Annotated in this window: 54 protein-coding genes, 2 tRNA genes and 1 pseudogene (2 of these 57 only partly in view); 20 read left to right on the top strand and 37 right to left on the bottom strand. The window is 59.8% G+C overall.

Translation table 11 applies throughout. The features are described from left to right. The 18 genes from CRN80_RS03840 to CRN80_RS03755 all read right to left on the bottom strand — a co-directional run. Positions 1–314 carry the 5' portion of a hypothetical protein gene (locus CRN80_RS03840; RefSeq protein ID WP_008437339.1) on the bottom strand. 112 nt of this gene lie to the left of the window's left edge, so the window shows 314 of its 426 coding nt (coding positions 1–314); it begins with the start codon at positions 312–314; its stop codon lies beyond the left edge, outside the window. A 110-nt stretch (positions 315–424) separates the two neighbouring features. Next, the gene (locus CRN80_RS03835; RefSeq protein WP_008437336.1) at positions 425–889 is read right to left on the bottom strand and encodes a single-stranded DNA-binding protein; all 465 of its coding nucleotides are present in this window, start codon (positions 887–889) and stop codon (positions 425–427) included. 15 nt (positions 890–904) lie between these two features. Next, positions 905–1,444, bottom strand: a complete 540-nt coding sequence (locus CRN80_RS03830) for a DUF3158 family protein (RefSeq protein WP_008437334.1) — start codon at positions 1,442–1,444, stop codon at positions 905–907. Between the two features lie 5 nt (positions 1,445–1,449). Beyond that, the gene (locus tag CRN80_RS03825) at positions 1,450–2,175 is read right to left on the bottom strand and encodes a PFL_4669 family integrating conjugative element protein (RefSeq protein ID WP_008437331.1); all 726 of its coding nucleotides are present in this window, start codon (positions 2,173–2,175) and stop codon (positions 1,450–1,452) included. Positions 2,176–2,243: 68 nt separating this feature from the next. Beyond that, the gene (locus CRN80_RS30400) at positions 2,244–2,984 is read right to left on the bottom strand and encodes a hypothetical protein (RefSeq protein ID WP_138183495.1); all 741 of its coding nucleotides are present in this window, start codon (positions 2,982–2,984) and stop codon (positions 2,244–2,246) included. Between the two features lie 53 nt (positions 2,985–3,037). Beyond that, a complete protein-coding gene (locus tag CRN80_RS03820; RefSeq protein WP_019816979.1) occupies positions 3,038–4,339 on the bottom strand; it encodes an STY4528 family pathogenicity island replication protein in 1,302 nt (433 codons plus the stop codon). After that, positions 4,336–5,031, bottom strand: coding sequence for a DUF2857 domain-containing protein (locus CRN80_RS03815; RefSeq protein WP_008437329.1), 696 nt, complete (start codon positions 5,029–5,031; stop codon positions 4,336–4,338). The genes CRN80_RS03820 and CRN80_RS03815 overlap by 4 nt, the downstream gene beginning before the upstream one ends. 28 nt (positions 5,032–5,059) lie before the next feature. Further along, entirely contained in the window at positions 5,060–6,826 is a 1,767-nt protein-coding gene (locus tag CRN80_RS03810) for a ParB family protein (RefSeq protein WP_008437328.1), read from the bottom strand. Continuing rightward, positions 6,823–7,059: an Arc family DNA-binding protein gene (locus tag CRN80_RS31970; protein WP_008437327.1), complete on the bottom strand. Its 237-nt coding sequence runs from the start codon at positions 7,057–7,059 to the stop codon at positions 6,823–6,825. Before CRN80_RS31970 ends, CRN80_RS03810 begins: the two co-directional genes overlap by 4 nt. A gap of 33 nt (positions 7,060–7,092) precedes the next feature. Further along, positions 7,093–8,094 (bottom strand): nucleoid-associated protein YejK, encoded by a 1,002-nt coding sequence (gene yejK / locus CRN80_RS03800; protein WP_008437326.1) that lies wholly within the window; start codon positions 8,092–8,094, stop codon positions 7,093–7,095. After that, a complete protein-coding gene (locus CRN80_RS31460; RefSeq protein ID WP_008437325.1) occupies positions 8,094–8,333 on the bottom strand; it encodes a type II toxin-antitoxin system HicA family toxin in 240 nt (79 codons plus the stop codon). The genes yejK and CRN80_RS31460 overlap by 1 nt, the downstream gene beginning before the upstream one ends. Further along, complete coding sequence (locus tag CRN80_RS03790; RefSeq protein WP_008437321.1) at positions 8,330–8,851, bottom strand: hypothetical protein; 522 nt, start codon at positions 8,849–8,851, stop codon at positions 8,330–8,332. Before CRN80_RS03790 ends, CRN80_RS31460 begins: the two co-directional genes overlap by 4 nt. A gap of 180 nt (positions 8,852–9,031) precedes the next feature. After that, positions 9,032–10,381 (bottom strand): replicative DNA helicase, encoded by a 1,350-nt coding sequence (dnaB, locus tag CRN80_RS03780; RefSeq protein WP_008437319.1) that lies wholly within the window; start codon positions 10,379–10,381, stop codon positions 9,032–9,034. Next, on the bottom strand, positions 10,378–10,596 hold the full coding sequence (locus tag CRN80_RS03775) for a hypothetical protein (RefSeq protein WP_008437317.1): 219 nt from the start codon (positions 10,594–10,596) through the stop codon (positions 10,378–10,380). The genes dnaB and CRN80_RS03775 overlap by 4 nt, the downstream gene beginning before the upstream one ends. Further along, the gene (locus tag CRN80_RS03770) at positions 10,580–11,299 is read right to left on the bottom strand and encodes an HNH endonuclease signature motif containing protein (RefSeq protein WP_020301295.1); all 720 of its coding nucleotides are present in this window, start codon (positions 11,297–11,299) and stop codon (positions 10,580–10,582) included. The genes CRN80_RS03775 and CRN80_RS03770 overlap by 17 nt, the downstream gene beginning before the upstream one ends. Beyond that, positions 11,296–11,997 (bottom strand): DUF2786 domain-containing protein, encoded by a 702-nt coding sequence (locus CRN80_RS03765; RefSeq protein WP_008437315.1) that lies wholly within the window; start codon positions 11,995–11,997, stop codon positions 11,296–11,298. The genes CRN80_RS03770 and CRN80_RS03765 overlap by 4 nt, the downstream gene beginning before the upstream one ends. Further along, complete coding sequence (locus tag CRN80_RS03760) at positions 11,994–12,752, bottom strand: hypothetical protein (protein WP_008437314.1); 759 nt, start codon at positions 12,750–12,752, stop codon at positions 11,994–11,996. Before CRN80_RS03760 ends, CRN80_RS03765 begins: the two co-directional genes overlap by 4 nt. 1 nt (position 12,753) lies before the next feature. Continuing rightward, complete coding sequence (locus tag CRN80_RS03755; RefSeq protein ID WP_008437313.1) at positions 12,754–13,614, bottom strand: ParA family protein; 861 nt, start codon at positions 13,612–13,614, stop codon at positions 12,754–12,756. A gap of 242 nt (positions 13,615–13,856) precedes the next feature. Between CRN80_RS03755 and CRN80_RS03750 the strand changes: the two genes are divergently transcribed. Further along, positions 13,857–13,933: transfer RNA gene (locus CRN80_RS03750), tRNA-Pro, on the top strand. 196 nt (positions 13,934–14,129) lie between these two features. On the opposite strand, the gene CRN80_RS03745 is transcribed toward CRN80_RS03750, so the two are convergent. Genes CRN80_RS03745 through CRN80_RS03735 form a run of 3 tightly spaced genes read right to left on the bottom strand, consistent with a single transcriptional unit; the run spans position 14,130 to position 16,346 of the window. Next, positions 14,130–15,428 carry an NAD(P)/FAD-dependent oxidoreductase gene (locus CRN80_RS03745; RefSeq protein ID WP_014716868.1) on the bottom strand — a complete coding sequence of 433 codons (1,299 nt, stop codon included), beginning with the start codon at positions 15,426–15,428 and terminating at the stop codon, positions 14,130–14,132. Between the two features lie 60 nt (positions 15,429–15,488). Next, the gene (locus tag CRN80_RS03740) at positions 15,489–15,662 is read right to left on the bottom strand and encodes a DUF3094 family protein (protein ID WP_032893628.1); all 174 of its coding nucleotides are present in this window, start codon (positions 15,660–15,662) and stop codon (positions 15,489–15,491) included. 54 nt (positions 15,663–15,716) lie between these two features. After that, entirely contained in the window at positions 15,717–16,346 is a 630-nt protein-coding gene (locus CRN80_RS03735; protein ID WP_098949599.1) for a DUF1780 domain-containing protein, read from the bottom strand. Positions 16,347–16,474: 128 nt separating this feature from the next. Here CRN80_RS03735 and CRN80_RS03730 point away from each other — a divergent pair, with 128 nt between their 5' ends. Beyond that, complete coding sequence (locus CRN80_RS03730) at positions 16,475–17,164, top strand: energy-coupling factor ABC transporter permease (RefSeq protein WP_098949598.1); 690 nt, start codon at positions 16,475–16,477, stop codon at positions 17,162–17,164. Positions 17,165–17,228: 64 nt separating this feature from the next. Continuing rightward, the gene (locus CRN80_RS03725) at positions 17,229–17,444 is read left to right on the top strand and encodes a hypothetical protein (protein ID WP_003171680.1); all 216 of its coding nucleotides are present in this window, start codon (positions 17,229–17,231) and stop codon (positions 17,442–17,444) included. Here CRN80_RS03725 and yacG read toward each other — a convergent pair. Genes yacG through CRN80_RS03705 form a run of 4 tightly spaced genes read right to left on the bottom strand, consistent with a single transcriptional unit; the run spans position 17,441 to position 20,329 of the window. Beyond that, entirely contained in the window at positions 17,441–17,641 is a 201-nt protein-coding gene (gene yacG / locus CRN80_RS03720) for a DNA gyrase inhibitor YacG (protein ID WP_003188437.1), read from the bottom strand. The genes CRN80_RS03725 and yacG overlap by 4 nt on opposite strands. Next, a complete protein-coding gene (gene coaE / locus CRN80_RS03715; protein ID WP_032893625.1) occupies positions 17,638–18,261 on the bottom strand; it encodes a dephospho-CoA kinase in 624 nt (207 codons plus the stop codon). The genes yacG and coaE overlap by 4 nt, the downstream gene beginning before the upstream one ends. Beyond that, complete coding sequence (locus CRN80_RS03710; RefSeq protein WP_098949597.1) at positions 18,258–19,124, bottom strand: A24 family peptidase; 867 nt, start codon at positions 19,122–19,124, stop codon at positions 18,258–18,260. The genes coaE and CRN80_RS03710 overlap by 4 nt, the downstream gene beginning before the upstream one ends. Continuing rightward, on the bottom strand, positions 19,121–20,329 hold the full coding sequence (locus tag CRN80_RS03705) for a type II secretion system F family protein (protein ID WP_098949596.1): 1,209 nt from the start codon (positions 20,327–20,329) through the stop codon (positions 19,121–19,123). Before CRN80_RS03705 ends, CRN80_RS03710 begins: the two co-directional genes overlap by 4 nt. Before the next feature lie 201 nt (positions 20,330–20,530). Between CRN80_RS03705 and CRN80_RS03700 the strand changes: the two genes are divergently transcribed. The 3 genes from CRN80_RS03700 (at position 20,531) to CRN80_RS03690 (ending at position 21,539) form a co-directional block, all read left to right on the top strand. Further along, positions 20,531–20,944, top strand: coding sequence for a pilin (locus CRN80_RS03700; protein WP_098949595.1), 414 nt, complete (start codon positions 20,531–20,533; stop codon positions 20,942–20,944). A gap of 64 nt (positions 20,945–21,008) precedes the next feature. Next, positions 21,009–21,084, top strand: a tRNA-Thr gene (locus CRN80_RS03695). Positions 21,085–21,233: 149 nt separating this feature from the next. After that, entirely contained in the window at positions 21,234–21,539 is a 306-nt protein-coding gene (locus tag CRN80_RS03690) for a DUF6388 family protein (RefSeq protein ID WP_032893620.1), read from the top strand. Between the two features lie 119 nt (positions 21,540–21,658). Here the strand turns inward: CRN80_RS03690 and nadC are convergent, their stop codons facing one another. After that, complete coding sequence (nadC, locus tag CRN80_RS03685; RefSeq protein ID WP_098949594.1) at positions 21,659–22,507, bottom strand: carboxylating nicotinate-nucleotide diphosphorylase; 849 nt, start codon at positions 22,505–22,507, stop codon at positions 21,659–21,661. 247 nt (positions 22,508–22,754) lie between these two features. On the opposite strand from nadC, the gene CRN80_RS03680 reads away from it, so the two are divergent. From CRN80_RS03680 to CRN80_RS03660, 6 genes and pseudogenes are all read left to right on the top strand, one after another. Next, the gene (locus tag CRN80_RS03680) at positions 22,755–24,902 is read left to right on the top strand and encodes a DUF1631 domain-containing protein (protein WP_098949593.1); all 2,148 of its coding nucleotides are present in this window, start codon (positions 22,755–22,757) and stop codon (positions 24,900–24,902) included. 61 nt (positions 24,903–24,963) lie between these two features. After that, on the top strand, positions 24,964–25,527 hold the full coding sequence (ampD, locus tag CRN80_RS03675; RefSeq protein ID WP_098949592.1) for a 1,6-anhydro-N-acetylmuramyl-L-alanine amidase AmpD: 564 nt from the start codon (positions 24,964–24,966) through the stop codon (positions 25,525–25,527). Then, entirely contained in the window at positions 25,524–26,360 is an 837-nt protein-coding gene (ampE, locus tag CRN80_RS03670; RefSeq protein ID WP_098949591.1) for a regulatory signaling modulator protein AmpE, read from the top strand. Before ampD ends, ampE begins: the two co-directional genes overlap by 4 nt. A gap of 277 nt (positions 26,361–26,637) precedes the next feature. After that, positions 26,638–27,729, top strand: a pseudogene (locus CRN80_RS32040) (methyl-accepting chemotaxis protein); the annotation flags it as partial. Further along, entirely contained in the window at positions 27,706–28,635 is a 930-nt protein-coding gene (locus CRN80_RS32035) for a methyl-accepting chemotaxis protein (RefSeq protein ID WP_371861808.1), read from the top strand. The pseudogene CRN80_RS32040 and the gene CRN80_RS32035, both read left to right, overlap by 24 nt. A gap of 125 nt (positions 28,636–28,760) precedes the next feature. Continuing rightward, the gene (locus tag CRN80_RS03660) at positions 28,761–29,189 is read left to right on the top strand and encodes a hypothetical protein (protein WP_098949589.1); all 429 of its coding nucleotides are present in this window, start codon (positions 28,761–28,763) and stop codon (positions 29,187–29,189) included. Here the strand turns inward: CRN80_RS03660 and CRN80_RS03655 are convergent. Together CRN80_RS03655 and cra are read right to left on the bottom strand one after the other, a co-directional pair. Continuing rightward, positions 29,136–29,912, bottom strand: coding sequence for a TatD family hydrolase (locus tag CRN80_RS03655; protein ID WP_098949588.1), 777 nt, complete (start codon positions 29,910–29,912; stop codon positions 29,136–29,138). The two genes, CRN80_RS03660 and CRN80_RS03655, sit on opposite strands and share 54 nt — an antisense overlap. A gap of 2 nt (positions 29,913–29,914) precedes the next feature. After that, positions 29,915–30,910, bottom strand: coding sequence for a catabolite repressor/activator (gene cra / locus CRN80_RS03650; RefSeq protein WP_098949587.1), 996 nt, complete (start codon positions 30,908–30,910; stop codon positions 29,915–29,917). 284 nt (positions 30,911–31,194) lie between these two features. Between cra and ptsP the strand changes: the two genes are divergently transcribed. From ptsP to CRN80_RS03630, 4 genes are all read left to right on the top strand, one after another. After that, positions 31,195–34,053, top strand: coding sequence for a phosphoenolpyruvate--protein phosphotransferase (gene ptsP, locus CRN80_RS03645; protein ID WP_098949586.1), 2,859 nt, complete (start codon positions 31,195–31,197; stop codon positions 34,051–34,053). Continuing rightward, positions 34,054–34,974: a 1-phosphofructokinase gene (pfkB, locus tag CRN80_RS03640; RefSeq protein WP_098949585.1), complete on the top strand. Its 921-nt coding sequence runs from the start codon at positions 34,054–34,056 to the stop codon at positions 34,972–34,974. Positions 34,975–34,985: 11 nt separating this feature from the next. Beyond that, positions 34,986–36,695 carry a PTS fructose-like transporter subunit IIB gene (locus tag CRN80_RS03635; RefSeq protein ID WP_032893606.1) on the top strand — a complete coding sequence of 570 codons (1,710 nt, stop codon included), beginning with the start codon at positions 34,986–34,988 and terminating at the stop codon, positions 36,693–36,695. Between the two features lie 206 nt (positions 36,696–36,901). After that, entirely contained in the window at positions 36,902–38,443 is a 1,542-nt protein-coding gene (locus tag CRN80_RS03630) for an alkaline phosphatase (protein ID WP_098949584.1), read from the top strand. 137 nt (positions 38,444–38,580) lie between these two features. Here CRN80_RS03630 and CRN80_RS03625 read toward each other — a convergent pair whose 3' ends face one another. Continuing rightward, positions 38,581–41,106, bottom strand: a complete 2,526-nt coding sequence (locus CRN80_RS03625) for a sulfite reductase flavoprotein subunit alpha (RefSeq protein ID WP_098949583.1) — start codon at positions 41,104–41,106, stop codon at positions 38,581–38,583. 123 nt (positions 41,107–41,229) lie between these two features. After that, entirely contained in the window at positions 41,230–43,545 is a 2,316-nt protein-coding gene (locus CRN80_RS03620; RefSeq protein WP_098949582.1) for a TonB-dependent siderophore receptor, read from the bottom strand. Between the two features lie 205 nt (positions 43,546–43,750). On the opposite strand from CRN80_RS03620, the gene CRN80_RS03615 reads away from it, so the two are divergent. Together CRN80_RS03615 and CRN80_RS03610 are read left to right on the top strand one after the other, a co-directional pair. After that, on the top strand, positions 43,751–44,431 hold the full coding sequence (locus CRN80_RS03615) for a Fe2+-dependent dioxygenase (RefSeq protein WP_003188464.1): 681 nt from the start codon (positions 43,751–43,753) through the stop codon (positions 44,429–44,431). Between the two features lie 2 nt (positions 44,432–44,433). Further along, positions 44,434–45,177: a tetratricopeptide repeat protein gene (locus CRN80_RS03610; RefSeq protein ID WP_098949581.1), complete on the top strand. Its 744-nt coding sequence runs from the start codon at positions 44,434–44,436 to the stop codon at positions 45,175–45,177. 121 nt (positions 45,178–45,298) lie between these two features. Here the strand turns inward: CRN80_RS03610 and CRN80_RS03605 are convergent, their stop codons facing one another. The 5 genes from CRN80_RS03605 to CRN80_RS03585 all read right to left on the bottom strand — a co-directional run bounded on the left by CRN80_RS03605 (position 45,299) and on the right by CRN80_RS03585 (position 50,371). Beyond that, positions 45,299–46,462: a type III PLP-dependent enzyme gene (locus CRN80_RS03605; RefSeq protein ID WP_032893596.1), complete on the bottom strand. Its 1,164-nt coding sequence runs from the start codon at positions 46,460–46,462 to the stop codon at positions 45,299–45,301. 459 nt (positions 46,463–46,921) lie between these two features. After that, positions 46,922–48,079 (bottom strand): betaine/proline/choline family ABC transporter ATP-binding protein, encoded by a 1,158-nt coding sequence (locus CRN80_RS03600; RefSeq protein ID WP_003188471.1) that lies wholly within the window; start codon positions 48,077–48,079, stop codon positions 46,922–46,924. Further along, entirely contained in the window at positions 48,076–48,729 is a 654-nt protein-coding gene (locus CRN80_RS03595; RefSeq protein ID WP_003188473.1) for an ABC transporter permease, read from the bottom strand. Before CRN80_RS03595 ends, CRN80_RS03600 begins: the two co-directional genes overlap by 4 nt. A gap of 12 nt (positions 48,730–48,741) precedes the next feature. Continuing rightward, positions 48,742–49,635, bottom strand: a complete 894-nt coding sequence (locus CRN80_RS03590) for a glycine betaine ABC transporter substrate-binding protein (protein WP_032893595.1) — start codon at positions 49,633–49,635, stop codon at positions 48,742–48,744. 19 nt (positions 49,636–49,654) lie between these two features. Then, on the bottom strand, positions 49,655–50,371 hold the full coding sequence (locus CRN80_RS03585) for an ABC transporter permease (RefSeq protein ID WP_098949580.1): 717 nt from the start codon (positions 50,369–50,371) through the stop codon (positions 49,655–49,657). A gap of 332 nt (positions 50,372–50,703) precedes the next feature. On the opposite strand from CRN80_RS03585, the gene CRN80_RS03580 reads away from it, so the two are divergent. Further along, positions 50,704–52,287: a peptide chain release factor 3 gene (locus CRN80_RS03580; RefSeq protein WP_003188476.1), complete on the top strand. Its 1,584-nt coding sequence runs from the start codon at positions 50,704–50,706 to the stop codon at positions 52,285–52,287. Between the two features lie 273 nt (positions 52,288–52,560). After that, complete coding sequence (locus CRN80_RS03575; protein ID WP_098949579.1) at positions 52,561–52,815, top strand: hypothetical protein; 255 nt, start codon at positions 52,561–52,563, stop codon at positions 52,813–52,815. Positions 52,816–52,898: 83 nt separating this feature from the next. Here the strand turns inward: CRN80_RS03575 and CRN80_RS03570 are convergent, their stop codons facing one another. Beyond that, complete coding sequence (locus CRN80_RS03570; RefSeq protein ID WP_098949578.1) at positions 52,899–55,157, bottom strand: TonB-dependent siderophore receptor; 2,259 nt, start codon at positions 55,155–55,157, stop codon at positions 52,899–52,901. 424 nt (positions 55,158–55,581) lie between these two features. Beyond that, positions 55,582–56,062 carry the final stretch of a peptide ABC transporter ATP-binding protein gene (locus CRN80_RS03565; RefSeq protein WP_003188483.1) on the bottom strand. The gene runs 491 nt beyond the window's last position, so 481 of the gene's 972 nt are visible here — the last part of the coding sequence; its start codon lies off the right edge, out of view — the gene reads right to left on this strand; it ends in the stop codon at positions 55,582–55,584.

Below are 56,062 nucleotides of genomic sequence, written 5' to 3'. Positions count from 1 at the left end.
TCAGTCATTTCGTCGTCGTCGTCAAAGTCGACGCGGTATTCAGTATCTAAGCGGTATTCATCGAGCAAGGTGTTGATAAATCGGCGGGCTTGCCAGGTATCAAGGTCTGTCTCTCCACGGCCCCCCATCAGATACTCTCCCGTTCGCCACCCAACTGGAGCCCATGATGCTCGGTTTATGTCCAGGGTGAGCCCGTAGTAGTCCGGAGCATTCACCTCGCTTTCATCAAAGTAAGCCCAGTAAACACGGCCTAAAGCTGGGTGCTCTGCGCCAATGACAACGTACCCTGTTGGGTCCCTCAAAACTTCATCCATCGGCACGTCCTAATTTGTAGTGGTTCTCTAATGAGGTCGGGGGAAACGATGAGCTGTTTCCCCCAACACCGACAGCTACACGAATGGGCCGAAAAATTAAGCCCCTGTTTTCAGAATTGCGGTGGATCGGTATCTGGATATTCATCCGGGCCTGGAGCTGGCTGCGGCCGCGATTCGGGTCTGTTGGACTGTTGCGAATTCTGGTTTTGCGAAGGCGCCAGATTCACCATGGTCACGCGGTGTGGCAGCATGCCGACCCGGCTGGCCTGGATTTTCAAAGCTTCGAATTCGCCATCGTCGTTCTTCCAACGGTCCATAACGGCGCGACCGGAAACCAGCACTCGCATACCTTTCTGGAACAGTTGCGAATAATGCTCGGCGTCCTTGTGCCACCACTCCACATTCGCCCAAAAACCGCCACGATCTTCGTAGCCGCCTTTGCCATCCGGAATCGAATTGTCGAAGTAAACGTTGGCTCGCATGAGTCGACGTGGGTCTTTATTGCCGTTGGGGAATTCTTTGAATTCCGGTGCAGAACCGATATTGCCTTCCCAGCCTTGTACGGGCGTGCCCATGAGTATTCTCCGAGGTTATTGGTGTTGCGTTGGGTTGTTGAGCTGCTGCAGGCGAGCGGTATACACGGCCTCTGCCTGGCCCATTTTTTCTGCGCACTCGGCGGCCTGTTTGGTGATCGAGTGCAGCAAACTCATTTGCATATTCAAGGTGATGCGCTGCAGCTCCATCACGTAAAGATCCTGCAGCATGGATTCCGGTGTTCTGGGTGAGCCCATCATTTCTGCCCAAACCCCTACGCCCATCCGCCGATCTGTCACCTGCTGCCATCTCAAAAACTGGGTGCCGGCTTGGGTGTTCTGCTCAGTCAACCGCACTGGAACTAGGGTGAATGGATATCGGCGGGCCTGGCTCAGCACTTCCTGGGCAAGAGCTTTTAAGTCCGATTCTTGAGCTCGGCAAAGATCGGCAAATTGGGTCAGCTCCCCCTTACCTTTAAAAGGCTTTAAAAGGCCCTTTAGTGAGGCAGCCTGTTGCAGTCGCTGAAAGGCTTCCTGTTGCAGTGGCCGGAAGGCGGTCTGTTGCAGCGACCCATCATTGGAGGGAATCTGGCCCATGCTCTTTAACCCTCAACGGGGTCATCGAGATGATCATCCGTCTCGGTTTGCTGCTGACCGCGGATGATCGGTGGCGCGAAATTCGAACGGCGGGTGCCTTCCAGGATGTCTTGTGGCAGCTCACCGTACCGCTCGTACATTTTGCGGGCTGCTTCAGCCTTGGCATTGTTTGCAGCGAAGTCGTCGCGGGCAGCGCCTGAGTACTTATAGATCTGGGCCAGACCAAACAGTCTCCGCAGTACCGCTGCGCCTTCGTCGATCCAGGTTTCCATATCGTGGCGCCCGACAAGGCCAACGTGCTGGGCCAACAGAATGCGTCTGACAATTTCGTCGTAGTTCGTCAGCAGGTACACAGCCTGAAATCCCAGGGGATTGGAGATGTACAGCGGGAGGCTGACAGGCTGGATCGAGAGGTTTTCGCTAATGCTGATGGCCGGTGGAAGAGAGGCCATGGCTGTGTCCAGGCGATCTTCGATGGTCTTTAACGCTTCCTTGGAATCGTTGATCTTTTCCTCGAGGAGGATCATCCACCAGTCAGAGTAGGGATCATCCTGTTGGGCGCCTCGAGACATTCGATTGACGACAGTGCAGAACCCTGACAGACCAATGATGCCGGCTTTGAGGTCATTTTTAGGGCGCCCCATCCATATACGAGCGGCGTGGTGAGTGTGAAGGGTGAGCTTCACATCGCTGCGCAGTGAACCGATGTTGAGCCGGAAGTTATCAGCCATGGTGCAGTGTTTCCTTGGGAAGAGGATTGACGTACCCATGCTGCAATTTGGCTATAGGAGACGCAGCATTAAATACGTAGCCCGATGGAAGGGGATTTGTTGAGGCTTCTATATAGGAAGAGCTGAAACTCGCCGGTGCGGACCGAATCCCTTGCGTGGCGGCCACCTCCGGTGCCGGATGCTGTCAGGGTGTTGTGGGCCACAACACTTGCCATGTCGCCGGCACGGATGCCGGATCCTGCCAAGGTGGTGCGGGCCGCACCACTTATATGGCTGCCACCTCCGGTGCCGGATGCTGTCAGGGTGTTGTGGGCCACAACACTTGCCATGTCGCCGGCACGGATGCCGGATCCTGCCAAGGTGGTGCGGGCCGCACCACTTATATGGCTGCCACCTCCGGTGCCGGATGCTGTCAGGGTGTTGTGGGCCACAACACTTGCCGTGTCGCCGGCACGGATGCCGGATCCTGCCAAGGTGGTGCGGGCCGCACCACTTATATGGCGGCCACCTCCGGTGCCGGATGCTGTCAGGGTGTTGTGGGCCACAACACTTGCCATGTCGCCGGCACGGATGCCGGATCCTGCCAAGGTGGTGCGGGCCGCACCACTTATATGGCGGCCACCTCCGGTGCCGGATGCTGTCAGGGTGTTGTGGGCCACAACACTTGCCGTGTCGCTGGCACGAATGCCGGATCCTGGGCAAGTGATTTGGGCCGAGTCACTTGCGTGGCGGCCGCGGCGTATTTCGGTTCCTGTCAGGGTGTTGCGGGCCGCAACACTTGCTGTGTAGCTGGCACAGATTCCGGTCACGACCGCTTCGCTCTGGGCCGCGTTACCACGATATTCTGGTTGTCCACCTGACATCATGGATGTGTACCCCGATTAGGCTTCAGCAGATGCAGCATTCCGCTGAGTGTGTGTTTTGCGGTTTGTATCGACTCAGGGCTACGCGTCTGCGTTAGCGTCTTCGTCGGCTGCTCTGCGCCCTCTGGCGGGGCTGAAGCGTCTTGACGCTCGGGGCTCGCTTTTGCCTTGTCGTCAGGGTTCCATTGGCTGTTGAAATCGCCGCGAACGGCCATGCCGACGAGCGTCATTAAGTATCCAAGCGGGTTTCGGACCCCTCCCGAGTCACAGCGGTGGACCCATTGTTTGATGAGCGCGGTTTTCAACTCTGCTGGAACCTTTTGCAGCGCCAGGACCGCGTTCTGTTTTTGCTCGACCGGTAGTCGATGCAGTGCACCGAGCAAATCGGCAGCGATGTCGTTTGGTGTGGGCGGTACATGTACAGAGCTTTTACAAACATCTTTGTGTGTATCTGTATACGTACTATATGAGTTCGGATGCCGAACTAAGTCCGAACTCAGTGATTTACGGCTGAGTTCGGCATCCGAACTCTGCTCCAAAGCGATTCGCTCTTCGCCTTTTTCACTGAGTTCGGTATCCGAACTCAGTGGAGATAGAGCTATATTTTGCTGAGTTCGGATTCCGAACTCAGTCGCTTTAAGAACGACTGGAGCCTGCGCTTTGGTCCAGGCCTGGCTATTCATGCGGGATTCGATGATGTCCAGCCTGCTAGGTAAGCGTTGGCCAACATCAGGATCAGCTGCAAATTCCTTCCAGGCAATTTCTGCCACTTCGCGAATCACCTTGGTCTGGTGCTGCATTGACTGCGCGAGTAGCTGCAAGTAGTCCTTGTCGAACTCTATAGCTTCGGCCGGTGTGACCGGTTCGTCGTGAAGCAGGTAGACGTTGCCTTGCACTTGTCCACTCAGATCATTGCGCACCCGTCGCCCCAGGCTAAGCCAACGGGTGAGACGTAAGGTCACTAATGCTTTTGATACAGTTTCACGCGAGGCAGGCCTACCGGGTTGCATACCCAAATATGGCCGCAGTTGGTCATAGGTAGGGAACGCCGTAAGGCCGTCGTCATTGATCAGTAGGCGAAATACCTGCCAGGTGTTTCTTTCAAGCGGGGTTAAGCGATCATCCAAAAGCAATCGGCGAGGAACCGTTTCGTGTGGGTTCCCGCTGAAAATAATTCCGGAGTAGGGGGAAGACCCTTCAATCCCCGGAGGCGCCGACTCTTTTTTCTGAAGCAAATGAGCTTCAAGGTGACCCGAGGCCGAGTCTAAAAGCGTCGACAAGGGAAGCCGAGACAACCTCATAATACAGAGTCACCTTCCACCGATGTCGCTGCAGGCTGTGCAAGTCGTTGAGAAGACACAAGCTGTAGCCTTCTCGGAAGGCCAGGGTTTGCAGGAGGGTAAAGCCCTTCCTTTATCCAGGACTGAATGCGATGCCAGATGATGGCCAGGCTGAGGTTTTCGTGGGTCTCATCTGGGCTAGTATCCTGTGGAGCATTGAGTTCCTCGGCGACCAACATGGCGATGTCCAGCAACGCGAGACTGTCGCCAAGCTCTACCTGATGCTCTTGCATTAGGTGCGTCCATCGGTACCAAAGCTGAGCGTCCATCTCCTCACTGAATTCGCGCCAACGGCCACGACGTGCCGTCACGCCGATCATTAGGCGTTGAAGGGCCACATCCTGCGGAGACAGCCCGAAGAACTGTTGCAGCATTTGAGTGGTCGCGCCAAGTCGCAGCGCACGTTCAATCATGCGCACTTCTTCATCAGAACGCTGCGCGCCTGACAGTAGTTTTTTTACCATGTCCCCATCAATGGTGACGTTGCACCAAGACACGGGAGTGTTAAGCAGCAAGCTCAGTACTGAAGGTTGTTGGAGCTGAGCCAATATCTCTGGCTCCAGGCCCATTTCGATGCAGCGCCGAAGTTGGCCATTACGCATGTGATGAAGCACCTGTGACAGGATTGCTTCATTTATTGGTGTCTTGGACATGACGACTCCCCCTTGTAGAGTCCGTGTGTTAACTGGCTGAATTCGGACCGTTGTTGGCGACTGACTGGATTTCCAGGTCAATCAAACGTCTTGCGAGACGAATAATGCGGAACAGCTTCACTAGAGCGCCGTCGCTGAGACGGCATTCACTTTCAGGGGGCTGATCTTTTGTGTGAGGCTGGCCCAGTAAGATCTGGCCCAGTCCGGCTGCGAACTCAAAGTCAGCCAACGCGTCGATTTGAAGCTTGGGTTGCTGCTGAATCATTTTCAGTACGATGGCCATCGAGCCGCTCAAAGACTGGAGCAGCGTCAAGGTATGTTGGGCTGTGGCAGTAATTTCGACTTCCGCTTCGGGGTGTCGGTAGCTGAACCCGACGCCACCATCGATATCGATAAATTGACCTGGGGCTTTGACCGAGCTGGCTATTTCGCGAGCCAATTGAGCGATGTGCTGACGCAGGGTCGCGGTATTGTCTATTTCGCGTTCGATGTACCAAAGGTCAGAAATGGGATTGAGTCCGCCAGCTTGAACAGGGATGGCCACCAAGGCATTGGAGGCGAAGTCGGGCAAGACCTCACCGTCAAGCGCAGCGAGCTCCCGTTTCATCTTGTCGACTCTGGGAGAAGTCTTCACAGGGCTCGCAACGTGCCCATCGATACGTGCTTGGCGCTCTTGTGGGCTCATTTGCTCCTGCGGAGTTGGGGCCAGTTGCTGTTGCACCCCTTGAGGTGAAGGACTCTCTTTGGAGGGCGTCGTCTTATGTGTGCTGCCCCCCGAAGTAGTAGGGGGTAGTTGTAGAGGGTTCTGATTAGCCTCAATGCCATTGTTCGAAACGTTAAGTTGAGTCCCCCCCTCAAATTGCGATGCAGGGTACTGTGGCAGCTCAAGAACCGGCGTAGACCGGCGCAATTGGTCCTGGTTCTGAGTGATTTCCAACAGTATTTGCTCGTAGCCGAGGTTCAGCGGCTTTTTAAGGTGATCTATCAGTTCGTCCTGAAATCGCTGGAATAGAAATTCTTCAGCGTCGCCCTCAAACTGGGACAGTACATCTTGGAAAAGCGTATCGAAATCAAGGTGCTGCTCCTGCTCTTGATAATTGCGATCCCAGCACTGAAGAGCTGTTTTGCGCAAAGACAGAAGCTTTATGATTCTGTCTACTCCCAGTCCAGAGTACAGCGCGCCTGGAATTGCTGGCAGTAAGTACCGAATGGTGTCGTGCATACGACTCAAGTGAGACGCGGAGACCGGGTAGCCATCCGCTGACAGCCGCCGTGAAAGCTCACGTAATGAGATAGACTCCCCTGCCTCTGTTTCATACAGCGCTCTCGCTTTGTCGACCCCAATAGCCCGCTCAATGAACAGGAGCTGGCCTTGGAGGTCGTTTTCAGCCAAGTGGCCGGTGAGCGAGATGATTTCGCCCCGAACGGCGTCCCAGGGTCGAAATAGGCAGTGAAACTTGAAGTACTTCTCGTCGCCGGTCTCACGATACAACTCGTTTAAAATTGCCAGGCGAGTGTTGCCGCCGTTGCGGATCCGGTACTTATCTTCCCCAGGTTTACGAGTGACGGGAGGTGGCGTATCGAGTCCCCGATTTCGTATCGACTCTTTAATTTCATCGTACTTCGGGTTACGAGTCGTCCTTGGGTTTTCGTCATACGGCAGCGTTTCGTCGAGAGTCAACAGCATGGGGGTATCGACGATGGGGTCGCTCATTCGCGCTGCCACCGGCGACTTCGATTCAAACGCCGGCAGCAACAGCTTATCTTTCATGGTTTGGGCCAAAGACGCTTTCATACTCTGGCTCCTGGCTGCTCATAAGCCGGGCTTGCCGCCAAAAGCTGGTCAATGATTTTCAAAGCACGATCCAGAGCAGCTTCAAGTTCGGCAGTTGTCTCCAGCCGATAAACAATTTCTGAGTTCATCGACCTGGCGTTTTCACGTGCTTCCAACGCGATGCGTTCGCGCATCCCGTCGGGCAGGCGAATAACGAATTTTTCTTCATGCAGACGCTGTGGTTTGTTACTCATGGTGGGCTCCGATGCCTAGGGTAGAAAGTGTGTTCAGCGACGTTTCAACTGATCAGTGAGTTGGGTAGGTAACCCCTTGATGACTAATGAATTGGACGCCTCGTCGTACTCGATCTTGTCCCCTAGCAGATGCGCTTCAAAACTGATGGACAAGCCTTCGGCACGGCCGGTGAACCGACGGAATTGGTTGAGAGTGCGTTTATCCAGGGGGATTTCCGGCGACAGGCCGTAGTCCTTATTGCGGATATGGTCGTAGAACGCCTTGGGGCGATCTTCATCGATCAAGCCTGACAGTTCCTCCAGGCCCATGGGTTCACCGAGCTTGGCCTGGCTGGTGGCGTAGTCCACCAGGGCCTTGGTTTTCTCGCGGGCCGATTCGTCTGGCAGGTCTTCGTTTTCAACGAAGTCGCTGAACGCCTTGAGGAGGGCGCGGGTTTCGCCCGGGCCGTCGACGCCTTCCATGCAGCCAATGAAGTCGCTGAAATACCCCGAGATCTTCTTACCGTTTTTGCCTTTGATGTACGAGATGTACTGCTTGGATTGCTTGTTGTTCTGCCACTCGGACAAGTTGATACGCGCTGCCAGGTGCAACTGGCCAACGTCCAGGTGGCGTGAAGGAGTGACGTCCAGATCGTCAGTAACCACCACGCCTTCACTGTGGTGGAGCAGGGCGACAGTTAGGTAGTCGGTCATGCCTTGCTGGTAATGGGCAAACAGTACGTGGCCACCGGTGGAGAGGTTGGACTCTTCCATCAGCTTTTGCAGATGCTCGACCGCCGTGTGGCTGAAGGCGGTGAAGTCCTGGTCACCTTCAAAGTACTGCTTTAACCAGCCGCTAAACGGGTGCGCGCCGGACTCGGCATGGAAGAAACCCCAGGCCTTGCCTTGTTTGGCGTTATAGCTCTCGTTGAGGTCGGCAAGCATGTTCTCGATGGCGACCGATTCGGATAGCTCCGAATCGCGTGCCTGGAGAACAGCAGGTGTGCCATCGGGTTTTTTGTCGATCAGGTGGACGATGCAATGACGGATAGGCATTAGATTGCCTCCTGCGAGTGTAGGGTTTGAGCTCGATCAGCACGACGAATACGGGCTTTGGCGTTGAGGCCTGAGCGGTAATCGCTTGCGGTTGATGAGGTGTAAATCGATCCAAGGCCAGATTTCGTGAACTTGATATGGCCACCTTGAGTGCGAGACACCGTCCAGCCATTCGCTTCAGCAAACTTCACGAGTACACGAAGGCTCTCGCTTTTTCCGCGTAGGAGATTGGTGGTCATAGCTCTGCATCCCTGTCTGCCAGAACGTTACCGGTCTGGATCGCGATGATTTCAGCCTGATCGCCAGGAAACTTGGTACCGAGCTCATGCAAAAAGTGACGCGTAGCCTCACGTGCTCCAGGCACGCGGAACACCACGCTGCAGTGCTGAACTTCCGCGGGGTGTTGCAGGTGAGACATGACGGCCACTTTCAGCGAGCAGCACTGGAGGTAGCGGGGCACCCAAACCGACCAGAAGTAGCTGGATAGCAAGGCGCCCGCACAGAGCAGTTCAACGGTAATTGTTGCGCTGGGCGTGTTGGTCAGCTCGACGTAGCCGAGCTTCTCAAACTCCAACAGATCCTCACGCATGCTCATTGGGACCACGGTGCTGTGGTCACGAGCAAGGCGGCCGATCGCTTGAGCTAATGCGTCGAGCTCCACCGGGTTGATCCCAGATTTATGGGCATGAGCCACAGCAGAGGCTTCGAACACGGCACCGGCATGGATACTAGGAAATAGCTCGGCGCTACTGTGCATCCGACACCTCCTGAAGCTCCTCGATGTCATAGCTATTGCAAGTAGGGCAAATAAGCTCGTCCACTTCACCGCCGGGTAAGGCTGGAGCGCCACTCACTTGATGTTTCGGGTGGTGGCTATCGCATTGAAGGCACCAGTGAGTGATGCGTACGAGAGTATTCATCGCTGAGGTGTGCTTTTTCATAGTTGAGCCCCTTGCCAGCCGGCGTTGGGACTGAGGTTGGCAAACCGGGTCTGATTGGCGATGAAGGCTGTTCGTACGGTCCCAGTTGGGCCGTTACGCGCCTTGCCGAGAATGATTTCTGCAATGCCTTTGTGTTCGCTCTGAGGGTGGTACACCTCGTCCCGGTAGACGAACATAATCAGGTCCGCGTCCTGTTCAATCGCACCGCTATCACGCAGGTCTGCGTTGATCGGACGCTTATTTGGCCGTCGCTCCAGTTCTCGGTTGAGCTGGGAAAGCGCAACCACCGGGCAATTCATCTCTTTCGCTAGGGCCTTGAGGGACTGGGATATAGCGCTGATCTCGTTGGCCCTGTTTTCCTGACCTGGGCAGCGCATGAGCTGCAGGTAATCGATCAGGATCAAGCTCGGGTGTCCGAAGCGACGAGCTGCTCGACGAGATTTAGCTCTGATTACTGCAGGCGTGAGCGCTGATGAGTCGTCGATGACCAGCCGCTCTCCATAGCCATTAATACGAGAAACCGCTGCAGTCAGCTTCGGCCAATCATCATCATCGAGCTTGCCCTTCAATAGCCTGCCCAGATCGATATGGCCTAGGATGCCCATCAATCGATACATCAGTGCTTTGGCCGGCATTTCCATGCTGAAAACCTGAACTGTACGATCAAGCTTTGCCTGCAGAGCCGTATCTATGAAGTTCAAGGCCAGAGAGGTCTTCCCCATAGACGGGCGCGCGCCGAGGATGATCAGGTCGGCTTCTTGAAAACCCGACGTCAGCTCGTCCAGGTCCTCCAGGCCTGAAGGCAGGCCGGTCACGGTGATATTGCCGTTGAAATGTTCGTCTATTTGTTCGACGACGTTCGTCAGGCATTGGTTGATATTGACGAATTCCGTTGCGCTCTTGCCTTCACCCAGAGCGAACAGTTGCTGTTCAATTGATTCTTGAACATCCTCCGCACTTGCCAACGGGTCTGTCGCCTCGCGAGAGCATTGGTATCCAAGGGACATGAGCTGTCTGAGCCGAGAGCGATTACGCACGATGGATGCGTAATGCTCGATGTTGGCTACAGACGGCGTGTTTTTGGCCAGCTCGCCCAGATAGCTCAGCCCTCCGGCTTCGTCTGGCTCCTCCAACGCGTTGTGGACGGTGACGATGTCGAACGGAATGGACTTGTCAGCAAGGCTTGCCATTGTCCGGAACAGCAACCGATGGTCGTGTCGGAAAAAATCAGAGGCATCCAGTTTGTCTGCGACGAGATCCCAGGTGTTGTTGTCGAGCAGTAGCCCACCTAACACACCTTGTTCAGCCTCTACGGAGTAGGGAGGTGAGAGGTCAAGGTGATTCATTTCCCAGACTCCTGGCCTATCTGAAGAAAACCACTCCCGTTGCGTGCCCCCAGGGCTTTGACCATGTCGACTTCAACCTTCGCTGAATTGATCATGACCTGAGCAACCTCGGCAACCGCTTTGGCCCGTTCGATTTCCATTGGTCTTTCTGGGTCCAGGAGGCTCTCGATCGCGACGAACAGGTGATTACGTAGATCTTCAATCTTGTTCTTCATGTTCAACCTCCCGGATGGTGCGTTTGAGTTTGCCGATAGCGCGTATTGCGGATTTCAGCTCTTCCGGATACCGATGAATGGTGTTCCGACGCATACGTTCTGCTCTCGTCAGCAACTCCAGGTTATTCAGGGCTATATGGGCCTTGTTGCCGTCCTTGAAGCACACGCACATGTTTATAGGGACTGGTCCGTGATGCTCCTCCCAAAGCAGTACATGCACGGCTTTCCAGTCAACGGGTGGGTAACCGGTATCGGTGATTTTCTTCTGCTGATAACCGTCAGGAGTTGTGCGCAGGCTGCCAATAGGCAGCCAGTTCCCCGGTTTATTGCCGGCCTTAAACTGCGTCTGAGTCATACGGCCAGAGGAGGGGAGCCCCTTAAGGCCCTTATTCCATGGGACGGATCCCTTGGGAAAGCGGAATTCTGCGCCCAACTTGCCGTCAAGCCGGCCACAGAGACTACTGCGAAGAAACTCGGCGCTTTTGCTCAAGCCCAGCCGTTTGGCTTTGGCATAGACCTGATAGACGCTGAGCCCCAATTCGGCGGCTAGGACCTGAGTCGGTTCATTGGGATAGCGGGCAATGAGCGAGCGCTCTTCTGCCTCACTCCAAACATGGTGTTTGTGAACCGGGGCAAGCCCAAGTTGGGATCTGGCTTGTTCCAGCGCCGCCATGGCCAAAGGTGAAAGCGAATGAGTTCTCATTGGCTCCCTCCATGCCCAAGGGCTCCTTGTGACTGCTGTCCGACACCACGATGCAGCCTGGCATGCTTGCCCTGGTCCCATCCCGCTTGCAAAGAGCGGGTGTCATGACCTTTGGCTTCGATGGGCTTGATAATGGCTAGCGTTAGTTTTGGATGATGCCATTCCAGGTAGGCTTGGATCTCCAGCGCAGTGTTTTCGTCTATCCCACCTGCAAACTGGTTCACCTTAGAGGCGACGGCATTGAGCCAGCCCTCGGCAAACAGTTGGCCGCGGTGACGTTTGGTTTTCAGTTGGCAGCGCTTCTGCTGGGCAACATGAGCTCGTCGGGCTGCGACAAGCTGGTGATGCAGCGTTGAATAGGTGTGAGCTGCCAGATCGGGTGAAATACCTTTCCCCAAGAACTTGAAGGACCAGCCAAGTAGCGGATTGAAATACGCCAAGTGGCTGCAATCGAAGGCTTGGGAACAGATTGAGGCCAGGTTGTGCAGCCAATCCTGCGGTGCCCGACGGGTTTTGGTACCCACAATGGATTCTTCGATTGTATGGGCAGCGACTTCGGTGTGTTCCAAGTTGTACTGATTCATCAAATGGCGAGCTTGACGAAGTGCAATTTCCACTTCGTTTGGGGCAGCGCCTTGTGACTTGGCCAGCGCCATGAGTTTGGCGACCTTGCTGAGGACTTTTTGCTTGTCCATCATTCACCCCCTTCCTGTTGGAGGCGGGGGGAGAGCGCCTCTGACCACAGGCGAAGTGTTTCTTCCTCATCAGCAGAGAGGTGAGTCCGGGCAAGGCAGTCCGCAACCTTCTGTTTCAGGGCATCAAGGCGGTCTTGAACACTTGACCCATCGTCGTAAGCAATCTCTTGCTCAACAGCTTGCACAACGTCATTACGAAGAGAGAGAACCGTGCTTATCCAAAAAGCACTTGGGCTGGTCCAGCCAATGAGCTTTCGAGTTCTGGCAGGCGACAGGTAATCACGGAGCCTGAGATTGAACTCCCTAGGGGAATAACCATTCCTGAAAACGTCTGCTCGATTAAGCGTCAGCGCTGTTTTAAGAATATCTAGAAGAGGGTCCAAAGCCGTTGGCTCAGGAGCAAAGGGTTCTAAATATGTTTCAGCTACCAGGCGTTTGGCTTCGGCATATCGACTTTGCTGACGGCGTTTGGCTTGGTTTTCGTCGCGGCCGCGCTTTTCCTTCGCGTGCTTAATGTTCGAGTTCACTGACTCGATAAGCTTCGCGGCGTCCTGCAAAAGCTGAAGCTGGTCAACGCTCAACTGAGCGCCAATCCGACCGGGTAATTGGTAACCGCTTGTCAGGGCTCGGATTTCTCGTGCGGTTCCACTGAGCTTGGCTTGCAAGCTGCGCAATTGCTGAGCGCTGTAGTACTTGCCAACCTCTAGGATGAGGTTTGCAGTAATACTGCGGGCGTCGGTAATGGAGGGCTTCGCCATTTCAACGACCCTCCCTCACCAAGTTAGCTACCTTTTCCTCGGTCATGGCCTCGAAGCGGTCACGCCATTCTGGAAAAAGCTCAATGGCCAATTGGCGGATCACGACAAGGGCTGCAGGGGATATGCGGTTGGAAGGCTGTCTGTATTCCAAGCGGTGTACTGGGACGCCCAGGGATGAACTGTTACGAAACACCACTGCGGAGGGGACGACGCATTCCAGAACGTTGATTTCGTCATTGTCCTGGAAAATTTCCCGTACCGACTGCTCGATCATTTGCGCGTCGGTGGTTTGGTCGAGATTGTTGACGACGATCCGCACAGGAGGGATTTTCATGCCCAGGCGCCCATAGGCGCGCAGGCCGTCCAGCATCTGCATGGATCCCCGGCTGAACTCCCGTGCAGCGAGCATATTGGGCGGAAGTGGGGATATGACCAAATCAGAGGCTAGGACCACCATTTCGAGCATTGCCGACCTGGCGCCTTGGGTGTCAATCAGTACCAGGTCGAAATGATCTTTGAAGCCCGGCATCAGGTTGGCGAGTCGCAACCGTCCGTCAGGTGCTTGCAGGATCAGGCTGTTCAGTTGGTTGTTGATGTCGTTGGAAATGACAAGCGACAGGTTTGGTATCGTGGTGCTGGATATGATCTTGGCTGATTCGGTGATATTGAATGCCAGCAGGTCGTAGATGCCTCCTTGAGCTTCATCGACCAATTGGTAATACGAGGAGAGCGAAGGCTGTGCAGGATCTAGGTCGATCATGAGCACGCGCAGGCCTGCATCCGCACAAAAAGCGCCGAGGTTGGCCTCGATGGTAGTTTTGCCTACGCCGCCTTTGGTCGAAACGACCGCAGAGATTTTCATGGTTTGGAGCCTCTAATGTGGGTTCATTAGAGGCTGCGAGGCCACGGAAACAGCTATGTGTAGCGAACACGATCCTGGGCTATGAAGCACTAAAACCAATTGTCTTTTAACCAATTGGTCGTAGGTTCGAATCCCACACGACCCACCATTTTTGAGACCAGTTCAGGCTGGAATCGAATCTTAAGATCAGAGGCCAAAAGCGCTGATCGAAGAAGGCGACTGAAAGGTCGCCTTTTTATTACCGGGGTATAGCGCAGTCCGGTAGCGCGCCTGCTTTGGGAGCAGGATGTCGGGAGTTCGAATCCCCCTACCCCGACCATATTAAAAATCCTCGTATCGAAAGATACGGGGATTTTTTTTGCCTGTTATTGTAGGAGCGAGCTTGCTCGCGAAAAACTCACAGGCGCCGCGTTCACTTAGAAAGCCCGCGTTATCGTTGACGTTTTTCGCGAGCAAGCTCGCTCCTACAAGGGGCAAGATTCGCTTAACTTGCCCCCCACAGGTGTTATGCGTTGTTAATGCAATTTAAGGCGCGGCTCGGTGCCGCGGCCGATCTTGCTGCCCAGCATCAGCATCGCCGTGCGGAAGAACCCATACAGCGCCATCTGGTGCATGCGGTACAGCGACACGTAGAACATCCGCGCCAGCCAGCCTTCCAGCATCACACTGCCCGTCAAATTGCCCATCAGGTTACCCACCGCGGAAAAGCGCGACAGCGAGATCAGCGAGCCGTAGTCGGTGTACTTGTAGGTCGGCAGCTCCTTGCCTTCAATCCGCAGCTTCAGCGATTTGGCCAGCAATGACGCCTGTTGGTGAGCCGCTTGGGCCCGTGGCGGTACATTGCGGTCGGTGCCCGGCTGCGGGCAGGCGGCGCAATCACCAAAGGCGAAGATGTTTTCGTCGCGGGTGGTTTGCAGGGTTTGCAGGACTTGCAACTGGTTGATGCGGTTGGTTTCCAGGCCATCGATGTCCTTGAGGAAACCAGGGGCGCGAATACCGGCCGCCCAGACCTTGAGGCTGGCCGGAATCACCTGGCCGCTGCTGGTGATCAAGGCGTCGGCGGTTACTTCACTGACCGCCGAATTGGTCAGTACCGTCACCCCTAGTTTCTCCAGGGTTTTATGCACTGGCCCACCGATCCGCTCCGGCAGGGCAGGCAATACCCGCGGGCCGGCTTCGATCAGGGTGATGTGCATGTTTTCTGGCTTGATACGGTCCAGGCCATAAGCCGCCAGCTCATGGGCGGCGTTATGCAGCTCGGCGGCCAGCTCAACCCCGGTGGCACCGGCGCCGACGATGGCGACGCTGATCTGTTCAACGGCGTCGGTTTGGCCTGCATGGGCGCGCAGGTAGTGGTTGAGCAGTTGCTGGTGGAAGCGCTCGGCCTGCTTGCGGGTGTCGAGGAACAGGCAATGTTGCGCCGCGCCCTCGGTGCCGAAATCGTTGGTGGTGCTGCCTACCGCAATCACCAGGCTGTCGTAGCCCAGTACGCGGGCGGGCACCAGTTCGCGGCCTTCTTCGTCGAGGGTGGCGGCCAGTTGGATTTTCTTCTGTTCACGGTCAAGCCCGCTCATACGGCCCAGCTGGAACTCGAAGTGGTTCCATTTGGCTTGGGCGACGTAGTTGAGTTCGTCTTCCGAGGAATTCAGCGAGCCGGCAGCCACTTCGTGCAGCAAGGGCTTCCAGATGTGGGTCAGGTTGGTGTCGACCAGCGTGATGCTGGCCTTGCCACGCTTGCCCAGGGTCTTACCCAGGCGGGTAGCCAACTCCAGGCCGCCGGCACCGCCGCCGACGATAATAATACGATGGGTCATGGGGATATCTCGCAAGGCTAAAAGAAATCGGAGCAGTTACCCTCGCGAGCGCCAGGCGGCTCATAGCGTCAGGTAACTCAATAGGCGGCTCAGCGCACCGAGCCCGATCACCACTACCAGCACCACGCAGAGGAGCAGCCACGGCCGGAAAGGCTTGCGCTCGACTCTGTTCTGGGAGAGTTGCAGGTACTCTTCGACACGCTCTTGGTCATCGGGTTTCAGGCGGCTGGTCATAAAGGCCTCGTCAGGTAGACGTTGCAAAGGGGCGCCACGTTACAGCCAGGGGCATCACAGGCTGATGCCGACATCAAACACTATGCTGCGGCCCAGGTTGTTGCGCAAGAAGTCCGGCGCGTCGGGATGGGCGAACAGGACCCGCGCGAATGTCGGCCCCACCAGCGATAGCGAGCGCCAGCCCTGGCGCAGGTATTCGGTCGGCGGCGGAAAATGGCTGTTGAGGTCCAGCACTTCGCGCTTGAGGCTGGTAAACGCAATGAGGTCCAGCTCCCCCAAGTCCATGCCGCGTTCTTTGTAGTTGTGAGCTTTTTTACGCAGTGTGGGGGCCAGGCGCAGCAGGTACTCATGGGCGGGGATGCGCCGTGGCTTGGCTTCGCGCCGTACCAGTTGGCTCAGGGAGAAAGCACTGCGCCTGCGCAGCAACTCATCGCGCCACTCGTCGTTCAGGCGACGGCCCTCGTCCAGCACAAAAAAGACCTCGAAGCTGGCGTCGCGAAACAGCACGTCGGGCGGCTCCTGGCCCGCTGCGTGAAATTCTTCGACACGGTAGGGCACGTTCAAGCCTTGCAGCAGGCGCTGGCAGACCCAACGCTCACGCTCCCACTTGCGGGCATTGGACAGGAATGCGTTGGCTTGTTCGGCTGCTACGGTGAGCAGGCGCAAATAATCTGAGTCATCCATAGTCGCAGCTTAGCGTTCAAATGATGACCACAGGAAGTCTTGCCTTAAAACGCGGGTGTAGAATGCTCACATGAAACAGGCCCAGGGACGAGGTGTGTGATGAGTTTTTTGGTTAAGGCAGAGCGTCCGTGATCAGTGCAGCGGTTCTGGCACCCCAGACCCTCGGTATCGGCTGGCTGGTGTATGCGCCCGTGGTGATGTGGGCGATCCTGCGCTCGCCCTGGGTGGAGCTGTTTGCCGACCGGCGGCGCCAGCATTTGCTGTTCGGCACGGTGTTCGCGCTGTTCATGCTGTGGCTGGTGCGGCGGGATTTCGATACCGGCGTGTCCTATCACTTTATCGGCATGACCGCCGTGACCTTGCTGCTCGATTGGCCGCTGGCAATCGTCGGTGGCTTTGCCGCCCAGCTTGGCTTGATGCTGTTGGGGCGCCAGGATCTGGCCGCGCTTGGCGTCAATGGCCTGCTCCTGATCGTGCTGCCGGTGCTGGTCACCGAAGGGTGCGCGCTGTTGGTAGAGCGGGCGCAGCCGCGAAACCCCTTTGTGTATATCTTCTGTTCGGGCTTTTTTGCTGCCGCACTGTCGGCATTGCTGTGCCTGTTGGCCGGCCTGGGCCTGCTGTGGTTCGACGGCCTTTTTGCGATGCCGCAATGGCTGGAGGATTTTGTCGGTTACCTGTGGCTGATCATCTTTCCCGAAGCCTTTATCAACGGCATGGTCATCAGCGCATTGGTGGTGTTTTGCCCCGATTGGCTGGAGACCTTCAACCGCACCCGCTACCTCTCGGCGCCCTGGAAGGACGACGATTCGCGGCGTTGATCCAGGTCAAATGCCGGGCAGCGGCGCAGGTCCATGCTCGGCAAAATTTTCAGGAGCATGAATCATGAGTGTGTATGAATGGGCACGGCAGGAGTTGCGCAGAAGCCAGGATGCAGCGCAGGAAATCGGTTTTGACCCCGGTTTGACCTTGCGCGCCATGCTCAGCGCAGTGGTGCAGCAAAGCAAGGGTGTACGCAGCTTTGAAGACCTGGCCGACGAGTTGCAATACCTTGCAGAAAACCTCGACGACCAGCAGGAATATGCCTTTATGCGGCCTTAGTGGCGCGGCGGCAGGTCTTCGGAAAACAGTTCGTCTTCGGCGTCCGGGGCCACGGGAATCTTGTGTTCTTCAGCGGCCCAGGCACCCAGGTCGATAAGTTTGCAACGGTCCGAGCAGAACGGCCGGTTGAGGTTGGTCGCTTTCCATTCCACGGGGGCACCGCAGGTTGGGCAGTCGACGGTCAAGGGTTGGCTCATGATCGGCCTCCACGCAAAGTAAGGTAAAAGTGGTGCAGTCGCTCGACCTCGCCGTGCAGCCAGGCCAGGTCCTTATCGTTGACCAGCACGTCATCGGCATGGTTCAGGCGGTCTTCGCGGCTGGACTGAGCCTTGAGAATCGCCTGCACCTGTTGTTCGCTGATGCCATCGCGCTGCAGGGTACGCTGAATCTGCAGCGATTGCGGCACGTCGATCACCAGGATGCGCTGGGTCATGCTGTACTGTCCGGATTCGATCAGCAGCGGTGACACCAGGATCGCGTAGGGCGACTGGGCGCGTGCCAGGTGGCTGCGAATTTCCTCGGCGATCAGCGGGTGCAGCAAGGCCTCCAGCCACAGGCGCTCTTGTGGGACCTCAAAAATCAGTTTGCGCAGCGCGGCACGGTCCAGTTGGCCGTCGGCTTGCAGCACGCCACTGCCGAAATGTTCGGCAATGCGCGCGAGCGCCGGGCGGCCCGGCTCGACGACCCAGCGCGCGGCGTGATCGGCGTCCACCAGGTCGATGCCCAGCTTGATAAAGTGCTCGGCCGCAGCGCTTTTGCCGCTGCCAATGCCGCCCGTGAGCCCAAGAATCCAGGGTGTTGCAACAGAAGTGGTCATCTGAAACCGACAGACTGCAAATAGAAGTCGGTTATTTGACCACCCCAGAGCAATGCAATCCAGCCGGCAATTGCCAGGCAGGGGCCAAACGGCATCGGCGCTGACACCTGGGCCTTACGCAAACGCAACAGAATCAACCCGGCAAACACGCCCAGCAGCGAGGCCATCAGCAGGGTCATCGGCAGAATCTGCCAGCCGCCCCAGGCTCCCAGCAAGGCCAATAATTTGAAGTCGCCATGGCCCATGCCGTCCTTGCCAGTGGCCAGCTTGAAGAGCCAGAACAGGCTCCACAAGCTCATGTAGCCGATGACCGCGCCCCATACTGCATCGGGCAGGGGCGTCAGCAGGTCAGCGCTGTTGAGGATCAGCCCCAGCCATAGCAGCGGCAGCACCAGCACATCCGGCAGCAGTTGGTGGTCCAGATCAATCAGGCTCATCCCCAGCAAGCCCCAACTCAACAGCATCACCGCGCCGGCTTGCCAGCCGAAGCCGAAGTGCCAGGCGACAGCGGTTGAGATCAGCGCGCAGGCCAGTTCGGTGAGGGGGTAACGCAGGCCGATGGGTTCGCGGCAGTGGGCACAATGCCCCCGGAGCAGCAGGTAGCTGAGCACCGGGATATTTTCCCAAGGCCGAATCGGTTGATTGCAGTGCGGGCAGCATGAGTTGGGGCGCATCAGGTTATAGGCCGGCCCACGGGGCTCGGCTGGCAACTCCAGAATCTCATGGGCCTGGGCACGCCACTCCCGCTCGAGCATTTTGGGCAGGCGCCACACCAGCACATTGAGGAAGCTGCCGACGATCAGGCCCAACACCAGCGCCAGGCCTACAAACGCCCAGGGATGTTCGCTCAGCAACAGGCTCAAAACGCCGTCCCCAATTGGAATACCGGCAAGTACATGGCGACTACCAGCGCGCCGACAATCCCCCCCAATACCACCATGATCAGCGGCTCCATCAGGCTGGTGAGGTTGTCGACCAAGGTGTCCACGTCTGACTCGTAGTGGTTCGCGACTTTTTCCAGCATGCGGTCCAGGGTGCCGGACTCCTCACCGATTGCGGTCATCTGGATTGCCATGCCTGGGAACAGGCCGCTGTTATGCATCGATTGATTCAACTGCATGCCTGTGGATACATCGTGGCGCATACGTTCGATTGCCTGTTTAAAGGGGCCATGACCGACGGCGCCAGCCACCGAACCCAATGCCTGTACCAGAGGAACGCCCGCCGCAAAGGTAGTGGATAGCGTGCGTGCGTAGCGGGCGACCGCAGATTTGTGCAGCAGTTTGCCTGCCACGGGCACTTTCAACAAACCTGCTGCCCACCCATGGCGAAACCCCGGGTGAGTCCGGTAGGCGTGGCGCCCCGCAACCAGCGCCGCGCCCACACCCAGCCCCAGCATCCACCACGCCTGTTGCAGCAGTTCCGACAGCGCGATGACCCCCAAGGTAAACCCCGGCAATTGGCCGTTGACCCCGGCGAACAAGTTCTGGAATTGCGGCACCACATGGATCAACAGCACTGTGCTCACCCCTGTGGCAATTACCAGTACTGCGATAGGGTAGGTCATGGCTTTCTTGATCCTGGTTTTGAGCCGTTGGCTTTTTTCCAGATGAATCGCCACGCGCTCCAGTAGGGTTTCCAAGGCACCGGCCATTTCGCCAGCCGCTACCAGATTGCAGTACAGCTCATCGAAGTGGCGGGGATACTGACGCAGGGCAGCGGCCAACGGGTGGCCGCTGGCAATATGCTGTTTCAACGCCTTCACCAGTTCGCGCAGCTGTGGGTTTTCGACGCCTTCACTGATGATGTCGAAGGCTTGCAGCAGCGGGATGCCGGCCTTGAGCAAGGTGGCCAACTGGCGAGTGAACAGGGCGATATCCACAGGCGTTATGCGCGTCTTGAAGGTTGGCAGTGCACAAGATTTTTTGCGCACACGCTCGGGGCAGATCCCTTGCTGGCGAAGTTGTACCTTGATCAGCGCAAGGTTATGCCCGGCGATTTGCCCGGATACCCGGCGCCCTTTGCGGTTGATGCCCTCCCAGGCATAGATTGTTGGAGTGTCGTTCATGTGAGGTTGGCGCACTCAGGTCGTGAAGAATTTATAGCTTAGTCAGGTGGCGGAGTCGGGCAGGCTGGTGCCGGGCGATAAAATGTCAGATTGTGCGTCTTGCAGGCGAACGGCTGCGTGGGGATGAGTACACTGGCGCCGTTGCACACTACGGGGCGCAGGACGCGCCTTGTCATGGTTCTATTCTGGAGAGTGAAAGAGATGCGTCAAAAAGGTTTTACCTTGATCGAGTTATTGATCGTCGTGGCGATCATCGGCATTTTGGCCACCATCGGCCTGCCCATGTACACCAAGCACCAGGCCAAGGCCAAGTTCACCGCGGGGTTGGCTGAAATCAGCGCGTTAAAGGCCGGCTACGAGGACGTCATTAACCAGGGCACCGTGCCGACCCTGGCCCTCATCGGGGGCACCAGCCCTACCGCCAACTGCACTATCGAAGTGACGGGCGATGTGGCCTCGGGCGTCGGTACTATCCGTTGTGAAATCCTCGATGCGCCCGCGCCCGTGCTCGGCAAGACCATCACCCTGACCCGCAGCGCCACCAGCGGCTGGAGCTGTGCCACCACGGTAGAGCCTCAGTATGCTGCCAAGGGTTGCGGCGCCAACGGCGCGTGACAGTCGCCGGGCGGTGAGCGAGCAAGTTGCTGCATGCCCAATGCAGTGCTAGCTTTAGCCCACCGCCCGTGTAGCTCAGCCGGTAGAGCAGCGCACTCGTAACGCGAAGGTCGCAGGTTCGATTCCTGTCTCGGGCACCACAGGCACCACTGTTTCAACGGCAATGTTTTCAGATGATCCCAGAATGGTTCTGAAGGCCAGGTGAGCCGGGCATTTGCGCCCGCTCTTTTGTATCTGCGCAACCTTGAAGACCCAGATGCATTCCCATTCCTCGATCTAAGAGAACAACATGACCACGACTGAAATGACCCAGGAAGCGCGGCACGAACAAGCGCTCAAGCACTACCTTGAGGACACGCCGCAGCTAAAAGAAGAGATCAAGGACCTGAGTGCCGATGATCAGCGCGACCAGATTCAGTGGGCATTCGAGGACGAGGCCGAGAGCCAGAGCCTCCAGCCTTGGGAGCTGACCCTCAAGTACACCACGACACCCGAAGAGTTCGAAGCCGCGCGGTTGGCCTTGCACAAAGAGGCGGCCGAGGTGCTGGGTGTCGATTGGGACGAGTACTGCGAGATGAATAACCTCGTCGTCTAAAAGCAGCCTGTAGGAGCGAGCTTGCTCGCGAAAAACTCAAGACCACCGCGTGCCCCCAGAGGTACGCGTTATCGTTAGGGTTTTTCGCGAGCATGCTCGCTCCTACAGTTACGGCATCTTCAGATACTGAGGCGCATCGACAGGTCCACCGCCTTCACATCCTTGGTCATCGCCCCGATGGAGATGTAGTCCACGCCGGTTTCAGCGATAGGCAGCAAGGTGGTTTCATTGATCCCGCCGCTGGCTTCCAGCTTGGCCTTGCCGGCGTTCAGGCGCACGGCTTCGCGCATGTCGTCCAGGCTCAGTTCATCCAGCATGATGATGTCGGCACCCGCCGCCAGGGCTTCGCGCAACTCTTCCAGGCTTTCCACTTCGATTTCCACCGGCTTGCCCGGGGCGATCTCGTGGGCGGCCGTAATCGCTTGAGCGATACCACCGCAGGCGGCGATGTGGTTTTCCTTGATCAGGAACGCGTCATACAGCCCGATACGGTGGTTGTGGCAACCGCCGCAGGTCACCGCGTACTTCTGCGCCAAACGCAGACCTGGGAGTGTCTTGCGGGTGTCCAGCAGTTTGACCTGGGTGCTCGCGACAAAGTCCGCCAGGAACTGCGCTCGGGTGGCTACACCTGACAGCATCTGCAAAAAATTCAGCGCACTGCGTTCACCCGTGAGCAGCGAGCGTGCCGGGCCTTCAAGGTGGAACAGCGCCTGGTTGGGGCTGACACGTTCACCGTCAGCTACCTGCCAATGCACGGCGACCCGTGGGTCCAGTTGACGAAACACTGCATCCACCCAGGCCGTACCGGCAATCACGGCCGCTTCACGGGTAATGATCGTGGCCTTGGCCAGCCGTTCGGCCGGGATCAACTGCGCGGTGATGTCACCACTGCCGATGTCTTCCAGCAGTGCGCGGCGCACGTTGGCTTCGATTTCGGCGGTGAGGTCGGCAAGACGGAGGTTCGGCATAACAGGCTCCACAAACAAAGTGCCTCGATTATAGGGCCAGCGTGCGTTCTAACCCAGGCTCGCCACTCATTTACCGCACAAAGTCAGAGTGTGCTGGCGCAACTGCCCTCGTTTGCCAGATAATCTCGCGCCTTGCAATTGGCGTCATAGCTTTGACGTCTTGGTGGTAACCGGGATATTTGCAGGGCCTGCCGGGCCTGCTCCCGGTCTTTTCCACCTCTCAAAACCGCCGTTTCAGGAGGCCAGGATGCACAATGACGGGAAGGTGGTGCCTATCAACAGGGCACAGGCCACGCCATCGCCGCTCGCGCGCCTGCCGGTGGTGTTGCTGCAGGTGCGTGACAAGGCTGCGCAACAGCTGCAACAGGGTTTGCAGGAACTGTTCGATAACGCCGACGACACCCTGTTTGAAATGGCCGAAAAGGCCCGTAGCACCGTCGACCATCATATTTTTTTCGAGGCCATGCGCGACCTGCGCCTCAAGCGCAAGAACTTCGAACGCGTGTTCATGGAGCAGTTGTTCGTGGCGTTCGCCAACCTGGGCCAGGCCCGGTGCAGCGGGGCGCACCTGGTGCCGCTGGTGTCTTATGAGGCGGTACCCGGCACCAGCGCCGATGACGTGGAAAAAGCCGTGGCCCTGGAGGCGATGCTCGGTCGGGTGCGCCACCGTGATGGCTTGGCGCTGGGGCAATTGAACGCGCGCTTGAGTGAACTGCTTGGCAGGCGCCTGGATGATCCGGAAAACCCCTTGGGCCCGGCGCGGCTTTGCGATTTTTTCCTGCAGGCAGGGCGTAGCCTGGGGGTGGAGATCCGCGTCAAGCTGGTCATGCTCAAGCTGTTTGAGAAGTACGTGCTCAGTGACGCCGACCTGTTGTATGGCGAGGCCAACCAATTGCTGATCGCCACTGGCGTATTGCCGGAACTCAAAGCGGTCCCGTCCCGTCGAGCCGGCGGGCGTGCGGCCCGGGAGCACCAGGACTGCACCGGCCAAGCGGTGGCCGACCCGCCGCTGGATAAAAGCGGCCAGCAAGCGTTCAGCGCCTTGCAGACGCTGCTGGTAGCCGTGCGTGGCAGCGTGGCCCCGACCCTTGAAGCCAGCGCCGAGCCGCAACCCATTGCCACCCGCGATCTGCTGCGCCTGCTGTCGCATTTGCAGCAATATGTACCGGAGCCGGAGTGCGAGGACGATTTCGACCTGCGCAGCCAGCTTGAACAGTTGCTCACCCGGGTCAGTGTCAAAAGTGGCAAGTCGCGGGTGTTGGAAGAAGCAGACGAAGATGTGATCAATCTGGTGGCCATGCTGTTCGAGTTCATGCTCGATGACAGCAGTGTGCCGGACGCTTTCAAGGCGCTGATCGCCCGCTTGCAGATCCCGCTGCTGAAAGTGGCGGTGCTGGACAAGAGCCTGCTCAGTTGCACGCAGCATCCGGCGCGGCGCTTGCTCAATGACATCGCGAACGCCGTCATCGGCTGGAGCCCGCCCCATGACCACCCACGGGACAACCTCTATCTGTGTATCGAGCAACTCGTACAGCGGTTGCTGAATGAGTACGTCGAAGATCCGGCGATTTTCTCCCAGTTGCTCACCACGTTCAGCGCATTTACAGCCCAAGAGCGCACACGCAGTGAACGTCTTGAGCGGCATACCCGTGACGCCGAGCAAGAGCGCCTGCATACCCAGGTGGCGCGTCAACGTGTGGCGCAGGTGCTCAATCGGCGGCTCGCGGGCAAAACCTTGCCGGCATCGGTGCTGCAATTTGTGCAGCAAGCCTGGAGCCAGGTGCTGTTAGTGGCCGTTCTCAAGCACGGCGAACAATCGCTGCAATGGCAGGCGGCGCTACGCACCCTGGATGAATTGCTCTGGAGCGTGGGCCTGCGTGAAGACACCGAAGCCGGCCGGCGTTTGCTGGAGCAATTACCCGGGCTGCTCAAAGCATTGCGTGACGGGTTGGCCGGTGCGGCGTTCGATCCTTTCAGTACCCGTGAGTTTTTCCTGCGGTTGCAGGCTCTGCATGTTCAGCCGCTCGACGGCGAGGTACTGGTCGAAGTCCGCGAGCCTTTTACCCTGGACGCTGGCCCGCCGGCCGCCGACGAATCAATGCCCCCTGACGATCCCGACCTGCTCAAGGTCCAGCAGTTGCGAGTCGGTGCCTGGGTTGCGTTGCAGCAACATGAAGCCGGTACCCTGCGCTGCAAGTTGACCGCAATCATGCCGCCCGCCGATACCTATATTTTTGTCAGCCGCACGGGCCTCAAGGTCCTGGAGAAAAGCGCGTGCCAGTTAGCCCTGGCTTTCAAGCAGGGCGTCCTGCACAGCTTGGACGATGGCCCGCTGTTCGAACGTGCGCTGACAGCCGTGGTGGGTAACCTGCGGCAACTCAATCGCGGCAAGTGATCGCAACCGCAGGGTGGAACGCGGCATACTGGTCACACCTCGTCTCACTCAAGGAGCCTGTATGCAGTTGGACCCCGCCAGCGGTTGGTGCCAGGGCATTCGTCATTGCCCTTCGCCCAACTTCAACGAGCGCCCTGAAGGCGAAATCTCGCTGTTGGTGGTGCACAACATCAGTTTGCCTCCGGCGCAGTTCAAGACCGGCAAGGTGCAGGAGTTTTTCCAGAACCGCCTGGATATTTCAGAGCATCCCTACTTTGAAGGGATAGCCAGCCTACGGGTGTCTGCGCATTTTCTGATTGAACGTGACGGCACTGTGACGCAATTTGTTTCGTGCCGCGACCGGGCCTGGCATGCCGGTATCTCCTGCTTCAAGGGGCGCGAGGTGTGCAACGATTTTTCCCTTGGGATCGAGCTGGAAGGTACGGACGACCTGCCGTTCACCGATGCCCAGTACGCGGCGTTGATCGACCTGACGCGCCAACTGCTGGCCGCTTACCCAGATATCACCTACCAAAATATTTGTGGTCATAGCGACATCGCTCCGGGGCGCAAGACTGACCCAGGCCCCGCTTTTGATTGGACGCGCTTTCGCAGCGCCCTGCAGGATGGAGGACACGAACGATGAGTTTCCTGGTGTTGGTGCTGGCGGTATGGATCGAGAAGTTCTCGGCCTTGCGCCTGCGGTTGCAGCGTGACGGCGGATGGCTGCGTGAGCTGGCCAGGCTGGAATCGAGCCCGCGCATGGGCAAGCGGCCCTGGTTGATCCTGCTGGTATTGGTGCTGTTGCCAGTGGCATTGCTGGCGTTGCTGTTGCTGGTGCTGGAACCGGTGGCCTATGGCCTGTTGGCATTGCCGGTGCATTTGCTGGTGGTGATCTATAGCCTGGGCCGTGGCGACCTATTGGCAGGGCTGGGGCCGTTTCGTGATGCCTGGCGGCGCGGTGACCTGCAAGCGGCCGAGCATGTGGCCGAACGCGACCTCAAGCTTGGCGCCGACAGTGGCGAGCAACTGCTGGAGCGCGTCCAGGGCTACCTGCTGTGGCAGGCGTACCAAAGCTTCTTTGCGGTGATTTTCTGGTATTTCCTGCTGGGCCCGGTGGCCGCCCTGGCGTACCGCCTGTTGGCGCTGGCCAGCGAACACAGCCAGAACCCCTTGGTGGCCGAGCGCGCCACGCAATTGCGTCACGCGTTTGACTGGTTGCCGGTACGCCTGCTGGCGGCCAGCTTTGCCTTGGTGGGCAATTTCGTCGGGGTCAGCCGTGTGATGCTCCACGAACTGCTGAGTTGGGATATCAGCGCGGCACAGCTGGTGGAAAAAGTCGGCCTGGCTGCTGCGGAGATCCCGCCGCCAGTGGTGGGGGCCGATGGCATCAACAGCCTGGATCGCCTGTGGGAACTGCTGCTGCGCGCGGCGGTGCTGTGGTATGCCGGGTTTGCCATCTGGACGGTACTCCCCTGATTTGTAGGAGCGAGCTTGCTCGCGAAAAACCTCAACGATAACGCGCGCTTCCTGAATAAACGCGGCGTCGTTAAGTTTTTCGCGAGCAAGCTCGCTCCTACATGGCGTTAGGGCCTCCAGACACGCCGTTAACCTTACGTTACAAAACTCCCTTTCGAATTGAGCTATACAGATAGAGCGCCAAATAGTGGCTATCTGCCGCCGCCCTGCGCCTCAATAAAAATAAAAGAAGGGGAGGTCACCTGTGAAGAGCTTGCTCTATCCCGCCGTCGCGCTGATGAACCGCCTGAGCTTCGGCATGAAGTTCAGCCTGATCAGCGTGCTGTTCCTGCTGCCGATGCTGGCGACCAACTATTACCTGGTGCGCGACTCGTGGCGTGAATACCAGGGCACCCGCGTCGAACTGCAAAGCCTTGACCTGCTCGGCAGCAGCCTGGCGTTGCGTCGCGAGCTGGAAACCCTCAACAACCAGGTTCAGATCAACGCGACCCTCGGCCAGTCCGGCAAAGCGGCAGACCTGGAGACCAGAATCAGCGCTTTGGAAGCCAGTGTAGTGGAGCGCTTGCAGGGCTTGCGCGCCATTGCGACCCAGCCCGAGCAAGTTGCCGTCTTCGACAGTAAACGCGACGAACTGATCGCTGCGTTCAAGGCCCAGCAGCAGGAAACCTCGCTGCTCAACAAAGCGGCGTTGATCGGCAAGTTACTCAACCAGGCCCAGATGTTCAGCCAGATCATTGCCAGCCAAGCCGGTTTGAGCCGTGATCCGCAAAGTGATCTGCGCCAGCTCAGCGACCTGGTCACCACCGTCACCCCTCAAGTCACCCAAGCCTTGGGCGAAGGCCGTGCCATGGGCGCGTACTCCCTGGGGCAGGGCTTTATCAATTCGTCCTCCAGCACCCGTTTTGACGAACTGCTGCAGCAACTGGAAAAACTCCACGGTGAATATGGCTTGAAGCTGCAGGACGCGCTGGGCGCCAGCAAGGCTGCGCACGCCGCCCTCGACATCTCGGCGCAAGCCAGCCAGACGAGCCTTAAGCAAGGCAGTGAGTTTTTCGAAGAGCAGGTGGTGATGGCCGAGACCCTCGACGCGCCTTGGCAGGGCTTTTATGACGGCGTCAGCCAACTGATGGCCAAGACCTATCAATTGGATGACGCCACCCTGGCGTTCCTCGGGCAGCAGTTGCAGCAGCGCCTGGCGCAGAACCGTTTGCATATGGTGTTGCTGGTCACTGCCCTGGCGGCGGTGTTTGCACTGATTTTCTATCTCTATGCCGGTTTCTTTGTCTCCACCCGCACCACCTTGCGGCGCCTGGGGGCGATGATGGACAAAGTGGCGGCAGGTGACATGACGGTCACCTTCGTTGCGCAAAGCCGTGACGAACTGGGCGAGCTGGGCCAGGTGTTCAATGGCACCGTGGCCAAGATTCATGACCTGATCGAGCGTGTTGGGCATACGGTCAGCCAGGTCGAGTTGCAGGCCGGCCAGGTGCAGGCGGTGTCGGCACAGAGTAACCAGGCGGTGTCCGGCCAGCGCAGCCAGATCGAGCAAGTGGCGACGGCGATGAACCAGATGTCCGCCACCGCCCAGGAGGTGGCGCGCAGCGCGGCGGCGGCGGTCAGCAGTGCCCAGAGTGTCAACGATGAAACCGTCAGCGGGCGTGCGCTGGTGCAATCCCAGCAAGGCGGCATCGCGCGCCTGGCGGCGGAGATCGACGAATCGGTGCGGGTGATCAACCAACTGGCTACCGACAGCCAGTCCATCAGCAGCGTGCTGGAGGTGATCAAGAGCATCGCCGAGCAGACCAACCTGCTGGCGCTCAACGCGGCCATCGAAGCGGCGCGCGCCGGTGACCAAGGGCGCGGGTTTGCGGTGGTGGCCGACGAGGTGCGCACCCTGGCTCGGCGCACCCAGCACTCCACCGAGGAAATCGAGCAGATGATCATCCGCTTGCACAGCGGCGTCGGCGCGGCGGTGAAGGCCATGGGCAGCAGCCATGAAATGGCGAATGGCACGGTAGGGCAGTCGGAAAAAGTCCAGCAAGCCCTGGAAAATATCCTGGGGGCGGTTGGGATGATCGTCGATCAGAACCAGCAGATCGCCGCCGCCGTGGAGCAACAAACGGCGGTCGCTCAAGACATCGACCAGAACATTGTCGAAATCAACCGCGCCGGCGAGCATGCAGCGCAAGGCGCGCAGCACACGGAAGCGGCCAGTCGGCAACTGGCAACCCAGGTGGTTGAGTTGAAGCAATTGATTGGCGCGTTTCGGGTGTAGGGAGGTTCTGAAGGACGAAGCGGCGGGCCATGTGGCTTATGTCCTGATTTACCGATGCGTGTTTTATCGGGGCGTGAATAGGTGAAAATTTATTTCATCCGTCACGGTCACGAGGGGACAAAACGATGGCCGCCGCAATCGGTATCAAAGGGCATTGCGCCCAATGCAACATGACGTTTGAGCTCAAGCCCTGGCAACTGAACGCCATTGCCATTGAGGTGCCGTTTGACTGTACGTATTGCCACTGCGGTTTGCAGTTGGAGTGTGTCAAGCAGTTGCGCCAGTTCAAGGCCCTGGACCACTGGGCGCTGGTGCGCCCGAGCATGATCATGCTGACGTGCGCAACCTTGCTGATGGCCTTGGTCGCTGAATGGTTGGGGCTGCTCAGTGTGATCGGGCAACTGAACATTTCGCTGGTCGCCGTGCTGAGCCATTTGCTGGTGGTGCGCTATGCCCGCCATCGACAGACAATGACCTTGAAGTTGCAGGTCATCAACCCGCTACCAGTTGAACAGCTCGCACGCATTGCGTGTGCTCGCCTCAGCCAGCAATAAAGGGCTGATACCCATGCGCTCGGCCAGGGCCGTGCAGATCTGCGGCAGGTGCTGCGGGCTATTGCGCTGGTTGGGGTACATGGCTGGGGCCATATCCGGCGAGTCGGTTTCCAGCACCACGGCGTCGAGTGGCAACTGCGCCAGTACCCGGTGCATGCGCAGGGCCTGGGGCCAGGTGGCAGCGCCACCCAGGCCCAGTTTGAACCCGAGCTTGATGTACTCGCGTGCCTCTTCAGCGCTGCCGGCGAACGCATGGATGATGCCGCCTCTGGGCACGCGGATGCGCTTGAGGGTGGCAATCACGGCGGCGTGGCTGCGGCGAACGTGGAGCAAGGCCGGCAGCTGGAAATCCACCGCGAGTTTCAGTTGGGCTTCAAACAGCCGTTGCTGGCGCTCGTGGTCCAACTGTTCCAGAAAGTAATCCAGGCCAATTTCGCCCACGGCGCACAGTTGCCGGTGGCCATGCAGGCGCGTCAACCAGTCGCCCAGCTCCAGCAGGTCGGCAGGGCGATGCTCATCGAGATACACCGGGTGCAAGCCGAAGGCGGCGAACAGGCCCTCGTCCTGTTGCACCAAGTCCCACAGCCGCTGCCAATTTTTCTGGTACACCCCCAGCACCACCAGGCGCCGCACGCCGAGTTCACGGCTGTGGGCGAGGACATGTGAGCGATCGGGGTCGAAGTCCTCGAAGTCCAGGTGCGTGTGGGTGTCGATCAGCTCCACGCTCAGGCCTCGTGGATACGCTGCTTGAAGGTCCGGCCAATCGCATGCACGCCGGGTTGGTACTGTTCCTCTTCAATGGCGGCCAGGGCCAGACGCAGGGCGGTTTCGGCAATCAACTGATGTTGCTGGGCCATGGCGTTGACCGGCAGCGGCAGGAAATCCAGCAACTGCGTATCGCCGAAGGTGCCCAGGCGCAGGGGCCGCGACTTGAGCGGGAAGTCATGCAGCGCATCAAACACGCCTTGCAGCAGTACGTAGGAGGTGGTTACCAGCGCGTCCGGCAGATGCCCCAGGCGTTGCAGCAGTTGCTCCATCAGCTCTCGGCCGCAGTCACGGCTGAAGGCTTCGCCCTGTTCGATAATCACTTCGCCCGTGAAGCCTTGCAGCGCATCCCGGAAACCGGCGGTACGTGCCTGGCTGATGCTCAGTTCGGGCCGCGCGCCAATCAGTGCGATCTGCTTGGGCAGCGGTTGTAGCAGGCTGCTGGTGAGTTGCTGGCAGGCCTGGTGGTCGTCGCTGACCACGGAGCAGAACTGGTTCGGCTCCATCTCCCGGTCGATGGCAATCACCGGCAGCCCCTTGGCCTGCAGCTCGCGATAGCTGTCATCGCTGGCCGGCAGGCAACTGGCGACGAACAACGCATCGCAACGCCTGGCACGGAACAGTTGCAGCAGTTGGCGTTCGCTGTCCGCTTCATCATCGGAGCTGGCGATCAGCAACTGATAGCCTCGCGCCCGCGCACCTTGTTCCAGCAATTTGGCGATGCGTGCGTAGCTGGGGTTTTCCAGGTCTGGCAGGATGAACCCCAAGGTGCGCGTGTGCCGGCTGCGCAGCCCGGCGGCTTGAGGGTTGGGGGTAAAGCCATGGGCCTGGACCACGGCACGCACACGCTCAACGGTTGCGTTGCTGATGCGCTGCTGTTCGGCCTTGCCATTGATGACATAGCTGGCGGTGGTAACGGACACACCGGCCAGACGTGCGATATCACTGAGTTTCAAACCGGGATTTCCTTGTTTTTTGGAGCTCGCCCCGACATTTTGTCCAATCGTAACCGATTCCACCATTCGACCCATGTCCCACAGCAAGCGCCGAGTGGCCCTTCAAGCTTGCGCAATTAACGCGTAATCTGCCATGAATTCTAGATTAAACGTTTCAGCAAGCGTATTTTTACGATGTTCGCCGCTGAGTGACCACTGCCAATTGACCGCTCAGTCAGTTAATTTTGAACATATTTACCTACAACAATACCTAGTGCGCCCGTCGCACTAACTAGGAGAACGGCATGCTTGAGCTCACTGTAGACCAGATATCCATGGGCCAGGTGGCTGTGGATAAATCTGCTGCCTTGCACCTGCTCGCTGACAAATTAGTGGCCGATGGCCTGGTTGCCGAAGGTTATCTCAGTGGCTTGCAAGCCCGTGAAGCCCAAGGCTCGACCTTTCTCGGCCAAGGCATTGCCATTCCCCATGGCACGCCAGAAACCCGCGACCAGGTGTTTTCCACCGGTGTGCGCCTGCTGCAGTTCCCCGAAGGGGTGGACTGGGGCGATGGCCAGATCGTCTACCTGGCGATTGGCATCGCGGCTAAATCCGATGAACACCTTCGCCTGCTGCAACTGCTCACTCGTGCTCTCGGTGAAACCGACCTGGGCCAGGCCTTGCGCCGTGCTGGCAGTGCCGAAGCCCTGTTGAAACTGTTGCAAGGCGCGCCCCAGGAACTGGCGCTGGATGCACAGATGATCAGCCTGGGCGTGTCGGCCGATGATTTTGAAGAGTTGGTGTGGCGCGGTGCACGCCTGCTGCGCCAGGCCGACTGTGTGAGCAATGGCTTTGCCGCCGTGTTGCAGCAGGTCGACGCGCTGCCCCTGGGCGATGGCCTGTGGTGGTTGCACAGCGAGCAGACGGTCAAGCGTCCGGGCCTGGCCTTTGTGACGCCGGACAAACCCATGCGCTACCTCGGCCAGCCTTTGCACGGCCTGTTTTGCCTGGCGAGCCTCGGTGAAGCGCACCAGACCCTGCTTGAACGCCTGTGTGCCTTGCTGATTGAAGGGCGCGGCCAGGAGTTGGGGCGCGCCACCAGCAGCCGCGCGGTGCTGGAAGTGCTGGGCGGTGAACTGCCACCGGACTGGCCCAGCGCCCGCATTCCCCTGGCCAACGCCCACGGGCTGCATGCTCGCCCGGCGAAGATCCTGGCGCAATTGGCGAAAAGTTTTGACGGCGATATCCGCGTGCGCATCGTCGATGGCGCGGTGGGCGCCGTGTCGGCCAAAAGCCTGAGCAAGTTGCTCAGCCTCGGCGCGCGTCGTGGCCAGATGCTGGAATTTGTGGCCGAGCCGACGGTGGCCGGCGATGCACTGCCCGCCCTCTTGGCCGCCGTGCAAGAGGGCCTTGGCGAAGAGGTCGAGCCTTTGCCCACCGTGAGCGCACAGCCAGCACCGGTCGACATCGAACCCGTGCTTAGCGCGCCAGTGAGCGGTAGCCAACTCCAGGCGATTGCCGCCGCGCCGGGTATCGCCATCGGCCCGGCCCATATCCAGGTGCCGCAGGTGTTCGATTACCCGTTGCGCGGTGAGTCTGCCGCCGCCGAACGCCAGCGCCTGCACACGGCCTTGAGCGATGTGCGCACGGATATCCAGGGCTTGATCGAGCGTAGCCAGGCCAAGGCCATCCGCGAGATTTTCATCACCCACCAGGAAATGCTCGACGACCCGGAACTCACCGACGAAGTCGACACCCGCCTCAAGCAGGGCGAAAGCGCCGAGGCCGCCTGGATGAGCGTGATCGAAGCTGCCGCCAAGCAGCAGGAAGCCTTGCAGGATGCCCTGTTGGCCGAGCGTGCTGCCGACTTGCGTGACATCGGCCGCCGCGTGCTGGCCCAATTATGCGGCGTCCAAAGCGTGCAGGAACCGAGCGAACCCTACATCCTGGTGATGGAAGAAGTCGGCCCTTCGGACGTGGCGCGCTTGGACCCGTCCCGCGTTGCCGGCATTCTCACCGCCCGAGGTGGCGCCACCGCTCACAGTGCCATCGTCGCTCGCGCCCTGGGCATTCCGGCCTTGGTCGGTGCTGGCGCTGCGGTATTACTGCTCAACGCCGGCACGCCGCTTTTGCTCGATGGCCAGCGCGGTCGCCTGCATGTCGACCCCGACACCGCCACCCTGCAACGCGCTACCGTGGAGCGCGACAGCCGCGAACAGCGCTTGCAAGCTGCTTCGGCCCAACGCCATCAAGCGGCGCTGACCCGTGACGGCCACGCTGTGGAAGTGTTCGCCAACATTGGTGAAAGCGCCGGGGTGGCCAGTGCAGTGGAGCAGGGCGCCGAAGGTATCGGCCTGTTGCGCACCGAACTGATTTTCATGGCCCACCCCCAGGCGCCGGACGAGGCCACCCAGGAGGCCGAATACCGTCGCGTACTCGACGGCCTCAACGGTCGCCCGTTGGTGGTGCGCACCCTGGATGTGGGCGGCGACAAGCCCTTGCCCTACTGGCCGATCGCCGAAGAAGAAAACCCCTTCCTCGGTGTGCGCGGCATTCGCCTGACGCTGCAACGCCCGCAGATCATGGAAGCGCAACTGCGCGCGCTGCTGCGTGCTGCGGATAACCGCCCGCTGCGCATCATGTTCCCCATGGTCGGCAGCGTGGATGAGTGGCGCGCCGCCCGGGACATGACCGAGCGCCTGCGCCTGGAGATCCCGGTGGCGGACCTGCAACTGGGGATCATGATCGAAGTGCCTTCAGCCGCGTTGCTGGCGCCGGTGCTCGCCAAGGAAGTCGACTTCTTCAGCGTCGGCACCAACGACCTGACCCAGTACACCCTGGCCATCGACCGTGGCCACCCGACCCTGTCGGCCCAGGCCGATGGCTTGCACCCGGCAGTTTTGCAACTGATCGACATCACCGTGCGCGCCGCCCATGCCCATGGCAAATGGGTGGGCGTGTGCGGCGAATTGGCGGCGGACCCGCTGGCGGTGCCGGTACTGGTCGGCCTGGGTGTGGATGAGTTGAGCGTGTCGGCCCGCAGCATTCCCGAGGTGAAGGCGCGGGTGCGTGAGTTCAGTCTGAGCGAGGCCCAAGGCCTGGCGCAACAAGCACTGGCGGTGGGTTCGCCTGCCGAAGTGCGTGCCCTAGTGGAGGCCGTGTAGATGGCGAATATTCTGACTCTGACGCTGAACCCGGCGTTGGACCTCACGGTACGCCTGGCGCACCTGCAACCCGGTGAGGTCAATCGCAGTGAGGCGATGCTCACCCACGCGGCGGGCAAGGGCGTGAATGTGGCGCAAGTGCTGGCGGACCTGGGCCATTACGTCAGCGTGGGCGGGTTCCTTGGCAGTGCCAACCCCCAGGCGTTCAATGCGCTGATCAAGCGCCGTGGGTTTGGCGATGCCTTCATTCGTGTCCCCGGCGAAACCCGTAGCAACATCAAGATTGCCGAACAGGATGGGCGGGTCACCGACATCAATGCACCGGGGCCGCTGGTGACTGAAGAGGCGCTAAAAGCGCTGCTCAAGATGGTCGCGATCATTGGCCCGGAGTTCGATGCGGTGGTGGTGGCCGGTAGCCTGCCGCGCGGCGTCAGCCCGCAGTGGTTTAAAGGTCTGCTGGAGGCGTTGAAAGACCTCGGGTTGAAAGTGGCCCTGGACACCAGCGGCGAAGCGCTGCGCCTGGGGTTGGAGGTTGGCCCGTGGCTGGTCAAACCCAATACCGAAGAGTTGGCCGAGGCCCTGGGTAGCGCCACCGATGCCATCAGCCGCCTGCATCAGCAAGGTGTCGAGCATGTGGTGGTCTCCGACGGGGCCGCAGGCGTGACTTGGTACCGCCCAGGTGCGGCGCTGCACGCCACGCCGCCCAAAGTGGCAGTGGCCAGTACCGTGGGCGCCGGCGACTCGCTGCTGGCCGGGATGCTCCACGGTTTGCTCAGTGGCGACACGCCGGAGCACACCCTGCGCCGGGCCACGGCAATTGCCGCGATGGCAGTGACACAGATCGGTTTTGGCATCAGCGATGACGCGCAGTTGGCGCGTCTCGAAAGCGGCGTCGATGTGCGCACGCTGACAGAACAATAAGAGGGTTTGTGATGAAGTTAGCCATTGTTACCGCCTGCCCGAACGGCATGGTCACCAGTGTGCTGTGCGCCCGCTTGCTGGACGCCGCCGCCCAGCGCATGGGCTTGCACACCAGTGTTGAAGTCGTCGATGTGCAGCGCCCGGAGCGCCAGTTGTCCCAGGCGACGATTGATGATGCCGAGTGGGTGCTGCTGGTCAGCAGTACCCCGGTGGATATGCAGCGGTTTGTCGGCAAGCGTGTGTTCCAGAGCACGCCCGCCCAGGCGTTGGCGGATGTCGAAGGCGTATTGCGCCGGGGCGCCGAAGAAGCCCAGGTGTATGTCGCCGACGCCGCCCCGGTGGCGGCCAAGGCTGCGCCGCGTATCGTTGCGATTACCGCGTGCCCCACTGGCGTGGCCCACACGTTCATGGCCGCCGAAGCCTTGCAGCAGACCGCCCAGCGCCTGGGTTATGACTTGCAGGTCGAGACCCAAGGCTCGGTCGGCGCCCGCACGCCGTTGAGCCCCCAGGCGATTGCCGATGCCGATGTGGTATTGCTCGCGGCCGATATCGAAGTGGCCACCGAGCGTTTCGCCGGCAAGAAGATTTACCGCTGTGGCACCGGCATTGCTCTCAAGCAATCCGAAGCCATCCTCAACAAGGCCCTCGCCGAAGGCGCAGTGGAAAGCGCGGCCAGCGGTGCAGCGGCCAAGGCCGAGAAAACCGGGATCTACAAACACCTGCTCACCGGCGTGTCGTACATGTTGCCGATGGTGGTGGCGGGGGGCTTGCTGATCGCCTTGTCGTTTGTGTTCGGCATTCATGCCTTCGAACAGCCCGGCACCTTGGCGGCGGCGCTCAAGTCCGTGGGTGACCAGGCGTTCCTGTTGATGGTGCCGCTGCTGGCGGGCTACATCGCCTACTCGATTGCCGACCGTCCCGGCCTGGCACCCGGCATGATTGGCGGGCTGCTGGCGGGGACGCTGGGGGCTGGGTTTATTGGCGGCATCCTCGCCGGTTTCGTCGCCGGGTATTGCGTCAAGCTGATCAGCCGCGCGGTGCAACTGCCCCAGAGCCTGGAAGCGCTCAAGCCGATCCTGATCATCCCGTTATTGGCGAGCCTGTTTACCGGCTTGGTGATGATCTACCTGGTGGGGCCACCGGTCGCGCGCTTGCTCACGGGCCTGACGGATTTCCTCAGCACCATGGGCACCACCAACGCGGTGCTGTTGGGCATTTTGCTCGGCGGCATGATGTGCGTGGACTTGGGCGGGCCGATCAACAAAGCGGCCTATGCGTTCTCGGTCGGCCTGCTGGCCGCCTCGAGCGGCGCGCCGATGGCCGCGACCATGGCCGCCGGCATGGTGCCGCCGATTGGCATGGGCATCGCTACGTTACTGGCCCGACGCAAGTTCGCCCAGACCGAACGCGAGGCCGGTAAGGCGGCGATGATCCTGGGGCTGTGCTTTATCTCCGAAGGCGCGATTCCCTTCGCCGCCAAAGACCCGCTGCGCGTGATTCCAGCCAGCATCGCCGGTGGCGCGTTGACCGGCGCACTGTCGATGTACTTCGGCTGCAAACTCGCCGCGCCCCATGGTGGCTTGTTTGTGCTGGTGATTCCGAATGCGATGAACCATGCGTTGTTGTACTTGTTGGCGATTGTGGCGGGCAGTGTATTGACCGGGCTGGTGTATGCCCTGCTCAAGCGACCGGAAGCGGCCGAGCTGGCCGTGACTGCCTGACCCAGTAAAAGTGTGGGGGCAAGCCCAAATACCCTGTAGGAGCGAGCTTGCTCGCGAAGAACTCGCAGGCGCCGCGTTCATTCAGCAAGCCCGCGTGATCGTTGACGTTTTTCGCGAGCAAGCTCGCTCCTACAGTTGTAGCCTGTCATCTGCGCTTCATCCCATCATGCTTAAGTGGCCCTTTTGATACTCAAGAGGGCACCTGCATGAGCCACTTCGATCTGGGCCGCCGCCGTGTGATGCAAGCCGTGGGCGCCGGCCTGTTGTTGCCGGGCCTGGCGCCGGCGGTGATCGCTTCGGTGAAGGACCGGCCGCAACTCACTGACGGCGTGCAATCGGGCGACCTGCAGGGCGACCGCGCGATGATCTGGAGCCGCAGCGACCGCCCGGCGAAGATGGTGGTGGAGTGGGATACCCGCAGCGTGTTCAGCAACCCGCGCCGATTCGTCTCGCCCCTGGCCGACAGCCGCACCGACTTTACCGCCCGTGTCGAACTCACGGGGCTGCCGGTCGACCAGGCGATTTTCTACCGCGTGCATTTCGAAGACGCCCAGAGCGGCATTGCCAGTGAGCCCTGGTTCGGCCACTTGCGCAGCGTGCCGCAACAGCGGCGCGATATCCGTTTTGTGTGGAGCGGCGACACGGTCGGCCAAGGCTTCGGCATCAACCCCGATATCGGTGGCATGCGCATCTATGAAGCCATGCGCCTGCGCCTGCCGGACTTTTTTATCCACAGCGGCGACACCATCTACGCCGACGGCCCAGTCCCCGCGCAGATCACCACCGAAGGCGGGCGCATCTGGCGCAACATCACCACCGAAGCCAAGAGCAAGGTTGCCGAAACCCTCGATGAATATCGCGGCAATTACCGCTACAACCTGCTGGATGAGAACGTGCGCCGCTTCAATGCCGAGGTGCCGCAGATCTGGCAGTGGGACGATCACGAGGTGATCAACAACTGGTCATCGAGCAAGCAGTTGGATGAGCGTTACCAGACCCGCGACATCAACACCCTGGTGGGCCGTGCCCGCCAGGCCTGGCTGGAATACTCACCCATGCGCCGACAGAGCGCCGACGCTGGCGGGCGCATCTATCGCACGCTCAGTTATGGGCCGCTGCTGGATGTGTTTGTGTTGGATATGCGCAGCTATCGCGGGCCGAATGACGACAACCTAGGCGCTGAAAAACCCTTCCTGGGGCGTGAACAGTTGGACTGGCTCAAGCGCGGGCTCAAGGCCTCGCAAGCGCAGTGGAAGGTGGTCGCCGCCGACATGCCCATCGGCCTGGGCGTGCCCGACGGTGAAGTCAGCCCCGGTGTGGCGCGTTGGGAAGCGATCGCCAATGGCGACCCTGGCCCGGCGCAAGGGCGTGAGCTGGAGATTGCCGATCTGCTGGGGTTCCTGCATGAGCACAAGGTGCGCAACCACGTGTGGCTGACGGCCGATGTGCATTACTGCGCGGCGCATCACTACCACCCAGACCGCGCGGCGTTTCAGGATTTCGAGCCGTTCTGGGAGTTTGTGGCAGGGCCGTTGAATGCCGGAAGCTTCGGGCCCAACCCACTGGATAAAACCTTTGGCCCGCACGTGGTGTTCCAGAAGGCGCCACCGGCACAGAACACCTCGCCGTTTGCGGGTTTCCAGTTTTTTGGTGAGGTGCAGATTGATGGGCAGACGGCGGAGTTGACGGTGATGCTGCGGGACTTGGATGGGGTTTCCGTGTTCGAGCAAAAACTGCAACCCATCTGATTGGAATGCAATCAAAACTGTAGGAGCGAGCTTGCTCGCGAAAAACTCACAGACGCCGCGTTATTCAGGAAGCCCGCGTTATCGTTGACGTTCTTCGCGAGCAAGCTCGCTCCTACAGAAGGCAGGCATTAGCGGGGTCAGTAGACATCCCGACGATAGCGGCCCTGTTCGATCAGGCGCTCCAGCGCCTCATTGCCCAGAATGTCTGCCAGCGCCTGATCCACACCCGTCGCCATCCCCTGCAAGCTGCCACATACATAAATCGCCGCGCCATCCGCCAGCCATTTACGCAGCACATCCGCTGACTCGCGCAGGCGGTCCTGTACGTAGATTTTCTCCTCCTGGTCCCGGGAAAACGCCAAGTCCAGCAGGGCCAGGTCTCCATTGGCGAGCCAGCCTTGCAGTTCGTCCTGGCACAGGTAGTCGTGGGTGATATTGCGCTCGCCAAACAGCAGCCAGTTGCGCTGCTGGCCGTCGGCAATACGCGCCTTGAGCAAGCTGCGCAGGCCCGCCAGGCCGGTGCCGTTGCCCAGCAGAATCAGCGGCACAGGCGCGTCGGGCAAATGGAAGCCGCTGTTGCGCCGCAGGCGCAGGCTAATGGCCGAGCCGAGGGCGGCGTGTTCAGTCAGCCAGCCGGAGCCAAGCCCCAGGCTGCCGTCGGGGTGGCGCTCCTGGCGCACGATCAGCTCCAGCACGCCGTCGCTGGCAATCGAGGCGATGGAGTATTCGCGCATGCCCAGCGGTACCAACGCGTCCACCAGTGCCTGGGCGTGCAGGCCGACCAGGTGCGTGCGGTTGTCCGGCAGTTGGCGCGTGGCCAGGGCCTGGTCGAGGGTATGGGCGACGCCGTCGATTACCACGCCGTCGCTGCCGACCAAGCCCAGGCCGGCCAGGAAGTGTTCGATAGCCCACGGGCAATTGCGCGGCAGAACTTCCACCAGGTCGCCGGCCAGCCAGCTGTGCGCAGACGTGGATGTGAGGCCCAGCAGGTAGACGGGCGAGCCGACACTGTCGGGGTTGAGCAGGGTGCGTTGGCTCAGGGTCCAGTTTTCGTACTGAGCCGTCGGCCAGGCCGCTGTCGGTGCATGCCCGGTGAGCTGGCCCAGTTGCTGTTGCCAGGTCTGCAACGCCAGGGTGTCGCCACTGTCGACTTCAACCGGGGCAAACAGCGGGGTGCCGCCCTGGTTGGTCAGCCAGAAATGCAGGCGCCGCGCAAAGCCGCAAAAATGCTCGTACTGCCGGTCACCCAGGGCCAGCACCGAGTAGTTCAAGCCTTTGAGGGGCAGCGCCTGGCCGAGCACGCTGCGCTCGAAACCACGGGCGCTGTCGGGGGCTTCGCCGTCGCCAAAGGTACTGACCACAAACAGCGCGTTCTGCGAGTGGCTGAGGTCGTCAGGGCTGACACTGCCCAGCGGCTGCACCTTTACCGCCAGGCCCGCAGCCTGCAATTGCCCGGCCGTTTGCCAGGCCAGTTGTTCGGCAAAGCCGCTCTGGCTGGCGAAGCCGATCAGCCAGGCCGGCGCATCGCTGTGGTTGTCTGTCAGACCTTTGCGGGCATCGCGGACCTGGCGCTTTTTGCGGCGTCGGTCGAGGTACAGCAGCCAGCCCGTGATGAAAAACAGCGGCATGAGCAACGAACTGACGGTGAGGACAATCCGCCCGACCAGGCCGAAATAGCTGCCGGTGTGCAGCGCATACACACTGGTCAGCAACTGCGCCTTGAGGCTTTTGCTGGCGTAGCGCTCGTGGGATTTGACCTCGCCGGTGGCCGGGTCCAGGTTGATCTGGTTCAGCGCGCGGTCATGGGGCGATGAGTTGAGCAGGTAATACACAGTAGCCGGTTGCCCCGCCACCGGCGGCATCCGAATGTTGTAGGCGCTCAAGTCGGGGCCGGCGTTGCTGTAGATGCTGCTCCAGATCGCGTCGTAGTTGGCCACCGGAGCGGGGCCAGCGGGGGCTGGGCCGCGCTTGCGCATGCGCTCGTTCTGCGGCGCGTCGGACAGCAGTTTGGTCACGCCACGGTTGTACCAGTCGTAGGACCAATACAGCCCGGTCAGCGCCGCCAACAGATAAAACAGCAGGCACCAGGTGCCGAATACCGAGTGCAGGTCCCAATTGAAGCTGCGGCCCTTTTTGCGCCAGTCCAGGGTCAGCCAGACGCGCCAGCTTTTCACCTGGCGCGGCCAGCGCAGGTACAGGCCGGAGAGGCAGAAGAACAACAGGATCAGGGTGCAGGCGCCGGTGATATTGCGCCCGGTGTCACCGATGGCGAGGAAGCGGTGCAGTTGCAGGATAAAGCCGAACAGGTCCTGGCCGACCGCGTCGCCCATGTAGTCGCCGGTGTACGGGTCAAAGTAGCGCATCTGGCCACGGCGCTCGCCCGGTGGTGGGGTGAAGGACACGCGGCCAGCGTTGCCGCTGTCGCTTTCTACCCACAGCATGGCCACGGTATTGCCTTCGGCCGCTTCCAGCTTGCGTACCAGCTCGGCGGGCGGCAGTACACCGGTCTCGCGTTTTTGCACGCTCAACACGGTGGGGTTGAGCGCCCGCAGGATCTCGTCCTGGAACGAGTACGCGGCCCCGGTGACCCCCATCAAGGCCAGCACCAGCCCGGCCGTGATGCCGAAGAACCAATGCAACTGGAACAGGGTTTTCTTCAACACGTCGGAGCGCCTCGCTTAGCTGGATATCTGATCACGGCGCGCATTATGCCGTGAGTTGCCGAAAAACACGCAAAAGCCCCACGCATTCGATGTGTGGGGCTTCTGGCTGGAACTTTACCGCTTTTAGAAGTGGAAACTGGTGGTCAATAACGCCGTACGACCGGCCGCCTGGTTGGCGAAGTGCGCCGAGTAGGCTTTGTCGTAGTAGGTCTTGTCGGTCAGGTTCTGCACGTTCAATTGCAGGTCGACGTTTTTGGTCAGCTTGTAGCTGGCCATGGCGTCGTAGCGGGTGTAGGACGGCACATACACGGTGTTGCCGGCATCGCCGTAAACCTCATCGACGTAGAAGGCGCCGCCGCCGACGGTCAGCTTGGGCGTGATGTCGTAGGTGGTCCACAGGCTGAAGGAGTTCTTCGGCGTGTTGGGCATTTGGTTGCCTTTGTTGGAGCCGGCACTGACTATGCCGTTACGCCCGTTGAGGCCGGATTTGACCAACTCGCTGTCCAGGTAGGTGTACCCGGCGAACACTTGCCATTGATCGGTGAGCTTGCCGCTGGCCGACAATTCCACGCCATCGACCTGTGATTCACCCGCGTTTTCGTAGGTGAGTGCATCCACCAGAATGCGCGTGTTCTTCTTCTCGGTACGGAACACGGCAGCAGTCAGGGACAGGCGATCGTGGAACAGGTCCCACTTGGTGCCCAGCTCGTAGTTGACGGTTTCTTCTGGCTGCAAGTCGCTGGTGGCGGCACCGGCGGATAGCTGATTGGGATCGGCGCCTTCGCCTACCAAACCTCCAGGAGGTGTGGCTGAAGTGGCATAGGACGCATAGATACTACCGTTCTCCAAAGGTTTCCAGACCAGGCCGGCCTGCCAGTTGAAGAACTGGCTGTCGTCTTTGATCTTGCTGCGGGCTTTTACCGTCGCGCTCGGCACTGCGTTGGTGTTGGCTACGGTGTCAAAGGTGTCGTAGCGCAAGCCCACGTTCAGCAGCCATTTTGGATCGAGTTCGATGGTATCGAACACATACACGGCACGGCTGGTGGCTTTGGTGTTGGTGCCGTTGTAGTTGCGGGCGATGCTGCCGTTCCAGGCATCGTCGGGGTTCGGGTTGCCGAGCGAAGTACAGTTGCCGCCGCTGCTGCCGACTACGCTAGGCGTGCAGCCGTTGGGTTTTGGGTTACTGTTTGGAGTAACGGTGTAGCCACTTACGCGGGTTTCTTCGCCCGTGAATTCCAGACCGGTGGAATAGGAATGCTTCATACCTGCCAGTTGGAAATTACCGAACAGATCGGTCTGGTTAGTGGTCGTTGTGGTGGTGGAAACACGGCTGTTGGCACGACGCCATACGGTCCCAAACTGATTGACGTTGTGCTGGCTGTCATCAGGTTGCGTCAATACATAATCCTGACCGGTGCTGCCATGACGCAGGGTGTTTTTCAGGGTCATGTTGTCGTTCAGGTCGTGCTCGATGGAGAACGTGCTGATGTCGGCGCGGGTCTTGCGGAAGTCACGGCTTTTCAAACCATAGAAGTTACTGCTGTCGCCGCCATCGGTCGGCTTGTCGTGAACGTGCACCGCATTTGAGGCTGCGCTGCTATAGCCATACGGAATCCCCGAATCCGGCAGGTCATCACTTTCCATATGGTAGTAGCTGAGGTTGACGCGGGTCGGCGTGCCCAGGCCAAACGTCAGCGACGGTGCCACGCCCCAACGGTCGTAGTTCACCGCATCGCGGCCAGCCACGTTTTGTTCATGGCTCATCAGGTTCAGGCGGAAGGCCGCGCTGTCGTCGAGGAACTGGCGGTTCACGTCGAGCACGTAGCGGCGGGTCTGGTCGGAGCCGTAGGTAAAGCCGCCGTTGGTGAAGTCCCGCGCTTGTGGGGTCTTGCTCACCAGGTTGAGGCTGCCACCGGCCGAGCCACGGCCGCCGAACGAGGAGTTGGGGCCTTTGCTGACTTCGATGGACTCGATGTCGAAGATCTCGCGGCTCTGGCCGCCGGTATCGCGTACGCCATCGAGGTAGGTATCGCCCTGGGCGTCAAAACCACGGATGAACGGACGGTCGCCCTGAGGGTTGCCACCTTCACCGGCGCCGAAGGTGATACCCGGTACGGTGCGCAAGGCATCCTGCAACGAGGTGGCGGCGGTGTCCTTGAGTACTTGTTGCGGCACCACAGTGACCGAACGCGGCGTGTCCACCAGCGGCGCGGTGTACTTCTGCGACGAGGCTTTTTCCACCTGGTAGGAGGTGTTGTCCTGCTCTTGCCCTGTGATGTTGGTGGCGCCGAGGGAGATAGGGTTGCGCTCGCCTTTTGGCTCGGTATTTTCAGCCGCCTGCGCCAGGTGGGCGGCGGAGCCGGCGCTCAGGGCAACGCCGATGGCCGAAGCCAGCATGCGTGGTGAACTGACCGGTATTTTTAGAATAGTGCGCGACATGACGTGTCCCTTCCCCAAGGATGTGAGGCCGCGGAATATAGGGCCAACAAGACTTTGTATCAATTGCGAGATATTGCTATTCGCATCAAATTTACATTCTTTACACTTTTTTGTTACGGAATTTGCCTTCTCGTTCGTCCCTGTGTTTTACAGGGCGGATAAGAATCAATACCATTGACGCCTCTCTGATCGCAGGTATTGCCCCATGTTGCTGCACATTCCCGGCCTGTTCTCTCGCGAGGAGGTGCTGCGCATTCGCCAGGCCCTGGAAGAGACCGAATGGGCTGACGGCAAAATCACTGCCGGGCACCAGTCGGCCAAGGCCAAGCACAACCTGCAATTACCCGAAGGCCACCCCCTGGCCAAGGAAATCGGCGCGGCGATGCTGGAACGGTTGTGGAGCAACCCGCTGTTCATGTCGGCCGCGCTGCCGCATAAAGTCTTCCCGCCACTGCTCAACTGCTACACCGCAGGCGGCAGTTTCGACTTTCATATCGACAATGCGGTGCGCCAACCCAAAGGCAGCCATGAGCGCGTGCGCACCGACCTTTCGTCCACGCTGTTCTTCAGCGACCCCGACGACTACGACGGTGGGGAACTGGAGATCCAGGACACATTCGGCCTGCAGCGAGTCAAGCTGCCTGCCGGCGACATGGTGCTGTACCCCGGCTCCAGCCTGCACAAGGTCAACGCGGTGACCCGTGGCGCGCGCTATGCCTCGTTCTTCTGGACCCAAAGCCTGGTGCGCGAAGACAGCCAGCGCACCTTGCTGTTCGAGATGGACGGCGCGATCCAGCAACTGACCCGCGACGTGCCCGACCACCCCGCGTTGATCCAGCTCACCGGCACCTACCACAACTTGCTGCGCCGCTGGGTCGAGGTCTGAGCATGGGCTTTTTATTGCGCCGCGAAGAAGTGCTCAACGTCGAGCAATTACAAAGCATGCTCGATGATTCCCCGGTGCGCGCCGCCCAGGCCATCCTGATCGCGGCCAAGGCAGGCGTGGTCGATGCCCAGGCCCTGCTCGGGCAAATCCTGCTGGAAGGGCGCGGCATCGCACGCGATGAAGCGCTGGCGCTGCGCTGGTTCCAGATTGCCGCGCAGGGCGGGCACCTGATGGCGCGCAATATGACCGGGCGCTGCCTGGAGCATGGTTGGGGCTGTGCCGTCGATGAAGCCGCAGCCGCGCAGGAATATCGCCTGGCGGCACACGCCGGGTTGGATTGGGGGCAGTACAACTACGCCAACCTCTTGGCTACCGGCCGTGGCGTTATTGAAGACCAGGCGCAAGCACTGGCGCTGTATCGCCAGGCCGCCGAGCAGGGCCACGCCAAGTCCATGAACCTGCTCGGGCGTTACCTGGAAGACGGGCAGCATTGCCCCAAGGACCTTGAGGCGGCTGTCGAGTGGTATCGCCGTTCAGCCGAGGCAGGGGATTTTCGGGGGCAGTTCAGCCATGCGGCGGTGCTGGCCGACAGTGGCCAGATCGACGCGGCGCTGGAGTGGTTGCACAAGGCGCTGGAGGGCGGGAATCTCAAATTCCTGCGAACGGCTCACAAGGCGCTGGCGCAGGCGGATGACCCGCGAATTCGCGCCATGGCCGAGGCCTACCAACAACGAGCCGCGACCTGATCGTTCCCACGCTCCGCGTGGGAATGCCGCCCTGGACGCTCTGCGTCCGCACATGAGCGCGTAACGCAGAGCGTTACAGGAGGCATTCCCACGCAGAGCGTGGGAACGAGCGGGGGAGGGGTTAAACGTAGAAGGATTTCAACGGTGGGAACCCATTGAACTCCACCGCGCTGTAGCTGGTGGTGTAGGCACCGGTCGACAACCAGTACAGACGATCACCAATGGCCAGGTTCAATGGCAGGCCGTACTTGTAGTTTTCGTACATGATATCGGCGCTGTCGCAGGTCGGGCCGGCGATGACCACTTCTTCCATCTCGCCTTTCTTCTCGGTCCAGATCGGGAACTTGATGGCTTCGTCCATGGTTTCGATCAGGCCGGAGAATTTGCCCACATCCGTGTACACCCAACGCTCGACCGCGGTACGGGACTTGCGCGCCACCAGCACCACTTCGCTGACCAGGATGCCGGCATTGGCGATCAGCGAACGGCCAGGTTCCAGGATGATTTCCGGCAGGTCGTCACCGAAGTCTTCCTTGAGGAAGCGGATGATTTCTTCGGCGTAGGTTTCCAGGCTGTTGGTGCGGGTGATGTAGTTGGCCGGGAAGCCACCGCCCATGTTGATCAGCTTCAGGTGAATGCCGTCTTCTTCTTTCAGGCGTTCGAAGATCACCTTGACCTTGGCGATGGCCGCGTCCCACACGCTGATGTCGCGCTGTTGCGAGCCAACATGGAACGAGATGCCGTAAGGCACCAGGCCCAGGTCGCGGGCGAGGATCAGCAGGTCCATGGCCATGTCGGTCTGGCAGCCGAATTTGCGCGACAACGGCCAGTCAGCGGTGGTCGAGCCTTCGGTGAGGATACGCACATACACTTTCGAACCCGGCGCGGCCTTGGCGATGTTGCGCAGGTCGGCTTCGGAGTCGGTGGAGAACAGGCGCACGCCCTTCTCATAGAAGTAGCGGATGTCCTTGGATTTCTTGATGGTGTTGCCGTAGCTGATACGGTCGGCGCTGACGCCGCGGTCCATGACCTTGTCCAGCTCGTAGATCGAAGCGATGTCGAAGCTCGAGCCTTTGTCTTTCAACAGGTCGATGATTTCAACGGCCGGGTTGGCCTTGACGGCGTAATACACCTTGGCGAATTCGAAACCGGCGCGCAGGTCATCGTAGGCCTGGCTGATCATCGCGGTGTCGATCACCACGAACGGGGTTTCTTGCTTGTCGGCGAACGCCTTCATTTTGTCAAAAGTGGCGCGCGCGAAATAATCTTCGACCTGGATCGACATGCTGGGAACTCCTAAGGGCAAACTAATTTGATCAATGGGTGCAAATGAACGTCCTCCGTATCCCCACTTTGGTTCGCCTACTTCCCAAGGCATGTCGCCGAAAGCAAAAAGGCCACGGGGTAAGCTGCCCTTGGCCTTGCTGTCTCGTCGTCAGTACTTGAGCCGGATGGATCGTTTCCAGCATGGACGTTCGGCGCGAACTTTAGGGCTTGGCGGGCGTGGGATCAACTAAAAATGTCGCGTTTTTGCACGCGTTCGTCGCGCGGCCGCGTGCAGCTACTTATGTAACCGACCGGTGTGACGGATTGATGTTCCCCGGATGGGGCCAATCAGATGGATTTGCGGTGTATTCATCGCAGGCAAGCCAGCTCCCACAGGGGAATGCATTCCAACATAAGAATGCAGTTCAAATGTGGGAGCTGGCTTGTCGGGTCGCCGCATCGCTGCGATAGCGATCTATCAGGCCAAAGCAGTCTCGGCCGGGGAGACAATACTGGTCTTGCCCCCACGGGACTTACCGGAACTCAGGTACTCGGCAATCGACTCCTGGGTCACTTCCCCAAGGAACACCCGCTCCGCATCCATCACCGGCAACCACGAACGGTTGAACTCGTACATGCGCGACAGCAGAATGCGCAAATGCTCGTCATACGCCGCCGTGGCGTTGAACTCGCGCAGGTACTGGCCGCAGGTGCCGGCCTGGCGGTGCAGGTCGCGGCGGCGAACATAGCCCAGCGCCTTGTTTTCGGCGCAGGTGACCACCACGTACCGGCGGTCATGCTCGTCCATCAATTCCAGGGCATCGGCCACCGGGGTTTCCGGGCTCACCGACGGGGCGTTGTCCGCTGCGTCTTCGGCTTTGACCAGCAGCAGGCGCTTGAGGGTGCTGTCCTGGCCCACGAAATTGCTGACGAACTCGTCGGCCGGGTGCGCCAGCAGTGTGTCCGGGTGGTCGATCTGCAGCAGCTTGCCGGCGCGGAAGATGGCGATCTTGTCACCCAGCTTGATGGCTTCGTCGATGTCGTGGCTGACCATGATCACGGTCTTGTTCAGTGCGCGCTGCATCTCGAAGAACTCGTTCTGGATCATCTCGCGGTTGATCGGGTCGACCGCGCCGAACGGCTCGTCCATCAGCAGCAACGGTGCGTCAGCCGCCAGGGCGCGGATCACGCCGATGCGCTGTTGCTGCCCGCCCGACAATTCACGCGGGTAGCGATGCAGGTACTGCTTGGGCTCCAGCTTGATCATGCTCATCAACTCGCGGGCGCGGTCGTGGCATTTCTGCTTGTCCCAGCCGAGCAGCTTGGGCACCACCACGATGTTCTCTTCGATGGTCATGTTGGGGAACAGGCCGATCTGCTGGATCACGTAGCCGATGTTGCGGCGCAGGGTTACTTCATCGAGGTCGGTGGTGTCTTCGCCGTTGATCAAAATCTTGCCCGAGGTGGGCTTGATCAGGCGGTTGATCATTTTCAGCGTGGTGCTCTTGCCGCAGCCCGAGGGCCCCAGGAATACGCAAATCTCGCCTTCGTTGACGGTCAGGCTTACATCGTTGACGGCAGTGACAGTCTTGCCGTTGCTTTGAAAAGTCTTGGACAGGTTTTGAAGTTCGATCATTTGAGCAATCCTTTTGGAGTCAGCGAGCGTTGCAGCCATTGCAGAAGCAGGTCGGCGAAGATGGCCAGGAGGCTGACCAGCACGGCGCCGACGATCAGCATCGACATGTCACTGCGGCTGATAGAAGCCAGAATCAGTACACCCAGGCCACCGGCACCGATGGTGGCGGCGATGGTCATCACACCGATATTCATCACCACGGCGGTGCGCACACCGGCGAGGATCACCGGCACCGCAATCGGCAGTTCGACCATGCGCAGGCGCTGGCCGAAGGTCATGCCGATGCCGCGTGCGGCTTCGCGAATGCCTGGCTCTACGCCGGTCAGTGCGAGGTAGGTGTTACGCATGATCGGCAGCAGGGAGTAGAGGAACACGGCGGTGATCGCCGGCATTGGCCCCAGGCCCTGGCCGAACTTGGAGTAGAACGGCAGCAGCAGGCCGAACAGCGCAATGGAGGGCACGGTCAGTAGCACCGTGGCGCTGGCTTGCAACGGGCCTGCCAGGGTGGGGAAGCGCGTCATCAGAATGCCCAGGGGCACGCCGATAAAGATCGCCAGGATCACGGCGATGCCGACCAGCGTGATGTGCTGCCAGGTCAAGTGCAGCACTTGGGCCCAATCAAGATGGGAAAAGGCGTTCAAAAATTCCATGTCTTCTCCTTTTTAGTTGATTGGATGTTGGCGCAGGAAATCGGCGGCAACGGCGGACGGGCTCTCATGGTCGACGTCGACCCGTGCATTGAGCTGGCGCATGGTTTCGTCGTCGAACAGGTGTGCCAAAGGCTTGAGTTCGGCGGCCAGTTGCGGGTGCTTGTCGAGGTATTCCTGGCGGATCACCGGGGCTGCGGTGTAGTCGGGGAAGTAGTGCTTGTCGTCTTCCAGCAGCTTCAACTTAAAGGCGTTGAGGCGCCCGTCGGTGGTGTAGACCAAACCTGCAAACACCTGGCCGTTACGCAGCGCGGTGTAGACCAGCCCGGCGTCCATCTGCCGGGTGTTCTTGCGCGTCAGGTTCATGTCGTACAGCTTGACCATGCCCGCCAGGCCATCGGAGCGGTTGGCAAACTCGGTATCCAGGGCGACCAGGCGATGCTCTTTGGTCTCCTCGGCCATGGCTTGGGTGAGATCGCTGATGCTGTTGATCTCGGGATGTTCCTGCGCGACTTTCTCCGGCAATGCCAGGGCATAGGTGTTGCTAAAGCGCGACGGCGACAGCCAGACCAGGCCTTTTTTCGCGTCGAGTTCTTTGACCCGAGCGTAGGACTGTTCGCTGTCGAGTTTCTCGTCGATATGGTTGTAGGCCACCAGGGACACACCGGTGTATTCCCAGATCAGGTCCAGTTGCCCGCTTTCCTGGGCACTGCGCGCCAGGTTGCTGCCCAGGCCGCCGGTCACACGGGCGTCGTAGCCCTTGGTGCGCAGGTACTGGGAAGTGATTTCGGCGAGCAGGGTCTGCTCGGTGAACACCCGGGCGCCAATGCGGATCACGGGTTTTTCGGCGGCTTGTGCAATACCTGCAAGCAGCAGGACGCAGCCTAATATCAAGCTCAGTTTTTTCATGTGAATTCCTTTACCGGGCTTAAGACGGGCGCAACCCGCGTTCCAGCCAGAGGCCGCTGGCCATGGTTACCAGGCCGTCAAGCAGCAACGCCAGCAGCGCGGTGCAGGCGGCGCCGAGCAACAGTTGCGGCTGGTTGTTCAGGGCGATGCCGGGGAAGATCAGGCTGCCCAGGCTGTTGGCGCCAATCAGGAAGGCCAGCGGCGCGGTGCCGACGTTGATCGCCAGGGCCACGCGCACACCGCCGATGATGATCGGCACGGCGTTGGGCAATTCCACGCGAAACAGCACCTGACGTGGAGTCATGCCGATGCCGGTGGCGGCTTCTTTCAGGGAACCCTGAACGTTTTTCAGGCCTTCGTAGGTGTTGCGCACGATGGGCAGGAGCGAGGCGAGGAACAGCGCGAAGATGGCCGGGCCGCTGCCGATGCCGAGGACGCCGAGGGCGATGGCCAGTACGGCCAGGGGAGGGACGGTGTTGCCGATGTTGAAGATCTGCATGAAACGTTCTGCGCGCCCGACCATATTGGGTCGGCTGAGCAGGATACCGGCGGGGATGCCCACAATCAGGGCTGCCAGCATGGAGACTAGGACGAGAATCAGATGAGCTTGCAGGTAAAACAACAAATCGTCGCGGTACAGTTCGATCGTGTTGATGCCGATCCAGTGGACCAGCAGGGCCAGGAGAGCGACGACAACCACTGCTCCTATCAGCCCTTTGCCATAGCGAATAGCCACAGGCGGACTCCTTTTTTTCTTCTGTCGGCGAACACATTTCCGAGCGGCAGGGCCATGACTGGCTGCCTTGGAATGGGTTCGCGAAAAGCAACTCGCCGATACTGGCAATGCAGTATGCGATCGAGCCATGAGCGCAGCCTCGTCAGGCTAACTTGCTGATTTTTCAGCCCCTGTTCCGAGTGCGATAGCAGGGGAGTGGACGTCTCTACCTTTTAAAAGGTTCCACACTTGGGCGTATTTAGCCACCCCCAATGGGCTCAACGGTGGTCCGGACCCTCGCGTTTGCGCTATACTCGCCGCCCTTTTTTGACTCACCTGCCAGGCGATTTCCCATGACCCACCAGGCCGCCGAAGTCGCGAAACGCCGCACTTTCGCCATTATTTCCCACCCCGATGCCGGTAAAACCACCATCACCGAAAAGCTGTTGCTGATGGGCAAGGCGATCGCGGTAGCCGGCACGGTGAAATCGCGCAAATCCGACCGCCATGCCACCTCCGACTGGATGGAAATGGAAAAACAACGGGGTATTTCCATTACCACGTCGGTCATGCAGTTCCCGTATCGCGAGCACATGATCAACCTGCTCGACACCCCGGGGCACGAAGACTTCTCCGAAGATACCTACCGCACCCTCACCGCGGTGGACTCGGCGCTGATGGTTCTCGACGGCGGTAAAGGCGTCGAGCCACGTACCATCGCGCTGATGGACGTGTGCCGTCTGCGTGACACGCCGATTGTCAGCTTCATCAACAAACTCGACCGCGATATCCGCGACCCCATCGAGCTGCTGGATGAAATCGAAGCCGTCCTGAAGATCAAGGCCGCGCCGATCACCTGGCCGATTGGTTGCTACCGCGACTTCAAGGGCGTGTACCACCTGGCCGACGACTACATCATTGTCTACACCGCTGGCCACGGTCATGAACGCACCGAAACCAAGATCATCGAGAAGCTCGACTCCGACGAAGCCCGCGCCCACCTGGGTGACGAGTACGACCGTTTTGTCGACCAGCTGGAACTGGTGCAGGGCGCCTGCCATGAGTTCAACCAGCAGGAGTTCCTCGACGGCCAACTGACGCCGGTGTTCTTCGGTACCGCGCTGGGCAACTTCGGTGTCGACCACGTGCTCGACGCCGTCGTGGACTGGGCGCCAAAACCCCTGGCCCGCGTCGCCAACGAGCGCACCGTGGAACCGGTGGAAGAGAAATTCACCGGCTTTGTGTTCAAGATCCAGGCGAACATGGACCCCAAACACCGTGACCGTATCGCCTTCATGCGCATCTGCTCCGGCAAATACGAAAAAGGCATGAAGATGCGCCACGTGCGCACCGGCAAGGACGTGCGCATCGGCGACGCCCTGACGTTCTTCTCCTCCGAGCGTGAGCAGCTGGAAGAGGCGTTTGCCGGCGACATCATCGGTTTGCACAACCACGGCACCATCCAGATCGGCGACACCTTCACCGAAGGCGAAGCGCTGGGCTTTACCGGTATCCCGCACTTCGCCCCGGAACTGTTCCGCCGCGTGCGCCTGCGTGACCCGCTCAAGTCCAAGCAACTGCGCCAAGGCTTGCAGCAATTGGCCGAAGAGGGCGCCACCCAGGTGTTCTTCCCCGAGCGCAGCAACGACATCATCCTCGGCGCCGTGGGGGTGCTGCAGTTCGACGTGGTCGCCAGCCGCTTGAAAGAGGAATACAAGGTGGAGTGCTCCTACGAGCCGATCACCGTGTATTCGGCGCGCTGGATTGATTGCAGCGATAAGAAGAAGTTGGAAGAGTTCTCCAACAAAGCCGTGGAAAACCTCGCGATCGACGGCGGTGGTCACCTGACCTACCTGGCGCCGACCCGGGTGAACCTGGCGTTGATGGAAGAGCGTTGGCCGGATGTGAAATTCCGCGCGACCCGCGAACACCACTAAGGTTTGAGCGGTTAAGAGAAGGGCGAAGCTGTGATGGCTTCGCCCTTTTTATTGGTCGCCCAAAGGCTAAGTGTGGGAGCGCGCTTGCTCGCGAAGGCGGTGGATCAGCCGACGCATCTGTTGAATGACGCCCCGCATTCGCGAGCAAGCCCGCAGTTAATCTCGATTTGACCAGAAATTGGCGCAAACCCTTGATCAGAACTAGCTTCAAAGACTGGCGATGGTAATGGGTCTGTCGCGTGGGCTTTACCTACTGACTGGACGGAATCGATCATGAGTATTTTTCAACGAATAGTGCTGTTGATGAAGGTGCTGGTGCTGTTGTCGTTGGGGATGTCGACGGCCTGGGCGCATAACCCGGTGCATGGCTCAGCCATGGTGACGAGTAGCCAGGGCTCGGACTTGCAGTTGGCCAAGTCCGAAGCGGAACCCGGCGATAAAGGCCAAGGTGGCACTGAGGGGGATGATGACTCGACCACCGAAGAGCCCGACAGCGACGACGCAGACGAAGGCGATAGCCAGACGTAGGCTCGCCCAGCAATGTAAAGCGCTTCAAACAATGCCTTGGATGGGGTTTCCAAGGCATTGTTATTACTGGCCGCCCACTTTCCTCAGAACGAAGTGGTCACCGACGCGAAGTAAGCCCGCCCTGGCTCATTGTAGGTCTGCGCCCCCGCATCCTCGGCGTTGCCTTTGCGCGACAAACGCTTGTCCAGCAGGTTGTTGATGCCCACTCGTACGCTCAGGTTTTTATTGAATTCGTAGCCGCTGCTCAGGCCCATCAGTCCGTACGGGTCGACGTCCTGCTGGGCGCTGCGATCGTAACTGCTGGCGCTGCGTGAGTTGAGCGTCGGCGCCTCCTGCTTGCCGTAATAGGTGCCGCTGACCTGGAAAGACAGCTTGTCAGTGGCTTGCCAGTCCAGCGTGGTGTTGACGGTGTACTTGGGGATGATGCTCAAGGGCTCGCCGGTGTCCTTGTCCTTGGAGTCGATCATGTAGGTCAGGTTGGTGTTCAAGTCCAGATCATCGCGCAGGCTGATGAACAGGTTGCCTTCAACGCCCTGCACCAAGGCTGGGCCGCTGTTTTCCCACTCCAATACACGTCGGCCATTGCCCAGACGGAACGCCGCCTCGTTACTGGCGTTGATCTTGTTCTTGTAGTCATTACGGAAATACGTCGCACTGGTGCGCCAGGTGCCCTTGTCCAAAGCCAGGCCGATTTCCTTGTTGACGCTGATTTCCGGCTTCAGGTCCCGGTTGCCCACCAGGTAGCAACCGCCCATGTTGGCTTCGCTGGCGTTGCAGCCATTGCCACGGCTGTAGAGCAAATAGTTCGGGTTGGACTGGTACAGGTTGGGGGTTTTGTAGGCGCGGGCAATGCCGCCCTTGATGCTCAGTTCATCGGTCAACTGGTGCGAAGCGTTGAAGCTGGGGCTCCAGTTGCCGCCGTATTCCTCATGATCGTCGAAGCGCAAGCCAGGCGTGATGACAGTCTTGCTGCCCAGTTCGATGTTGTCTTCGGCAAACAAGGCGTAGCTTGAGGCGGTGGTCTTGGTACTGTTGCGGCTGATGCCCGGGATGGCGGGGACGCCGCCGGTGCCTGGGTCATAGCTTTGCGGGCGCAACGAGCCAGGGTCGTTCATCGACTCGTAGAGGTATTCGCTGCCCAGGGTCAGCACCTGTTCCGCACCCACGCTCAGGGGCAGGTTGACCTCGGCAGTGGCCCGGGTATTGCGCAGGCGCGACTCGAAACGACCCGCGCTGGCGGAGGGCGCGCCTTCGCCGGAACCGGCCAGGCCTTCGTTGAGGCGCTCGTTGCGGGTCAGGTCGTGGGTCAGCGTGGCCAGGGTCGAACCCCAGTCGAATTCGCCGCGATGGGTGGCAGAAAAGCTGCTGCGTTGAATCACACTGGTTTCCTTGCCCACCAGGCTTTCCACGAACGCGCCACCGCCGTTGAGCATGGTGTCGCCGGCGAAAATATTGCCCTGGCGGCTGTAGCTGGCTTCCAGGTCGAGGGTTTGCTCGGGGGTGAATTGCCAGCTCAGCAAGCCATTCACGTCTTTGTTGCGCACACCTTCGCGGCCGGCTACCAGCGAGTCTGGGGTCGCTTGGGCTGCGCGGTTGATATCGGCGTCATCGGCGTCGGTCTTGTTCAGGCCGCCATAGACGCGGAACGCCAGGCTGTCGCTCAATGGGCCGCTGAGGTTGAAGTTGGTGCGCTTGCTCGCGCCCTCGGCATCGTTTTCGGGAAAGGCGGTGTAGGCGGTCAGCGAGCCGTGCAGTTGGTCGGTGGGGCGTTTGGTGATGATATTGATGACACCGCCCATGGCACCGGAGCCATAACGGGCGGCGGCCGGGCCGCGCAGGATTTCAATGCGTTCGACCTCTTCGGCCGGTACCCAGTTGGTTTCGCCACGGGTATCACGGTCACCACTCCAGCCGTAACGCACAGCGTTGCGCGAGGTGGACGGCTTGCCATCGATCAGAATCAGGGTGTTTTCCGGGCCCATGCCGCGCAGGTCGATCTGGCGGTTATTGCCACGGCTGCCGCTGGAACTGTTGCCGGTCAGGTTCACACCCGGCTCGCGGCGGATGATCTCCGACAGGTCGTTAGTGGGCGGGCGTTTCTTGATGTCTTCGGCGGTGATGATCGACACGCCGGGCGCTTGCTTGAGTTCTTCGGCGGCGGTGCCCAGTACACGTGTCTCGCCCAGCACCAGGGCTTGGGGCGTGCCATCCACAGGCAGGTCTGTCGCTTGGATCGGCACTTTGTCGCGTTCTTTTTCCACGCTCTGCGCCAGTAGCGCGGGGGACGAAAGGGTAGCGATAAACGCCAGCGAGAGATGGCTGAGCCTGAATTGAGACGACATGTCCACAAAGTCCTTTAGGAGGGGCGATTGAACGAGAGGCGTCTGAATTTTTTTCGTGCATCCAGCGCTCTCCGTGCGCCGTAATGGTATTGATTCTCAAACAGAAGTAAATTGCATTTACAATCTATACACTTTTTGAAATGCTCTGGCTCAATGTTTTCAGGGCTTTGGGCAGGGGTTCAAACGGTATGTTTTTTGTTACAACCGCGCAAAAAAAGCCCCTCCGGCCAGACTGATGCGCAATCTGGCGGGAAGGGCGATGGAACTCATGCAACGAGATCATCCCCACGCTCTGCGTGGGGATGGATCCTGTGACGCTCCGCGTCACTCCTGCGCCAGGCTTGAGCTGGCGGACGCAGAGCGTCGCCGACGGCGTTCCCACGCAGAGCGTGGGAACGATCCCACACAGGGCGGTTGTGTTGCTTCAGGCCACAAATTGCTCCGCGTAGTGGCAAGCCACCTGCCGATTATCCAAAGGACGCAACAGCGGCTCCTCGCTGCTGCAACGCGCCGTCGCATACGGGCACCGCTTGTGGAACGCACAGCCAGGTGGCGGGTTCAGTGGGTTGGGCAGTTCGCCGACGATCTTGATCTTCGGCTTGCTCGGGTCCGGGTGAATGGTCGGGGTGGCCGACAGCAGCGCCTGGGTGTAAGGGTGCAAGGGGCGTGCGTAGATGTCTTCCTTGGGGCCCACCTCAACCGGGCGGCCGAGGTACATCACCATCACATCGTCAGCGACGTGTTGCACCACCGCCAGGTTGTGGGAGATGAACACGTAGGCGGTGTTAAATTCCTGCTGCAAATCCATGAACAGGTTAAGCACCTGGGCCTGGATCGACACGTCCAGCGCCGAGGTCGGTTCGTCCGCCACCAGCACTTTGGGTTGCAGCATCATCGCTCGGGCC

It is taken from the genome of Pseudomonas sp. FDAARGOS_380 (genome assembly GCF_002591235.1).
Lineage (GTDB): Bacteria > Pseudomonadota > Gammaproteobacteria > Pseudomonadales > Pseudomonadaceae > Aquipseudomonas > Aquipseudomonas salmasensis.
This window is presented reverse-complemented; position numbering and strand designations above follow the sequence as displayed.

Coding starts and splice junctions, on each gene's coding strand:
- CRN80_RS03590 (WP_032893595.1), bottom strand. CDS start 49,635: ATGAAAAAACTGAGCTTGATATTAGGCTGCGTCCTGCTGCTTGCAGGT.
- CRN80_RS03815 (WP_008437329.1), bottom strand. CDS start 5,031: ATGTCCAAGACACCAATAAATGAAGCAATCCTGTCACAGGTGCTTCAT.
- CRN80_RS31970 (WP_008437327.1), bottom strand. CDS start 7,059: ATGAGTAACAAACCACAGCGTCTGCATGAAGAAAAATTCGTTATTCGC.
- CRN80_RS03765 (WP_008437315.1), bottom strand. CDS start 11,997: ATGATGGACAAGCAAAAAGTCCTCAGCAAGGTCGCCAAACTCATGGCG.
- CRN80_RS03740 (WP_032893628.1), bottom strand. CDS start 15,662: ATGACCAGCCGCCTGAAACCCGATGACCAAGAGCGTGTCGAAGAGTAC.
- ampD (WP_098949592.1), top strand. CDS start 24,964: ATGCAGTTGGACCCCGCCAGCGGTTGGTGCCAGGGCATTCGTCATTGC.
- dnaB (WP_008437319.1), bottom strand. CDS start 10,381: ATGAATCACCTTGACCTCTCACCTCCCTACTCCGTAGAGGCTGAACAA.
- CRN80_RS03570 (WP_098949578.1), bottom strand. CDS start 55,157: ATGTCGTCTCAATTCAGGCTCAGCCATCTCTCGCTGGCGTTTATCGCT.
- CRN80_RS03615 (WP_003188464.1), top strand. CDS start 43,751: ATGTTGCTGCACATTCCCGGCCTGTTCTCTCGCGAGGAGGTGCTGCGC.
- nadC (WP_098949594.1), bottom strand. CDS start 22,507: ATGCCGAACCTCCGTCTTGCCGACCTCACCGCCGAAATCGAAGCCAAC.
- yacG (WP_003188437.1), bottom strand. CDS start 17,641: ATGAGCCAACCCTTGACCGTCGACTGCCCAACCTGCGGTGCCCCCGTG.
- CRN80_RS03580 (WP_003188476.1), top strand. CDS start 50,704: ATGACCCACCAGGCCGCCGAAGTCGCGAAACGCCGCACTTTCGCCATT.
- CRN80_RS03830 (WP_008437334.1), bottom strand. CDS start 1,444: ATGGGCCAGATTCCCTCCAATGATGGGTCGCTGCAACAGACCGCCTTC.
- CRN80_RS03660 (WP_098949589.1), top strand. CDS start 28,761: ATGGCCGCCGCAATCGGTATCAAAGGGCATTGCGCCCAATGCAACATG.
- CRN80_RS03790 (WP_008437321.1), bottom strand. CDS start 8,851: ATGCACAGTAGCGCCGAGCTATTTCCTAGTATCCATGCCGGTGCCGTG.
- CRN80_RS03725 (WP_003171680.1), top strand. CDS start 17,229: ATGAGTGTGTATGAATGGGCACGGCAGGAGTTGCGCAGAAGCCAGGAT.
- CRN80_RS03605 (WP_032893596.1), bottom strand. CDS start 46,462: ATGTCGATCCAGGTCGAAGATTATTTCGCGCGCGCCACTTTTGACAAA.
- CRN80_RS03745 (WP_014716868.1), bottom strand. CDS start 15,428: ATGACCCATCGTATTATTATCGTCGGCGGCGGTGCCGGCGGCCTGGAG.
- CRN80_RS03835 (WP_008437336.1), bottom strand. CDS start 889: ATGGGCACGCCCGTACAAGGCTGGGAAGGCAATATCGGTTCTGCACCG.
- CRN80_RS03755 (WP_008437313.1), bottom strand. CDS start 13,614: ATGAAAATCTCTGCGGTCGTTTCGACCAAAGGCGGCGTAGGCAAAACT.
- CRN80_RS03575 (WP_098949579.1), top strand. CDS start 52,561: ATGAGTATTTTTCAACGAATAGTGCTGTTGATGAAGGTGCTGGTGCTG.
- CRN80_RS03820 (WP_019816979.1), bottom strand. CDS start 4,339: ATGAGGTTGTCTCGGCTTCCCTTGTCGACGCTTTTAGACTCGGCCTCG.
- CRN80_RS03770 (WP_020301295.1), bottom strand. CDS start 11,299: ATGAGAACTCATTCGCTTTCACCTTTGGCCATGGCGGCGCTGGAACAA.
- CRN80_RS03705 (WP_098949596.1), bottom strand. CDS start 20,329: ATGAACGACACTCCAACAATCTATGCCTGGGAGGGCATCAACCGCAAA.
- CRN80_RS03600 (WP_003188471.1), bottom strand. CDS start 48,079: ATGATCGAACTTCAAAACCTGTCCAAGACTTTTCAAAGCAACGGCAAG.
- CRN80_RS03700 (WP_098949595.1), top strand. CDS start 20,531: ATGCGTCAAAAAGGTTTTACCTTGATCGAGTTATTGATCGTCGTGGCG.
- pfkB (WP_098949585.1), top strand. CDS start 34,054: ATGGCGAATATTCTGACTCTGACGCTGAACCCGGCGTTGGACCTCACG.
- CRN80_RS03595 (WP_003188473.1), bottom strand. CDS start 48,729: ATGGAATTTTTGAACGCCTTTTCCCATCTTGATTGGGCCCAAGTGCTG.
- CRN80_RS03610 (WP_098949581.1), top strand. CDS start 44,434: ATGGGCTTTTTATTGCGCCGCGAAGAAGTGCTCAACGTCGAGCAATTA.
- CRN80_RS03825 (WP_008437331.1), bottom strand. CDS start 2,175: ATGGCTGATAACTTCCGGCTCAACATCGGTTCACTGCGCAGCGATGTG.
- CRN80_RS03620 (WP_098949582.1), bottom strand. CDS start 43,545: ATGTCGCGCACTATTCTAAAAATACCGGTCAGTTCACCACGCATGCTG.
- CRN80_RS03635 (WP_032893606.1), top strand. CDS start 34,986: ATGAAGTTAGCCATTGTTACCGCCTGCCCGAACGGCATGGTCACCAGT.
- CRN80_RS03690 (WP_032893620.1), top strand. CDS start 21,234: ATGACCACGACTGAAATGACCCAGGAAGCGCGGCACGAACAAGCGCTC.
- CRN80_RS03680 (WP_098949593.1), top strand. CDS start 22,755: ATGCACAATGACGGGAAGGTGGTGCCTATCAACAGGGCACAGGCCACG.
- CRN80_RS31460 (WP_008437325.1), bottom strand. CDS start 8,333: ATGACCACCAATCTCCTACGCGGAAAAAGCGAGAGCCTTCGTGTACTC.
- CRN80_RS03810 (WP_008437328.1), bottom strand. CDS start 6,826: ATGAAAGCGTCTTTGGCCCAAACCATGAAAGATAAGCTGTTGCTGCCG.
- CRN80_RS32035 (WP_371861808.1), top strand. CDS start 27,706: ATGACGGTCACCTTCGTTGCGCAAAGCCGTGACGAACTGGGCGAGCTG.
- yejK (WP_008437326.1), bottom strand. CDS start 8,094: ATGCCTATCCGTCATTGCATCGTCCACCTGATCGACAAAAAACCCGAT.
- CRN80_RS03775 (WP_008437317.1), bottom strand. CDS start 10,596: ATGAAGAACAAGATTGAAGATCTACGTAATCACCTGTTCGTCGCGATC.
- ptsP (WP_098949586.1), top strand. CDS start 31,195: ATGCTTGAGCTCACTGTAGACCAGATATCCATGGGCCAGGTGGCTGTG.
- coaE (WP_032893625.1), bottom strand. CDS start 18,261: ATGACCACTTCTGTTGCAACACCCTGGATTCTTGGGCTCACGGGCGGC.
- CRN80_RS03760 (WP_008437314.1), bottom strand. CDS start 12,752: ATGGCGAAGCCCTCCATTACCGACGCCCGCAGTATTACTGCAAACCTC.
- CRN80_RS03735 (WP_098949599.1), bottom strand. CDS start 16,346: ATGGATGACTCAGATTATTTGCGCCTGCTCACCGTAGCAGCCGAACAA.
- CRN80_RS03630 (WP_098949584.1), top strand. CDS start 36,902: ATGAGCCACTTCGATCTGGGCCGCCGCCGTGTGATGCAAGCCGTGGGC.
- ampE (WP_098949591.1), top strand. CDS start 25,524: ATGAGTTTCCTGGTGTTGGTGCTGGCGGTATGGATCGAGAAGTTCTCG.